Consider the following 54,834-nt stretch of genomic DNA (forward strand, 5'->3'; position numbering starts at 1 on the left):
ATGGCGCAATCATTGCCCACTGCTGGTCATCAAGCCAGAATTCTCCTGCCATGGTCCAAAACTCCCGCTGCAGAAGCGAGTGAATCACGGAGTGCCAGTATGATCAAGAGTCTGATTGGGTTTTGGCCCTAGAGCATGTCTCCCGAAAGTGGGAACCGCCTCCGCGGGGAAATCAGTTCACTGGACTGATTTCTGATCCCCACTATGACGGGATAAAGACATACGTAAAAACAAATGGATAGAGCGGTTCCAATGTTCCGCTTTAACCGGAACGGCTCTGGAGCGCTCTCACTGTTTGTTTTGACGCGCATCTCATCCGGAAACCGTTTCACACTTTTGGGGATGCGCTCTAAAAGCGCGCCAAATTTCTCATTCTTTGTAACAAGCAGGTGAAGGCCGCTTTGTGCGGCCTGCGTGGTCTTGTCGTCAGTCTGTCCCGTTGATAGGTTCCAAGCCTGTTTATTTACAAGCCAGTTTGTTTATCTGAGTGGGCAGGGTATGGGTCGCATTTTTCTTGCTTTAGCGTTTGTTTTCTTCGCATTCGCCGCTCAGGCGGATGAAACACAGCCGATGCGGCTGCCGGTCGACAAGGAACCGCTGACATTCGTCACCGCCAATGGCAACAAGGTAAATTTTGCGCTGGAAGTGGCTGAAAGCGACGATGCGCGTGTGCGCGGACTGATGTGGCGCACGGATTTTCCCAAAGATCGGGCGATGATCTTCGTGTTCGGAGAGATGCGCCGCGTCATGATGTGGATGCAGAATACACCGTCGCCTCTTGATATGGTTTTCCTTGATGACAAGGGACGCGTATCGGCCATTCACGAAAATGCGGTGCCATTCTCCGAAAATATTATTTCATCTGAGGTTCCGGCAGCGTATGTCGTGGAACTTCTGGCCGGTACGGTGAAACGAACCGGCATAAAGCTCGGTGACAAGGCTATCCATCGCGTGATCTGCGGTGCGTGCAAGCCTTGATATCGAGACAAGACAATCAAGAGGAATAATCAGGTGAGTGCCCTCGATATCGAATATTTCGAACATGATGGCTTGCGTCTGGCGTACCGTCAGGACGGAGAAGGCGATCCGATCCTGCTCATTCACGGCTTTGCGTCTTCAAGTATCGTCAACTGGGTTTCGCCCGGATGGTTCCGCACGCTGACCGAAGCCGGATATCGCGTCATCGCCATCGATAATCGCGGTCACGGGCTTTCTGCAAAGCCCCATGACGCGGACGAATATACGCCGACCAAAATGGCGGCGGACGCGGCAGCACTTCTTGATCATCTCGGGATCGAGCAAGCGCATGTCATGGGCTATTCCATGGGCGCGCGCATTACCGCATTTCTGGCGATTGAACACGCCGAGCGCGTTCATAGCGCTGTTTTTGGCGGTCTTGGCATCGGCATGGTGACGGGCGCTGGCGACTGGGAGCCTATTGGCGAGGCGCTGCTTGCAGAAGATCCGACCACGATCAACCATCCGCGTGGGCAGATGTTTCGGAAATTTGCCGACCAGACGAAGAGTGACCGTATCGCCCTTGCCGCCTGCGTGATTACCTCCAAGGAGTTGGTTCCCGCTGCCGCGATTGCACGCATCATGCAACCCGTTCTCGTGGCCGTCGGCACAACCGATGATATTGCAGGCAGCGCGCAGGAACTGGCCGATCTTCTGCCAAATGGACAGGCCGTCGATATTCCGGACCGCGACCATATGCTGGCCGTTGGTGACAAAGTCTACAAGCAGGCGGTGTTGCAGTTTTTGAAAGAAAATCCGCTCTGACGGGAATTTGATCTTGGACAAAGAGCGCGCCGACGGGGCGCGTCAAATTCGGCTGTGTCAAGGCAAACCATTTTAAGTTATGCTGCGCGCCGAACTCGTATTGCGGCGTGGGGACTGAGCGAAAGTTCGGCTGTCGTCTCCTCCTCGCGCGGTGCAAAACTGGAGTATGCATATGTCCGTTCGCACATCAGCGAAAGCGACCCCCGGTCTGGGTCAGGTCGATCCTATCTGGCATTCCATCCGTGCCGAAGCGGAGGAAGCCGCCAAGAACGATCCCGTATTGGGTACGTTCCTTTATGCCACGATCCTCAACCAGCCGAGCCTGGAAGATGCGGTCATGCATCGTATCGCCGAACGTCTTGGCCATGCCGATCTGAGCGCCGATATTCTGCGCCAGACCTTCGACGCGATGCTGGATGCCAATCCTGAGTGGTCGCAGATTGTGCGCGTCGATATTCAGGCGGTTTATGATCGTGATCCAGCCTATAGCCGCTTCATGGACCCTATCCTTTATCTGAAAGGTTTCCATGCGATCCAGACCCATCGTCTGGCGCATTGGCTTTACCATGAAGGCCGCAAGGATTTTGCCTATTATCTGCAGAGCCGTTCGTCATCGATTTTCCAGACCGATATTCATCCGGCCGCACGGCTTGGCAGCGGTCTGTTCCTCGATCATGCGACCGGACTTGTGGTCGGCGAAACGGCCTTGATCGAAGACAATGTTTCGATTCTTCACGGTGTCACACTCGGCGGCACGGGCAAATCGAGCGGCGACCGCCATCCGAAAATCCGTCACGGCGTGCTGATCGGTGCTGGCGCGAAAATTCTTGGCAATATCGAAGTCGGTCATTGCTCGAAAATTGCTGCTGGCTCAGTGGTTCTGAAGCCTGTCCCGAACAATGTCACGGTAGCCGGTGTGCCGGCCCGGATCATGGGCGATACGGGTTGCGCCGAGCCTTCCCGAGTCATGGACCAGATGCTGGGCGAGGGGATTTAGGCGATACATCGTATTGTTGCAGGCTGAACGGGCCGCTTGCTGGTTTTTTCCAGTATGCGGCCTATATTCTGTCAAAAGAAGCTATTAGCTGCCGACAACCCTTGAGCACGGCTTTGCCGGGGGTTTACATAGGAAATGGCCGGATGCAATAAACCGGCTCAATTCAATATCAGGAGAAGCCGGTTGAAACCCGAAGAACTCAAAAAACTGGACGCCTATTTCAAACGGACCTTCAACAATCCCGGCCTGCAGGTGAAAGCGCGTCCTCGCAAGAATGACTCCGCCGAGCTTTACCTCAACGACGAATTCCTCGGCCTGGTCTATAAGGACGAGGATGAAGGCGAACTCTCCTACAATTTCTCGATGGCCATTCTCGACGTTGATCTTTGATAGGTCGCGGTAATCGCGTCGTGTGCGACGCTGATGCCGGGCAGGAATGCCCTCTGACGCCCTTTCCGATGGAGAGGGCGTTTTGTTATCCTGACACGACTATCCCTGAGTCCTGGATATCTCCATGAAATTCGGTTTTTCATTAGCCATGCTCCTGATGGCCCTGTCTTTAGCTGCGCGCGCAGAAGTTCTGGGAACTATCGAAACCGAACAGGACGATGGTTCGCGCTCGGTGATTGAGATACTTGATGAACCGCAAAGCATTGGGAAATGTGACGGCGCTTATGCTGCCGCAGCCTATGTCATGGACCGTGATTTTTCTCTTCTTGCAGGAAACGGATGCTGGAAGCTTCTCGGATCGGCAGAAATATTAAAGCTGGAAATCGTGCTGGCTGCCACGGAGGAACATCTTTTGAGTGGAGTTCCGCTTGGCAAGATCAAGTTCGCTGAAGACGGTCGCTCCAAGTTTCAGCATCTGGTTGGGCAATAAAGCGCGTCGCGCTTTATCAAACTTGAAAGGCACGCTTTAAGCTTTTGTTTTCAAGCATGTTGCCCAAAACCGGTTCCCACTTTTGGGCAACATGCTTAGAATCAGTCGATCTGTTTCGTATCGTTTCCCAGAAGATGTGCGTTCGCAAAATCAATAATTGCGCTGTCCAGTGACTTCCATTCGGCCAGCATGGAGCGAGGGAAGCGATAGAGTATCTGCAGGTCGCGCCCGAACTGGACATCGCGCTCGCATGAATTGAAGCTTTCCGCAGCACTATCCGCAAGGCATCGCGCAACGAATTCCGGCTTGCCGCTGCTCGGATCTGACAGGGCGAGTTCCTCGCCCTTGTAACCGCTGTTTTCGAGAAAGCGGTGCACTGTCAGGTTTCCGGGCACTGCTTCTCCGTTCGGGTCAATCAGTTCGGCATAGATCGGCAGATAACGCCCGCTCATATCGCGCGACATGGTTCGCTGCTCGATGGACATGAAAATGAGATGCCGTTTTGGAGTGAGGAGGTTGAAGATGGCGCGGTCGCGTTCCGTGTAGCCGGTAAGGCCCGGCCAGCGGGCATAAAGATCGAGACGCCCGGTCACACCATCTCGTCGCTGGTTTGAAAAGCGGATCATATTGGCTGGAATCGACAGGACGTTGTTGCCAATGATGATTTCATAAGCGTGCGTGCTGTCGGAGTGTCCGCCTCGCGCAATCAGCGGACCAAGCAGACGTCCGCCAACATTCACGGCAACCGAAAGCAGAATCAGGACGATAACCGCCAACAGCAGCCAGCCGAAGAGGCGACTTCCCATTTTCGAGGCGGTGTAATCTGGTGCTGTTTCCATCTGGGTTTCATGGCGATGATATTGCAAAAGAATATCGGTCTTTTATGGTTAACAGAGCGTGAAGTCGTGCTTGTATGACGGCTTGAAACGGCTTAGCGATTCAATATCGAGTTTGCTGATGGAGGAAGAACATGCCGATCTATGCATATAACGGGCACAAGCCGCTATTCGCGGACCGCAGCAGCAACTGGATCGCACCCGATGCGACCCTGATCGGCAAGATCGTTGTCGGCGAGAATGCCGGTTTCTGGTTCGGTGCTGTTTTGCGCGGCGATAATGAGCCGATCACCATTGGGGACGACACCAATGTTCAGGAACACACCATCATGCATACGGATATCGGCTTTCCGCTGACAGTCGGTGCAGGCTGCACCATCGGGCATCGGGCCATTCTTCATGGTTGCACCGTCGGTGACAACACATTGATCGGCATGGGCGCCATCGTTCTCAACGGCGCGAAGATCGGAAAGAATTGTCTGATCGGGGCAGGGGCGCTTGTAACCGAGGGCAAGGAAATACCGGACAATTCGCTGGTGGTCGGCTCTCCTGCGCGAATTCTCCGGGAACTGGACGATGCTGCGGTCGAAAAACTCAGACTTTCCGCAGAACATTACGTCGAGAAGGCCCGGTCTTTCATGCGCGGGCTGGAGCCGGCCTGAAAAGAAAAAGGACGGGGCCAGAGGGAGACTGACGGCCCGTCCTTGTTCGTTTTATCGTCTGATCAGTTCTTGATGCTGCCGACCAGGAGTTCGCGGTCACTCTTGATCGAAACCCAGCTTCCGGTGTTCGTGGTCGACTGGCGCTTCAGATAGCTATAGTCGGTCTTGTTCCAGGCGAGGACGCGGGTATCGAGATTGTCGAGGATGAAGTCGCCGCGGTCGGTGCGAACGGTCAGAACCGCATGGCCTTCACCGTTTGGCTGGCGAACCACTGTGAAAAGCAGCGTATTTGCCGGGATGCCGAGCGCCATCAGTTCGCGACGCTTCAAAAGCATGTAGTCGTCGCAGTCACCCACTGTTGTCGGGTATTCCCAATATTCCTCGCGGCCCCAGGCTTCCATATCGGTCATCGGCGCGATCTTGTCGTTGACGCTCGCATTCACCGTAATGATCTGTTTCCAGATTTCCGGTGTCAGCTTCAGCATATTGCTGTTGCGGCTGGTGATGTTGCATTCGGACTTGTAGCGCTCGCAGAATTCGTAATGGCCAATGGGCTGCGAAGTGCGTTCTCCGGTCGTCATCCACGGTGAATTGGAGGCGGGGCTTGCTGCCTCTGCCAGTCCGATTCCGAGCAGCATCAGGATGGCTGCGATGATGGTTTGTTTTGTCATTCTTTTGTCTCCCTGTTGGAGACCAAGATGACTTAGACAATTTGAAGGCACGCAAATTTGCGCGCGAAAATGCGAGTCAAATTCGATTAAAACTGCAAATAACGCTGAAACTTTTTGTCAACGAACAGACAAATTCAGGGCAAATCGGGCCGTTTTTGCGGCTTTTTCGTGATTGCGGGCATTTCGCGGTTTGCCATTCCGTAACCTTGACGCGCATTCATCTTTTGGGCGGATGCTTTCAACCGAAAAGATTGTCCAGTGTTGTGCTGGTCTGGATGGTAGCGAATTCGATTGCGAAGCCGCCCTGGAAATGACGGACGACGGTTCCCCGGATCGGTCCTAGCATGACGCCGCTCTTGATCGCGGGCTTGAACTCGCTTTCGATGGCAGCACCGGAAAGCGAAAGGTCGGCAATGCGGCACAGTCTTTGTGCGCCGTCGGTAAATGTAATGTTGTGCTGGGCCTTGCGCGGCACGACGCGTTCGTGACGGCGATCTTCGGGCAAGGAAAGTTCGTGCTTGTTGGCAAGCCAGGTCAACTGTGCGGAAAGCTTGTCTTTCTTCTGTTCGGAGGTCGACAGGAGAATGTGGAAGCCTTCGGATGTAATCTCGTTGGCAATTCCTTCGATCCGTCCCACATGGTCGATATAGGCGATGATGCGTTCGCCGTTGCGCGGCGTTGCAATGCCGCTCATGAGTGCAGTTCCAGGCGACATGCGCTTGATGATACAAGGAAATTCGCTGCGATTTTCCAGCATGTAGCGACCGTTGAGATCGACATTCACGGCGTTGAAATTTTCCTGCCGCACGTTGCTCGCAGAAGATGCCGCAGCAAATCTGTTCATCAAAGCCGATCCATCTCGAATTTTGGCACTCTCACTACCTGTCACAATACAGTAGCCGTCGATAAAGAGAAATCGCGATTTCACCCCTGCGTCAGGCTTTGCCGCCCTTGATAATGCGCAATTTCGGAACGGCATGTGGCTGCGTCGGGCGAACATTCGTCCACTCTCGCCCTCCTCGGGGCGCATTTACTGTGATGGCAGCCGATTTTCGAACGTCATTTGCCAGAATCAGATCGGGAGCCACCGGTTCGATAGAATTCAGATGGCCGAGGACGATTGGATCGGCTCCGACCCATGTGACGGAATCAAGCACAGCTATGCTGCCGAGAAGGCTGATCTGCCCATTCGACGCTTCCAGCGGGGCGAGAAACATTTCCAGACCGAGGCTTCGTCCGGACATGCTGATTCCCACATGCGAAACGAGGGCAGGGACTTCGAGGCTACTCACATTTTCCGTCAGTTCGCCAAGGGCTGCCCGGTCCCGCTCGGACCAGAGCGAGAGAAACCGTGTGTTTTTCAGTTCCCGACCGAAAAGGGTGCAGATGCGTGTTCCCGCCAGACGAAACGACAGGTCGCCGTCCTTTTCAGCCTCAAGGAAGAAGAGGTCGGACAGGTGGCGCCCGAGCTTGCGCGGCTCGATCTGTTCGCGCATTGGCGCACGAAAGAAACCGTTTTCCGTGCGGGCCAAGCGCTGCCATTCGCTGAAAATCGCGATCGTACTGCGGTGTTTCATCATGCGCCGTTGATTTGTCCGTTGCACGCGGAGGCTGCCTCCGCTGTTGAACGCATTAAAATAGTATTAACGACGAGGATGCCAGTTTAACCCTTTCTTCATCCACCGGGCTCGTCTGTTAAGGTTAATAATAAGTAATGGTTGCATGGCACTGAAAGACGCGCTTTGATAAGGCTTCAGACGAAGCCTTTGACTTGGTTGGCGTTTTTCTGAGCTCCAGATTTAATTTCGCGAAAGATTTCTGTTCGCGTCAAGGCCGGCCGGGAACCTCCGTCGGCCTTTATTTTTAACAAATTCTGCCCTATCAACATGCATCGACCAGACGCAAAAGGCTCCTTCGGTCCGATTGCGGTGCTTCGCATAAAATAGAAAGCAGCAGTTCATGAGCGTACCCCAGCCGGAAATGAACGGCAGTAACCGCCGGTCGGGCGGTAGTGAGCCGATATTCAATATTCCGGGCGTTGTTCTCGCTCTGATCGGCCTGTGCGCTGCAGTCTATATTTATCAGAACTACCTCATCAGCGAGCAGCAGAACTATGAGTTCATGCTGAACTTCGCGCTCATCCCGGCACGTTTCTCACTGGCGGATGGTTTTACCGATCCCGCAGCACTTTTCACGCTCATCAGCTATTCCTTCATGCATGGCGGCTTTGCCCATATTGCCGTCAACATGATCTGGCTCGCAGCTTTCGGTTCCCCGCTCGCGGGCCGTATCGGTACGGGGCGAATGATCGTTTTCTGGATATTCACCTCGGTGATTGCCGGGTTGACCCATTATGCGATCTATCCGGACAGCGTTTCGCCACTAGTGGGGGCATCGGGTGCGATTTCGGGAATGATGGGTGCAGCGGCGCGTTATGGCTTCCGCCGCATCGGCCATGGACGCAGATCGGAATTCGCTGGCCCTGTTCTTCCGGTTGGACTGACCCTGACGCTGAAGCCTGTCCTGACTTTTGTGGGTGTCTGGTTCCTGATCAACATCATTACCGGCCTTTATTCGACTGGCGAGGCGGACCTTTCCAGCATTGCCTGGGAAGCGCATATAGGCGGCTTCATTGCCGGGTTCTTCGGTATTTCACTGCTGGACCGCCCACGCAGCTATGATGCCGTGCTGAGGCGATAAGTTCTGCACTCTTTTGGCTTTGACAAAGCCTTCTCCCCATTTGATGCCACTTGCTAATCTGACGTTCGAAGCGCACCATCATGGAACGTGGTGGGAGGAGCTGCGTTCTGCTTCATATGGCGTTTGAACGCCGGAAGCAGCGAGTGCTAAATCTTGGAGGGACTTTGGCATGACCGTAAGATCGATTCTCGAAACAAAGGGCAGGGATGTGCTGGTTATCGCACCTGCCGATACGCTATCCCACGCCGTCGCCATGTTGAACAAACACAAGATCGGCGCGCTGGTGGTGTGCGACGAGGCCGGTCGAATCAAGGGTATCCTGTCTGAACGCGATGTTGTGCGCGCCGTTGCGGCACAAGAAACCAAGGCCATGAGCATGCCGGTGGCCGAAGTCATGACGGCAAAAGTGCAGGTCTGCCGCGAACATCATACGATCAATCAGGTGATGGAGATCATGACGCGAAGCCGATTCCGCCATATGCCGGTGGAAGAAGGTGGCAAGCTCGTGGGAATCATTTCAATCGGTGACGTCGTGAAGCGGCGCATCGAAGACGTCGAGCGCGAGGCGGAAGATATCCGCACCTATATCGCTACCGCCTGAGAGCCTGTTCCAAAAGTCGCCCTGTGTGGCTGCAAATGGTAATTTATCTGCGTTCCGGTGCTCGCGCCGTTTTTGGATTCAGGCTTCGAAACGATTTTTCCATTCTCCCGGATGGGAAGCCAACCGGGAGAGGTTTTTTGCAGTCGAATCAACGTGCGCGGAGATATCGCTCGGCAGCGTAAAGCGAGATTGCAGCCGCATTCGATACGTTGAGCGACTTGATTTCGCCCGGCATGTCGAGGCGGGCAAGCGCGGTGACTGTTTCGCGCGTCTTTTGACGCAGGCCTTTGCCCTCCGCACCAAGTACGAGAGCGATTCGTCCGCCGGACAAGGTGGCTTCCATTTCCAGCGGCCCTTCCGAATCAAGACCGATGGTCTGGAACCCGAGGCTGTGCAGCTCTTCAATCGCTTCGGCCAGATTGCGCACTTCAATATGCGAGATCATTTCGAGGGCACCGGAGGCGGCTTTCGCCAGAACGCCGGTTTCCTGCGGGCTGTGACGGCTTGTCGTAATCAGCGCGCCAGCCCCGAAGGCTACGGCTGAACGCATGATGGCGCCGACATTGTGCGGATCGGTCACCTGATCGAGGACGAGAAGCAGCGGGCTGTCCTTCAGTTCGGACAGTTTACGCGCGCGCAGCGGCTCGGCTTCGATCATGACGCCCTGATGGACGGCTTCGGAACCGGTTTCCTTGTCGATGTCGCGCGGATCGACGATTTCGACGGGGAAGGGGAGAGATTCGGCCTCTCCGATCTCGAGCCGGGCGAATCCGTTTCGCGTCGCGCGCATGCGCAATATTTTGCGTTCCGGGTTTTCCACGGCTGCGCGGACCGTATGCAGGCCATAAAGCCGGACGGTTCCCTCGGTCACGGCGCTTGCTGAAATGGAAGGACGCTGCGGTTTGCGCGGTGATTTGCCTTCGGTCACGGCCTTCTGGTCGCGATGCTGGCGGCGCAGGCGCGCATAATGAGAATCTTTTGGTGTGCGGGGCGAGTTTTGATCGGTCATGGCGTGCTTATAACTCTTTAGGTGAGCGGAAGATAGCGACTTCACCTGTGATTGCTATCAGGCTGTTCTGATTGCCAAATAATCTCTGATGGCTGGAAAATCCTGAGAAATGCGGGCGTTTGAGCCTATGAAACGGGAGCGTGGAAGAGGAACTTTCCACGACGTTGTGGACGGACATGCATTCTTTTCGCTTTTACCCTGTTGACAGGGGATAAGCTTATCGTCATAAGGCCCCTCGCGGATCGACGGCTGGCCCAACAGTCAGCCAGAAGCCCCGCGGAAATGCCTAGTCGCTCGACTCTGCTGATAGTGATATCTGGAGGGATGCCCGAGTGGTTAAAGGGGACGGACTGTAAATCCGTTGGCTATGCCTACGTTGGTTCAAATCCAACTCCCTCCACCACTGTCGGATCAGAGTTAAGAGTGCGCGGGTATAGCTCAATGGTAGAGCAGCAGCCTTCCAAGCTGAATACGCGGGTTCGATTCCCGCTACCCGCTCCAAGTTTTTCAGAGCGGTTTGGCGTGTAAGGAATCATCGACGGGCGGTTCGCCGTTCCGTTTTGGCATAAATGCTGGCCCGGAAGCCAAAAGGCTTTTGTGCTGGCGCTTGAGCGGTTCTAGAACAAAGAGAACAACGGCGATGGCAAAGAGCAAATTCGAACGTACGAAGCCCCACGTTAATATCGGCACGATTGGTCACGTTGACCATGGCAAGACGTCTCTGACGGCTGCGATCACGAAATACTTCGGTGACTTCAAGGCCTATGACCAGATCGACGCAGCGCCTGAAGAAAAGGCGCGCGGTATCACGATTTCGACGTCGCACGTCGAGTACGAAACCGCAAACCGGCACTATGCACACGTCGACTGCCCTGGTCACGCCGACTATGTGAAGAACATGATCACCGGTGCTGCGCAGATGGACGGCGCGATCCTGGTTGTTTCGGCTGCTGACGGCCCGATGCCGCAGACCCGTGAGCACATCCTGCTCGCCCGTCAGGTTGGCGTTCCGGCAATCGTTGTGTTCCTGAACAAGTGCGACCAGGTTGACGATGCAGAACTGCTCGAACTGGTTGAACTGGAAGTGCGCGAACTTCTGTCGAAGTACGACTTCCCGGGCGATGAAACCCCGATCGTCAAGGGCTCGGCTCTTGCTGCTCTGGAAGATTCGTCGAAGGAACTGGGCGAAGACGCTGTTCGCGCTCTGATGGCCGCTGTTGACGACTACATTCCGACCCCGGAACGTCCGATCGACCAGCCGTTCCTGATGCCGATCGAAGACGTTTTCTCGATCTCGGGCCGTGGTACGGTTGTGACGGGTCGCGTTGAGCGCGGTATCGTCAAGGTTGGTGAAGAAGTTGAAATCGTCGGCATCAAGGCGACGACGAAGACGACGGTTACCGGCGTTGAAATGTTCCGCAAGCTGCTCGACCAGGGCCAGGCTGGCGACAATATCGGCGCTCTGATCCGCGGCGTTGGCCGTGAAGACGTTGAACGCGGCCAGGTTCTCTGCAAGCCGGGTTCTGTGAAGCCGCACACCAAGTTCAAGGCAGAAGCTTACATTCTGACCAAGGACGAAGGTGGCCGTCATACGCCGTTCTTCACGAACTACCGTCCGCAGTTCTACTTCCGCACGACGGACGTGACCGGTGTTGTCACGCTGCCGGAAGGCACGGAAATGGTTATGCCTGGCGACAACGTTGCTATGGACGTCACCCTGATCGTGCCGATCGCAATGGAAGAGAAGCTCCGCTTCGCTATCCGTGAAGGCGGCCGCACCGTCGGTGCAGGCATCGTCTCCTCGATCATCGAGTAATCAATTTGACTGGCGGTTACGCCGCCAGTCTGGCATTCTGCCGATCAGGCATTGCAATGCCGCATAGGGGTATAGCTCAGTTGGTAGAGCGACGGTCTCCAAAACCGTAGGTCGCGGGTTCGAACCCTGCTGCCCCTGCCATTTCATAACGGGTGCTCATGGCTTGACTATGGGCGCCCGTTTTCTATATTGTAAGTTAGGCGGTAATCTATGCCGCCTTACCTTTTCGATGGTGGCGCAGGCTTCGGCAGGGCGACGCCGTTGAAAACGATAATTCCCTGCAGGATTTGTTGGCCGGGCAGGGGAGGATTGCCGCCGCACGATTGGATGGTGCGCCGAGTGATATTCGCAAGGATCGGATTTCCGATAAGCCTGTATGGTATTCTTTTAACCTTTGGGCTTGTTTTTTCCGGGAATCGATTCTATGTAGCGTCAACAGACACGCGGCGCGTGGGGCTGAATTTTCAGCTTTGCGTGCCGTATACGCGTGACTTCAGGCTTCTGATTCGTTTCGGCGGGGCAGGGTTTGAGGGGAGCGCCGGATCAATGACAGAGCGGCAGATGGCATCCAAGACGAATCCGATCACCTTTTTTCAGCAGGTCCGCGCCGAAACGGCGAAGGTAACCTGGCCTACACGGCGTGAAACGGTCATCTCCACCATTATGGTGGTGATCATGGCGTTTCTGGCTGCCGTGTTCTTTTTTCTTGCCGACCAGCTTATGGCCTATGGCGTAGAATTTATTCTCGGCCTTGGTCGATAAGTTAGGATTGGGGAGTTTTTAGATGACGGCGCGCTGGTACATCGTTCACGCCTATTCCAATTTCGAAAAGAAGGTCGCCGAGGATATTGAAGCCAAGGCGAAGCAGAAGGGTCTGTCCGAGCTGATCGAGCAGATCGTTGTGCCGACCGAGAAGATCGTTGAAGTGCGCCGCGGCCGCAAGGTTGACGCAGAGCGCAAGTTCTTCCCGGGTTACGTGCTGGTTCGTGCAACCCTCACGGATGCCGTCTTCTCGCTTATCAAGAATACCCCGAAAGTCACTGGTTTCCTTGGTGATTCCAAGCCTGTTCCTGTTTCCCAGAAGGAAGTCGACCAGATTCTGAACCAGGTTCAGGATGGCGTCGAGCGTCCAAAGACTTCGGTATCCTTCGAGATTGGCGAAAACGTCCGCGTTTCCGATGGTCCGTTCGCTTCGTTCAACGGTATCGTTCAGGAAGTCGACGAAGAGCGCGCGCGTCTCAAGGTTGAGGTTTCCATCTTCGGGCGCGCAACGCCTGTGGATCTGGAATACGGTCAGGTCGACAAGCTCTGATCGTTTTGCCCGAAAGGGCATTCATCCCGACCGAATTTCGGGTGGGGTGAAGTGGTGGAAGGGAAGGCGGCTTAGCCGGTCGTCGATCTCCGAACCACCGAACTGCCCGCCAGTCGAACTGGCGTCAGTCGAGAGCCGGATTATCCGGCATTAATCGAGAAAGCCGGATTATCCGGCAAGTTATAAAGGCAGAAAGCAATGGCTAAGAAAATTGCAGGCCAGCTTAAGCTCCAGGTAGCGGCAGGTGCGGCCAATCCGTCGCCCCCGATCGGTCCGGCCCTGGGTCAGCGCGGCATCAACATCATGGAATTCTGCAAGGCGTTTAACGCTGCCTCGCAGGAAATGGAAAAGGGTTCGCCGATTCCAGTCGTGATCACCTATTACCAGGACAAGTCTTTCACTTTTGTGATGAAGACGCCTCCGGTAACCTACTTCCTCAAGAAGGCTGCTAACCTCAAGTCCGGTTCGAAGACCCCGGGCAAGGCGAGCGCCGGCACGATCTCCCGCGACAAGGTTCGCACGATCGCTGAAGCGAAGATGAAGGATCTGAACGCCGCTGATATTGAAGCAGCGATGCGCATGATCGAAGGTTCTGCCCGTTCGATGGGCCTGGAAGTGGTGGGCTGAGACGATGGCGAAGATTTCCAAGCGCATTAACAAGATCCGTGAAGGCGTCGATCGCAACAAGCTGTACGATCTGTCGGCTGCTATCGGCCTCGTCAAGGAACGTGCTGTCGCCAAGTTCGATGAAACCATCGAAATCGCGATGAATCTCGGCGTTGATCCGCGCCACGCTGACCAGATGGTTCGCGGCGTTGTCAACCTGCCGAACGGCACGGGCCGTACGGTTCGCGTTGCTGTTTTCGCTCGCGGCGACAAGGCTGAAGAAGCCAAGAAGGCTGGCGCCGACATCGTCGGTGCGGAAGAACTGTTCGAAATCGTCAATGGCGGCAAGATCGAATTCGATCGCTGCATTGCTACCCCGGACATGATGCCGCTCGTCGGTCGTCTCGGTAAGGTTCTCGGCCCGCGTGGCATGATGCCGAACCCGAAGGTTGGCACCGTCACCACCGACGTTGCAGCTGCTGTTGCTGCTTCCAAGGGCGGCGCAGTCGAGTTCCGCGTCGAGAAGGCTGGTATCATCCATGCCGGTATCGGCAAGGTTTCCTTCGACAATGCCAAGCTCGAAGAAAACATCAAGGCTTTCGCTGACGCCGTCATCAAGGCAAAGCCGTCGGCTGCCAAGGGTGAATACGTCAAGCGCGTATCGCTTTCCTCGACCATGGGCGTTGGCGTCAAGGTCGACCCGGCAACCGTCAAGGTCGTCGCCTAAGTTTTCAGGGCTCCGGTTCGCCGGAGCCCAAGCCTTTCCGAGAGGGGAGGCGTGGCTGCCAGCCGGTCCTGCAATGCGGGGCGAATGGCAAGAATTCCGGATCGCAAGATCCGGATAGCCGGACGAAAGTCCGGTTATCCTGTCCGAGATTGCAGGCGGATCATCATCTTCGGGTGGTAATCCTTAAACATATGGCCTGCATGAGACGTGGAATAACCCTGTTTCGCGTGAATACGCATGCAAGGTTTGAACCGTAGTTGCCTTTGAGTGATGCCTGGCTTCCAGGATAGCTGAAGGGGACAGGATCCTCGAACGTCGGGCTGACTGTGAAGTTCGTCCGGCAAAGGCAACCCGGCAGGGCCATGTGGTCCTGCCTACTGGAGAGAGACAGTGGATAGAGCGGAAAAACGCGAATTTGTCTCGTGGCTGAACGGCGCTTTTAAAGAGTCCGGTTCGGTCGTCGTGGCCCACTATACCGGTCTCACCGTTGCGCAGATGAGCGATCTTCGCTCGAAGATGCGCGATGCAGGTGGGTCCGTTAAAGTCGCGAAAAACCGCCTTGCCAAGATCGCTCTTCAGGGCACGGAATCGGAAGGCATTTCTGATCTGTTTACAGGTCAGACGGTTGTTGCTTACGCAAACGACCCGATTGCTGCTCCGAAAGTAGCCGTCGAATTCGCCAAGGCTAACGACAAGCTCGTTATCCTCGGTGGTGCAATGGGTGCAACGACGCTTAACGCCGATGGCGTCAAGTCGCTTGCTTCGCTCCCATCGCTCGACGAACTGCGCGCAAAGCTGGTTGGAATGATCCAGACCCCGGCTCAGCGTCTCGCAGTACTTACCAGCGCACCGGCGGGCCAGATCGCTCGCGTTATTGGCGCGCACGCCCGGAAGAACGAGGCGGCGTAAGGCCGTTTTTCGCTGTCAATTGTTCAAACCTTGAAACTAAGGAAATACCAAAATGGCTGATCTCGCAAAGATCGTTGACGACCTGTCGGCACTGACCGTTCTCGAAGCTGCAGAGCTTTCGAAGCTTCTCGAAGAGAAGTGGGGCGTTTCGGCTGCTGCTCCTGTTGCAGTTGCTGCTGCTGGTGGCGCTGCTCCTGCTGCTGCTGCTGAAGAAAAGACCGAATTCGACGTCGTTCTCGTTGACGGCGGCGCTAACAAGATCAACGTGATCAAGGAAGTGCGCGCAATCACCGGTCTCGGCCTCAAGGAAGCCAAGGACCTCGTCGAAGGCGCTCCTAAGGCTGTCAAGGAAGCCGCTTCTAAGGACGAAGCTGAGAAGATCAAGGCACAGCTCGAAGCTGCTGGCGCCAAGGTCGAACTCAAGTAAGTTCGGACTATTCTGGCGGATGGTTTTCCATCCGCCAGTTCCCGCCGGACTTTCCTGGTGGGTCGGATAACTGGAACCCTTTTCCTGAGTGCCGGAACGGCTTTCAGGAAACGGGTTTTAGCCCGTTAAGAGCGCCGCGTGTCGGTAACGATGCGGAAGGCAGCTCTGGAAAGTTTGCACATGATCCTTTTCGATCCATCCGATCTGAAGGGGCCGATCTGAAGGACCATGTGCTCGAAGGACCGCCGAAGGGCGGCGCATGATAAAGGCCGCAAGGCGTGAGCAAGCCGCAAGGCTATAGAACGAGGAGCGACGATGGCTCAGACCCATTCATTCAATGGTCGCAAGCGCGTACGCAAATTTTTCGGCAAGATCCCAGAGGTCGCCGAGATGCCGAACCTTATCGAGGTTCAGAAGGCATCTTACGACCAGTTCCTTATGGTTGAAGAACCATCCGGTGGGCGTTCTGACGAGGGTTTGCAGGCGGTTTTCAAGTCTGTTTTCCCAATTCAGGATTTCTCCGGCGCTTCAATGCTCGAATTCGTTCGCTACGAATTCGACGCACCAAAATTCGACGTTGACGAATGCCGTCAGCGCGATCTGACGTATTCGGCGCCACTCAAGGTGACGCTGCGTCTTATCGTGTTCGATATTGACGAAGATACCGGCGCGAAGTCGATCAAGGACATCAAGGAACAGGATGTCTACATGGGCGATATGCCGCTCATGACCGACAACGGCACCTTCATCGTCAATGGCACCGAGCGCGTAATCGTTTCGCAGATGCACCGTTCGCCGGGCGTCTTCTTCGACCACGACAAGGGCAAGACCCATTCCTCGGGCAAGCTCCTGTTCGCAGCTCGCGTCATCCCTTATCGCGGTTCATGGCTCGATATCGAATTCGATTCCAAGGACATCGTCTACGCACGTATCGATCGTCGCCGCAAGCTGCCAGCAACGACGCTGCTGATGGCGCTCGGGATGGACGGCGAAGAAATTCTCTCGACGTTCTACAAGACTGTCACCTATTCGCGTGATGGCGACAACTGGCGCATTCCGTATTCGGCAGACCGCTTCAAGGGCATGAAGATCATCTCCGATCTCATCGATGCGGACACTGGCGAAGTCGTTCTTGAAGCTGGCAAGAAGCTGACCGCCCGTTCGGCCAAGCAGCTTGCTGAAAAGGGCCTCAAGGCCATCAAGGCGACGGAAGACGATCTGTTCGGCTCATATCTTGCGGAAGATGTCGTCAATTACGCAACCGGCGAGATCTATCTCGAAGCCGGTGACGAAATCGACGAGAAGGTCCTCAAGACCCTGATCGACACCGGCGAGACGGAAATCAACGTCCTCGACATCGATCATATCAACATCGGCGGCTACATCCGTAACACGCTGGCTGTCGACAAGAACGAAAGCCGTCAGGAAGCGCTGTTCGACATCTATCGCGTCATGCGTCCGGGCGAACCGCCTACGATGGATTCCGCCGAAGCGATGTTCAACTCGCTGTTCTTCGACGCCGAGCGCTACGACCTTTCGGCCGTTGGTCGCGTCAAGATGAACATGCGTCTGGATCTCGACGCGGAAGACACCGTGCGCGTTCTGCGCAAGGAAGACATCCTGGCCGTGGTCAAGATGCTGGTGGAACTGCGCGACGGTCGCGGCGAAATCGACGACATCGACAATCTCGGCAACCGCCGTGTGCGTTCGGTCGGCGAACTGATGGAAAATCAGTATCGCGTCGGTCTGCTTCGTATGGAGCGTGCGATCAAGGAACGTATGTCCTCGATCGAAATCGACACGGTCATGCCGCAGGATCTGATCAACGCGAAGCCGGCTGCTGCAGCCGTGCGCGAGTTCTTCGGTTCCTCGCAGCTGTCGCAGTTCATGGATCAGACCAACCCGCTTTCGGAAATCACCCACAAGCGCCGTCTCTCGGCTCTTGGACCGGGCGGTTTGACCCGCGAGCGCGCTGGCTTCGAAGTCCGCGACGTGCATCCGACCCACTATGGCCGTATCTGCCCGATTGAAACGCCGGAAGGCCCGAATATCGGTCTGATCAACTCGCTTGCAACTTTTGCCCGCGTCAACAAGTACGGCTTCATCGAAAGCCCGTATCGTAAGGTGATCGACGGCAAGGTAACGAACGACGTTGTCTATCTGTCGGCCATGGAAGAAGCCAAGCACTCTGTTGCGCAGGCTAACGTCGAGCTTGACGAGCGGGGCGGTTTCGTTGACGAATTCGTCATCTGCCGTCATGCAGGCGAAGTGATGATGGCTCCGCGTGAAAATGTGGATCTGATGGACGTGTCGCCGAAGCAGCTCGTTTCGGTTGCTGCGGCTCTCATCCCGTTCCTGGAAAACGACGACGCCAACCGCGCTCTCATGGGCTCGAACATGCAGCGTCAGGCTGTGCCGCTCGTTCGCGCTGAAGCGCCGTTCGTCGGTACGGGTATGGAAGCGGTCGTTGCACGTGACTCCGGTGCTGCAATTGCAGCGCGCCGTGGCGGTGTGGTCGATCAGGTTGACGCAACGCGTATCGTTATCCGTGCGACCGAAGATCTCGATCCGTCCAAGTCGGGCGTCGATATCTATCGCCTGATGAAGTTCCAGCGTTCGAACCAGAACACCTGCATCAATCAGCGTCCGCTTGTGCGCGTTGGCGATCCCATCCAGAAGGGTGACATCATCGCTGACGGTCCGTCGACGGATCTGGGCGATCTGGCTCTTGGCCGCAACGTGCTCGTCGCGTTCATGCCGTGGAACGGTTACAACTACGAAGATTCGATCCTTCTTTCCGAGAAGATCGTTTCGGACGACGTGTTCACTTCGATCCACATCGAAGAATTCGAAGTTGCTGCCCGCGACACCAAGCTTGGACCTGAGGAAATCACCCGCGACATTCCGAACGTTTCGGAAGAAGCGCTGAAGAACCTCGACGAAGCCGGTATCGTGTACATCGGTGCTGAAGTGCATCCTGGCGACATTCTTGTCGGCAAGATCACGCCGAAGGGCGAAAGCCCGATGACGCCGGAAGAAAAGCTTCTGCGCGCCATCTTCGGTGAAAAGGCATCGGACGTCCGTGACACCTCCATGCGTATGCCGCCCGGAACCTACGGTACCATTGTTGAAGTTCGCGTTTTCAACCGCCACGGCGTTGAAAAGGACGAACGCGCCATGGCTATCGAGCGCGAGGAAATTGAGCGTCTCGCCAAGGACCGTGACGACGAACAGGCTATCCTGGATCGCAACGTCTATGGCCGTCTTGCCGACATGATCGATGGCAAGGTTGCTGCAGCGGGTCCGAAGGGCTTCAAGAAGGGCTCGACGATCACCCGTGAGCTGATGACCGAATATCCGCGGTCGCAGTGGTGGCAGTTTGCTGTCGACGACGAGAAGCTCCAGGGCGAGCTCGAAGCGCTTCGCAGCCAGTACGACGACTCCAAGAAGCTGCTCGAAGCACGCTTCATGGACAAGGTCGAAAAGGTACAGCGCGGCGACGAGATGCCTCCAGGCGTCATGAAGATGGTCAAGGTCTTTGTCGCTGTGAAGCGCAAGATCCAGCCAGGCGACAAGATGGCTGGCCGTCACGGCAACAAGGGTGTGGTTTCCCGCATTCTGCCAGTCGAGGACATGCCGTTCCTCGAAGACGGTACGCATGCCGACATCGTGTTGAACCCGCTTGGCGTTCCGAGCCGTATGAATGTGGGCCAGATTCTGGAAACCCACCTCGGCTGGGCATGCGCTGGCATGGGCAAGAAGATCGGTGAGCTCATCGACGTTTACCGCAAGACGGCCAATATTGAGCCGCTGCGCGAAACGCTGGAGCACATCTATCCGGACAACGACCGCAATGAACCGGTCCGGTCTTATGACGACGATTCCGTCCTCATGCTGGCCAACCAGGTGAAGCGCGGCGTGTCGATCGCAACGCCGGTCTTCGACGGTGCGGTGGAAGCCGACATCAACGCGATGCTGACGGATGCGGGTCTTGCAACGTCTGGTCAGTCGACGCTTTACGATGGCCGTACGGGTGAGCCGTTCGACCGTCAGGTGACCATGGGCTACATCTATATGTTGAAGCTCCACCACCTGGTCGACGACAAGATCCACGCTCGTTCGATCGGACCTTACTCGCTCGTTACGCAGCAGCCTCTGGGCGGCAAGGCCCAGTTCGGTGGCCAGCGCTTCGGCGAAATGGAGGTCTGGGCTCTGGAAGCATACGGTGCGGCTTACACGCTGCAGGAAATGCTTACCGTCAAGTCGGACGACGTTGCAGGCCGTACCAAGGTCTACGAAGCGATCGTACGCGGCGACGACACGTTCGAAGCAGGCATTCCGGAGAGCTTCAACGTTCTCGTCAAGGAAATGCGTTCGCTCGGCCTCAATGTCGAGCTGGACGATACGCGTGACGAACAGCAGCAGGCCCTGCCTGACGCAGCGGAATAAAGCTCAAGGGCGCGCCACGGTATTGCCGCGGCGCGCCTGTATAATCGTTTCCAGAATATGCGGGACACGGTCCTGCGCCGGAGACGAAACTACGGCAAGCCAGTTCATAACTGCGTAGTACCGCGATTTCTTTTCAGGATGGCAAGGATTTTCAGCTTGTCATCGACGACACAGGGCGACGGATCGCCCTCAAGGAGAACGGCATGAACCAAGAGGTCATGAATCTTTTCAATCCTCAGGCTCCGGCACAGACGTTCGATTCCATCAGAATCTCGATTGCCAGCCCTGAGAAGATTCTGTCCTGGTCATACGGCGAGATCAAGAAGCCGGAGACGATCAACTACCGCACGTTCAAGCCTGAACGCGATGGTCTCTTCTGCGCGCGCATCTTTGGCCCGATCAAGGACTATGAATGCTTGTGCGGCAAGTACAAGCGTATGAAGTACAAGGGCATCATCTGCGAAAAGTGCGGCGTGGAAGTCACGCTCTCGCGCGTTCGTCGCGAGCGCATGGGCCACATCGAACTCGCAGCTCCGGTTGCCCACATCTGGTTCCTGAAGTCGCTGCCGAGCCGTATCGGCACGCTCCTGGACATGACGCTCAAGGATATCGAGCGCGTCCTGTACTTCGAGAACTACATTGTTACCGAGCCGGGCCTGACCTCGCTGAAGGAGCATCAGCTTCTTTCGGAAGAGGAATATATGATCGCCGTCGACGAGTTCGGCGAAGATCAGTTCACAGCTCTTATTGGTGCCGAAGCTATCTACGAGCTTCTGGCTTCGATGGAACTCGAAAAGATTGCCGCCGATCTGCGCGTTGATCTGGCCGAGACCACCTCGGACCTGAAGCAGAAGAAGCTGATGAAGCGTCTGAAGATCGTCGAAAACTTCCTGGAGTCGGGAAACCGCCCGGAATGGATGATCATGAAGATCGTTCCGGTCATTCCGCCGGATCTGCGTCCGCTCGTGCCGCTGGACGGCGGTCGTTTCGCGACGTCGGATCTGAACGATCTGTACCGCCGCGTCATCAACCGTAACAACCGTCTGAAGCGCCTGATCGAACTGCGCGCGCCTGGCATCATCATCCGTAACGAAAAGCGCATGCTGCAGGAAGCTGTTGACGCGCTGTTCGACAACGGCCGTCGTGGCCGCGTCATCACCGGCGCCAACAAGCGTCCGCTGAAATCGCTGTCCGACATGCTCAAGGGTAAGCAGGGCCGCTTCCGTCAGAACCTGCTCGGCAAGCGCGTCGACTATTCCGGTCGTTCGGTCATCGTGACCGGTCCGGAACTCAAGCTGCACCAGTGCGGCCTGCCGAAGAAGATGGCGCTCGAACTGTTCAAGCCTTTCATCTACGCACGTCTTGACGCCAAGGGTTACTCCTCGACCGTCAAGCAGGCGAAGAAGCTGGTTGAAAAGGAACGTCCGGAAGTCTGGGATATCCTTGACGAAGTGATCCGTGAGCATCCGGTTCTTCTGAACCGCGCGCCTACGCTGCACCGTCTTGGCATCCAGGCCTTCGAACCCACTCTGATTGAAGGCAAGGCAATCCAGCTTCATCCGCTCGTTTGTACGGCATTCAACGCCGACTTCGACGGTGACCAGATGGCTGTTCACGTTCCGCTGTCGCTTGAAGCCCAGCTTGAAGCACGCGTGCTGATGATGTCGACCAACAACATCCTGCACCCGGCCAACGGCGCACCGATCATCGTTCCTTCGCAGGACATGGTTCTCGGCCTCTATTATCTGTCCATCGTGGCAGACAAGGAGCCGGGCGAGGGCATGATGTTCGCCGATATGGGCGAGCTGCAGCACGCGCTTGAGAACAAGGTCGTCACGCTGCACACCAAGATCAAGGGCCGTTTCAAGACGGTCGATGCCGAAGGCAAGCCTGTGTCGAAAATCTACGACACGACGCCTGGCCGCATGATTACCGGTGAGCTGCTGCCGAAGAACGTCAATGTGCCGTTCGACATCTGCAATCAGGAGATGACCAAGAAGAACATCTCCAAGATGATCGACCACGTCTACCGCCATTGCGGTCAGAAAGAGACGGTTATCTTCTGCGATCGCATCATGCAGCTCGGCTTCGCGCATGCCTGCCGTGCAGGCATCTCCTTCGGCAAGGATGACATGGTCATTCCGGACACGAAGGCGAAGATCGTTGCCGACACCGAAGCGCTTACGACCGAATACGAACAGCAGTACAATGACGGCCTGATCACTCAGGGCGAAAAGTACAACAAGGTCGTCGACGCCTGGGGCAAGGCTACCGACAAGATCACCGAAGAGATGATGGCGCGCCTGAAGGCCGTCGAATTCGATCCGGTGACCGGTCGCCAGAAGCAGATGAACTCGGTCTACATGATGTCGCATTCGGGTGCCCGTGGTTCGGTCAACCAGATGCGTCAGCTTGGCGGCATGCGCGGCCTCATGGCCAAGCCGTCGGGCGAAATCATCGAAACCCCGATCATCTCGAACTTCAAGGAAGGCCTGACCGTTAACGAGTACTTCAACTCGACCCACGGTGCCCGTAAGGGTCTGGCAGATACCGCCTTGAAGACGGCCAACTCGGGCTACCTGACCCGTCGTCTCGTTGACGTTGCACAGGATGCGATCATTTCGGAAGTCGATTGCGGCGCCGAAATCGGTCTCACCATGCAGCCGATCGTCGACGCCGGCCAGATCGTGGCTTCGATCGGCCAGCGCGTTCTGGGCCGTACGGCTCTCGATCCGATCCTGCATCCGACCACCGGCGAAGTCATCGTCGAGGCTGGCCGCATGATCGAGGAAAAGGACGTCGAGATCATCGAGAAGGCTGCTATCCAGTCGATCCGCATCCGCTCGGCCCTGACCTGCGAAACCCGCAACGGCGTTTGCGCCAAGTGCTATGGTCGCGACCTTGCACGCGGTACTCCGGTCAACCAGGGCGAAGCTGTCGGCGTTATCGCTGCTCAGTCGATCGGCGAGCCGGGCACTCAGCTCACCATGCGTACCTTCCACCTTGGCGGTACTGCACAGGTTGTTGACAGCTCGTATCTCGAAGCTTCGTATGAAGGCACTGTCAAGCTGCGCAACCGCAATGTGGTTCGCAACTCCGATGGCAACCTCGTGGTGATGGGCCGTAACATGGCTGTCCTGATCCTCGACGCTACGGGCAAGGAACGTGCGGTCCATCGCGTGACCTACGGTTCGCGTCTGTTCGTGGACGAGGGCGATGCGGTCAAGCGCGGCCAGCGTATTGCCGAGTGGGATCCGTACACCCGTCCGATCATGACCGAAGTTGAAGGCTACGTTGAGTTCGAAGATCTCGTCGATGGTCTCTCGGTTTCGGAATCGGCCGACGAGTCGACCGGTATCACCAAGCGCGTCGTTATCGACTGGCGTTCGACCCCTCGCGGTTCGGATCTCAAGCCTGCCATGGTCATCAAGGACAAGGCTGGCAAGATTCTGAAGCTGTCGAAGGGTGGCGATGCCCGCTTCATGCTCTCCGTGGAATCGATCCTTTCGGTCGAGCCGGGCGCGCATGTTAAGGCTGGTGACGTTATCGCCCGTCTGCCGATGGAAAGCGCCAAGACCAAGGACATCACCGGTGGTCTGCCGCGCGTGGCCGAACTGTTCGAAGCACGTCGTCCGAAGGACCATGCCGTCATCGCCGAGATCGATGGTACCGTTCGTTTCGGTCGCGACTACAAGAACAAGCGTCGCATCATCATCGAGCCGAACGACGACACGATCGAGCCGGTCGAGTACCTCATTCCGAAGGGCAAGCCGTTCCATCTTCAGGACGGTGACGTCATCGAAAAGGGTGAGTACATCCTCGACGGCAACCCGGCACCGCATGACATTCTGGCGATCAAGGGCGTCGAAGCTCTGGCTTCGTACCTCGTGAATGAAATCCAGGAAGTCTATCGTTTGCAGGGCGTTTTGATCAACGACAAGCACATCGAAGTGATTGTCCGTCAGATGCTGCAGAAGGTGGAAATCACAGAATCCGGCGATACCGGCTACATTCCGGGCGACCACGTCGACCGCATCGAGCTGGAAGAGATCAACGAGCGCCTTATCGAAGAAGGCAAGAAGCCGGGCTCCGGCAATCCTGTCCTGCTCGGTATCACCAAGGCTTCGCTGCAGACGCCTTCGTTCATCTCGGCTGCGTCGTTCCAGGAAACGACCCGTGTGCTTACCGAAGCTGCGGTTGCCGGCAAGATGGACACGCTGCAGGGTCTCAAGGAAAACGTCATCGTCGGTCGTCTCATTCCGGCCGGTACTGGCGGCATGACCAACCAGATTCGTCGCATCGCAACCGCACGCGACGAGCTGATCATCGACGAGCGCCGCAAGTCTTCGGGTTCTACCGAAGCCAATGCGATGCTGGTCGACATGACCAACAGTGCTGCCGAGTAAGATCGACAGATACGAAACTGAAAAAGGCCGCCTTTCGAGGCGGCCTTTTTGTTTTCAAAGCGGTCATTGCAAAGGTGCAAAGCGACCTTGCGCCGTAAAAAAATGCCGGTCGGAACCGGCATTTTTCTGATGCTTATTCTTCTTCTTCGTCGTCGCCGTCGAATTCGATCAGCGCGACTTCGCCGGTGAGCGCGGTGGCCCAGGCGCTCTTGTGCGGTTCTTCTTCCGGCTCTTCGGTCAGTGTGCCCATCTCGAGAAGCTCGGCTTCATGATAGCCTTCTTCAGCAAGAATGCTGAGGACCGTCTGGACCAGATCTTCATTCTCGTCCGATTTGAGAAGCAGGTGCACTTCAACCGGAGATTCTTCGCCTTCGTTCCAGACGTCAGCGATGACGAGATGAACGATCGGCGAATCGTCGCCGGCTGCTGGGGATGTGGAAGACATTGAGAAACCCTTAATATTCTGTTGCGTTTCGACTCAGATGTGCTTCAATAGCCTGACCTGAGTGGCTGCGCCATGCTTGCATAGGAAAATGACGGTTTTGATCGCGAAATATTAGCGAATAGACGTCAAATGCGGCGCAACAACCTGTCCGGACGAAGCCAAAACGCCGGTTTAGGGTCTTCCATTGAAGAAACTTGATCCGCTGCCCTTGACGAAACGTCGCTAAAGACGTATCAGCAGCCCATCTGAGCCGATGTGAGACAAGCTTTTTCGGGGCGACGCGCCCTGAAGTTCATCTCAAACAGGGTTCGTTTTACGATCGAAATGCAACTTGCCGTTCGCATGAAGCGTCAGCTTCCTCTGCTTTTGTTCGGGGTGGTCACCGGTTGTCGTGACTTGTCCCGAATTTGTGCATCAGCATGGCGGTGAAACGGCCCGTATGGGCGTGGATACGAGATTTTTTATAGAGGAAGGTTGTATGCCAACCGTAAACCAGCTTATCCGCAAGCCGCGCACTGCGCCGGTAAAGCGCAATAAGGTTCCTGCACTGCAGGCAAACCCTCAGAAGCGCGGCGTTTGCACCCGCGTTTATACGACGACCCCGAAGAAGCCGAACTCGGCTCTCCGTAAGGTTGCCAAGGTTCGTCTGACGAACGGCTTCGAAGTCATCGGTTATATCCCTGGTGAAGGGCATAACCTGCAGGAGCACTCCGTCGTCATGATCCGCGGCGGTCGTGTAAAGGACTTGCCGGGTGTGCGTTACCACATCATCCGTGGCGTTCTCGATACCCAGGGTGTCAAGAACCGCAAGCAGCGCCGTTCGAAGTACGGTGCAAAGCGTCCGAAGTAAGATTTTCCGGGGATACCGGCTGCCGTAAGGTGAGCTGAGCCCGATGTAATTGAAAGAAAAGACGAAATGTCCAGACGCCATAAGGCTGAGAAGCGTGAGATCAATCCGGATCCAAAGTTCGGCGATCTCGTTATCACGAAGTTCATGAATGCAGTCATGCTTCATGGCAAGAAGTCGGTTGCTGAAAGCATCGTTTACGGTGCGCTCGATTCAATCGAAGCCAAGGCAAAGTCCGAGCCGGTCGCGCTGTTCCATCAGGCGCTCGACAACGTAGCTCCGCACATCGAAGTCCGTTCGCGCCGCGTTGGTGGTGCAACCTATCAGGTTCCGGTTGATGTGCGTCCAGAACGCCGCCAGGCACTTGCCATCCGTTGGCTCATCAATGCTGCTCGTGGCCGTAACGAGACGACGATGATTGATCGTCTTTCCGGTGAGCTGCTTGACGCTGCTAACAACCGTGGTTCTGCTGTGAAGAAGCGTGAAGACACGCACCGCATGGCTGAAGCCAACCGCGCCTTCTCGCATTACCGCTGGTAATCGTCGAAACCTATTCAAAGAGCGACTATCATGGCCCGCGAATACAAAATCGAAGACTACCGCAATTTCGGTATCATGGCTCACATCGACGCCGGCAAGACGACGATGACCGAGCGCATTCTGTTCTATACCGGTAAGAACCATAAGATCGGCGAAACCCACGATGGTGCGTCGACCATGGACTGGATGGAGCAGGAGCAGGAACGCGGTATCACCATCACGTCCGCTGCCACGACCACGTTCTGGCAGGGTCAGGATGGCAAGAAGCGCCGCTTCAACATCATCGACACGCCGGGCCACGTCGACTTCACGATTGAAGTTGAACGTTCGCTCCGCGTTCTCGACGGCGCAATTGCACTGCTCGACGCCAACGCTGGCGTTGAGCCACAGACCGAAACCGTGTGGCGTCAGGCTGAAAAGTACCACGTCCCGCGTATGGTCTTCGTCAACAAGATGGACAAGATCGGTGCCGATTTCTACCGTTGCGTAGAAATGGTCGGTTCGCGTCTTGGCGCCGTAGCACTTCCGGTTCAGCTGCCGATCGGCGCTGAAAACGAGTTCGAAGGCGTCATCGACCTGATCGAAATGAAGGCTCTGACCTGGGATGGCACGATCGGCGCATCTGCGACCGTTGGTGAAGTTCCTGAGCACCTCAAGGATCAGGCTGAAGAGTACCGCGAAAAGCTCATTGAGCTGGCCGTGGAAATCGACGAAGCTGCCATGGAAGCTTACCTTGAAGGTACCATGCCTACGAATGCAGAGCTGCGTGCTTTGATCCGTAAGGGTACCATCGACGTCAAGTTCCATCCGGTTCTTTGCGGTACTGCGTTCAAGAACCGTGGCATTCAGCCGCTTCTCGACGCTGTTGTGGAATTCCTTCCGGCTCCGACCGATGTTCCTGCGATCAAGGGCATCGACGTCAAGACGGAAACCGAAACCACCCGTGAATCTTCGGATGAAGCGCCGCTCTCGATGCTTGCATTCAAGATCATGAACGATCCGTTCGTTGGTTCGCTGACCTTCGCTCGTATTTACTCGGGTAAGCTGACCAAGGGCATTTCGCTCGAAAACACTGTTAAGGGCAAGCGTGAGCGTATCGGCCGTATGCTGCAGATGCACTCCAACAGCCGTGAAGACATCGAAGAAGCTTTTGCAGGCGACATCGTTGCTCTGGCTGGCCTCAAGGAAACCACCACTGGCGATACGCTCTGCGATCCGCTGAAGCCGGTTATCCTTGAACGCATGGAATTCCCGGATCCGGTTATCGAGATCGCGATCGAGCCGAAGACCAAGGCCGACCAGGAAAAGATGGGCATCGCGCTCAATCGTCTGGCTGCCGAAGATCCTTCCTTCCGCGTTAAGTCGGACGAAGAATCCGGTCAGACCATCATCGCCGGCATGGGCGAACTTCACCTCGACATTCTCGTCGATCGCATGAAGCGCGAATTCAAGGTTGAAGCCAACGTCGGTGCGCCGCAGGTTGCTTACCGTGAATCGATCACCCGTCAGGCTGAAATCGATTACACCCACAAGAAGCAGTCGGGTGGTTCGGGTCAGTTCGCTCGCGTGAAGATCATCTTCGAACCGCATGATGGCGACGATTTCATCTTCGAATCGAAGATCGTCGGCGGCTCGGTTCCGAAGGAATACATTCCGGGTGTTCAGAAGGGTATCGAAAGCGTCATGGGTGCAGGCCCGCTGGCTGGCTTCCCGATGCTCGGCGTGAAGGCCACCCTGATCGACGGCGCATACCATGACGTTGATTCGTCTGTTCTCGCCTTCGAAATCGCGTCCCGTGCAGCGTTCCGTGAAGGTGCGCAGAAGGCTGGCGCACAGCTCCTCGAGCCGATCATGAAGGTCGAGGTTGTTACGCCGGAAGATTACGTTGGTGACGTTATCGGCGATCTGAACTCGCGTCGCGGTCAGATTTCCGGCACCGAAGCCCGCGGCATCGCCACGGTCGTCAATGCAAACGTTCCGCTCGCCAACATGTTTGGCTACGTGAACAGCCTGCGTTCGATGTCCCAGGGCCGTGCACAGTACACGATGCAGTTCGACCATTATGAGCCGGTTCCGACGGCGGTCGCACAGGAAATCCAGAAGAAGTTTGCGTGACCTAAGGGTCACGCTCCCAATTAAAAGAATGCCTGAGCAGGCTAAATTTACGGAGAGCTCAAATGGCAAAGAGTAAGTTTGAACGTACGAAGCCCCACGTTAATATCGGCACGATTGGTCACGTTGACCATGGCAAGACGTCTCTGACGGCTGCGATCACGAAATACTTCGGTGACTTCAAGGCCTATGACCAGATCGACGCAGCGCCTGAAGAAAAGGCGCGCGGTATCACGATTTCGACGTCGCACGTCGAGTACGAAACCGCAAACCGGCACTATGCACACGTCGACTGCCCTGGTCACGCCGACTATGTGAAGAACATGATCACCGGTGCTGCGCAGATGGACGGCGCGATCCTGGTTGTTTCGGCTGCTGACGGCCCGATGCCGCAGACCCGTGAGCACATCCTGCTCGCCCGTCAGGTTGGCGTTCCGGCAATCGTTGTGTTCCTGAACAAGTGCGACCAGGTTGACGACGCAGAACTGCTCGAACTGGTTGAACTGGAAGTGCGCGAACTTCTGTCGAAGTACGACTTCCCGGGCGATGAAACCCCGATCGTCAAGGGCTCGGCTCTTGCTGCTCTGGAAGATTCGTCGAAGGAACTGGGCGAAGACGCTGTTCGCGCTCTGATGGCCGCTGTTGACGACTACATTCCGACCCCGGAACGTCCGATTGACCAGCCGTTCCTGATGCCGATCGAAGACGTTTTCTCGATCTCGGGCCGTGGTACGGTTGTGACGGGTCGCGTTGAGCGCGGTATCGTCAAGGTTGGTGAAGAAGTTGAAATCGTCGGCATCAAGGCGACGACGAAGACGACGGTTACCGGCGTTGAAATGTTCCGCAAGCTGCTCGACCAGGGCCAGGCTGGCGACAATATCGGCGCTCTGATCCGCGGCGTTGGCCGTGAAGACGTTGAACGCGGCCAGGTTCTCTGCAAGCCGGGTTCTGTGAAGCCGCACACCAAGTTCAAGGCAGAAGCTTACATTCTGACCAAGGACGAAGGTGGCCGTCATACGCCGTTCTTCACGAACTACCGTCCGCAGTTCTACTTCCGCACGACGGACGTGACCGGTGTTGTCACGCTGCCGGAAGGTACGGAAATGGTTATGCCTGGCGACAACGTTGCTATGGACGTCACCCTGATCGTGCCGATCGCAATGGAAGAGAAGCTCCGCTTCGCTATCCGTGAAGGCGGCCGCACCGTCGGTGCAGGCATCGTCTCCTCGATCATCGAGTAATGAAGGTTTGTGCAGGAACGCTCGCTTTGGAGCGAGCGTTCCCGCGTAACAAGGAACAGATGAAATGAACGGTCAAAACATCCGCATTCGCCTTAAGGCGTTTGATCATCGGATCCTTGACGCTTCGACGCGGGAAATCGTGTCGACTGCCAAGCGTACCGGTGCAAATGTGCGCGGACCGATCCCGCTTCCAACGCGGATCGAAAAGTTCACAGTTAACCGGTCGCCGCACATCGACAAGAAGAGCCGCGAGCAGTTCGAGATGCGCACGCACAAGCGTCTTCTCGATATCGTTGACCCGACCCCGCAGACGGTGGACGCGCTGATGAAGCTCGATCTTTCCGCCGGTGTCGATGTCGAGATCAAGCTTTAATCGGCTTGAGGACGGAAGGAACGAACCCGATGCGTTCAGGTGTTATTGCACAGAAGCTGGGCATGACCCGCGTCTATAACGACGCCGGCGAGCATGTGCCGGTGACGGTTCTCCGCATGGAGAATTGCCACGTGGTAGCTCAGCGTACAGTTGAAAAGAACGGTTACACGGCTGTTCAGCTTGGCGTTGGACTTGCCAAGGTAAAGAACACGTCCAAGGCTATGCGCGGTCATTTCGCGAAGGCCGAGGTCGAGCCGAAGGCGAAGGTCGCGGAATTCCGCGTTTCGCCGGACAACCTCCTCGAAGTCGGCGCTGAAATCACCGCCGAACACTTCGTCGCCGGCCAGAAGGTCGATGTGACGGGTACTTCGATTGGTAAGGGCTTTGCTGGTGTTATGAAGCGTCATAACTTCGCCGGTCATCGCGCTTCCCATGGTAACTCCATTACCCACCGCGCTCACGGCTCGACCGGTCAGCGTCAGGACCCGGGTAAGGTGTTCAAGGGCAAGAAGATGGCTGGTCACATGGGCCAGACCCGCGTAACCACGCAGAATATTGAAGTTGTCTCGACGGACAGCGATCGCGGCCTCATTCTGGTTCGCGGTGCGGTTCCGGGCTCCAAGGGCGCCTGGATCATCGTGCGCGACGCGGTAAAGGTCTCGCTGCCTGAGAACGCGCCGAAGCCGGCCGCTCTGCGTGCAGGTGCCGCGAAGGCTGAAGCAGTCGCGACTGAGGGAGCCGAATAATGGATCTCACGATTACCACTCTTGAAGGCAAGGATGCCGGCAAGGTCAAGCTGAACGAAGAAATCTTCGGCCTCGACCCGCGTGACGACATTCTTCAGCGCGTTGTGCGCTGGCAGCTGGCTCGCCGCCAGCAGGGCTCCCATAAGGCTCAGGGCCGTGGCGACGTAAGCCGCACCGGCGCCAAGATGTACAAGCAGAAGGGTACGGGCCGCGCTCGTCACCATTCCGCTCGCGCTCCACAGTTCCGCGGCGGTGGTCAGGCTCACGGACCGGTTGTCCGTTCGCACGATCACGATCTGCCGAAGAAGGTTCGCGCTCTTGGCCTGCGTCATGCCCTGTCTGCAAAGGCAAAGGCATCTGACCTGATCATCATCGATGATCTGGCTGCAACGGAAGCCAAGACGAAGCAGCTTGTTTCGCAGTTCGCCAAGCTCGGTCTTGAAAATGCACTCGTCATCGGCGGTGCAGAGATCGACGTGAACTTCCAGCGCGCGGCTTCGAACATCCCGAACATCGACGTTCTGCCGGTGCAGGGGATCAATGTTTACGACATTCTTCGCCGCGGCAAGCTCGTTCTTTCCAAGGCGGCTGTCGAAGCCCTTGAGGAGCGTTTCAAATGACTGATCTTCGCCATTACGACGTGATCGTCAGCCCGGTTATCACCGAGAAGTCCACCATGGTTTCCGAACACAACCAGGTTGTCTTCAACGTAGCCCGCAAGGCAACGAAGCCGGAAATCAAGGCTGCAGTCGAAGCGCTGTTCGGCGTCAAGGTTACCGCAGTCAACACTGCAGTGCGCAAGGGTAAGGTCAAGCGGTTCCGCGGCCTTATCGGGCGCCAGAGCGACGTCAAGAAAGCGATCGTTACTTTGGCCGAAGGCCAGAGCATCGACGTTTCGACCGGTCTCTGAGAGGCCATGGAGTAAGAGACAATGGCACTCAAGCATTTTAATCCGATCACGCCAGGCCAGCGTCAGCTGGTCATCGTGGACCGTTCGGAACTCTACAAGGGCAAGCCGGTCAAGTCCCTGACCGAAGGTCTGTCCAAGAAGGGTGGCCGCAACAACACCGGTCGTATCACTGTTCGCTTTCAGGGCGGCGGTCACAAGCGTTCGTACCGTTTCATCGACTTCAAGCGTCGCAAGCTTGACGTCGTCGGCACCGTCGAGCGTCTGGAATACGATCCGAACCGCACCGCGTTCATCGCGCTGATCCGTTACGAAGACGGCGAACTGGCATATATCCTGGCACCGCAGCGTCTTGCTGTTGGCGACAAGGTTGTCGCGGGCAATGCCGTCGATGTGAAGCCGGGCAACGCAATGCCGCTCGCTTCCATGCCGGTTGGCACGATCATTCACAACGTCGAGCTGAAGCCGGGTAAGGGCGGTCAGATCGCTCGTTCGGCTGGCACCTACGCTCAGCTCGTCGGTCGCGATCAGGGCATGGCCATTCTGCGCCTCAACTCTGGTGAACAGCGTCTGGTTCCAGGTGCCTGCTTCGCTTCGGTCGGTGCAGTATCCAACCCGGACCACGGCAATATCAACGACGGCAAGGCTGGTCGTTCGGTATGGCGTGGCAAGCGCCCGCACGTTCGCGGCGTTGCAATGAACCCGGTCGATCACCCGCATGGTGGTGGTGAAGGTCGTACTTCGGGTGGTCGTCACCCTGTTACTCCGTGGGGCAAGCCTACGAAGGGCAAGAAGACGCGCTCGAACAAGTCGACCGACAAGTTCATCATGCGTTCGCGCCATCAGCGCAAGAAGTAAGAGAGGTAGTCTAAAGTGGCTCGTTCAGTTTGGAAAGGTCCGTTTGTCGACGGCTATCTTCTCAAGAAGGCTGAGAAGGTACGCGAAGGCGGTCGTAATGAAGTTATCAAGATGTGGAGCCGCCGCTCCACCATCCTGCCGCAGTTTGTCGGTCTGACTTTCGGCGTCTACAACGGCAACAAGCATGTGCCGGTGTCGGTTTCGGAAGAAATGGTCGGACACAAGTTCGGTGAATTCGCGCCTACGCGTACCTATTACGGTCACGGCGCGGACAAGAAGTCGAAGAGGAAGTAACGATGGGCAAGGCTAAAGCTCCCCGTCAGCTCAAGGACAACGAAGCGCAAGCTGTTGCCCGTACGCTGCGCGTCAGCCCGCAGAAGCTGAACCTTGTTGCGAGCATGATTCGCGGCAAGAAGGTGAATGCGGCACTTGCCGATCTGACGTTCTCGCGCAAGCGGATCGCCGATACGGTTAAGAAGACGCTCCAGTCCGCAATTGCGAACGCAGAAAACAACCATGACCTCGACGTCGATTCTCTGATCGTCGCCGAAGCCTATGTTGGCAAGTCGATCGTCATGAAGCGCTTCCACGTCCGTGGTCGTGGCCGCGCAAGCCGCATCGAGAAGCCGTTTTCGCATCTCACCATTGTTGTCCGCGAAGTCGCGGAAAAAGGGGAGGCCGCATAATGGGTCAGAAGATTAATCCGATCGGTCTTCGTCTCGGCATCAACCGCACCTGGGATTCGCGTTGGTACGCGAATACCGGTGAGTACGGCAAACTGCTGCATGAAGATGTCAAGATCCGCGAATTCCTCACCGAGGAACTGAAGCAGGCTGCGATCTCCAAGATCGTGATCGAGCGTCCGCACAAGAAGTGCCGTGTGACGATCCATTCGGCTCGTCCGGGCATCATCATCGGCAAGAAGGGTGCAGACATCGAAAAGCTCCGCAAGAAGCTTTCCGAGATGACCAATGCCGATACGTCGCTCAACATCGTTGAAGTTCGCAAGCCGGAAATCGACGCTACGCTGATCGCTCAGTCGATCGCTCAGCAGCTCGAACGCCGTGTGGCATTCCGTCGCGCCATGAAGCGTGCTGTTCAGTCGGCAATGCGTCTTGGAGCCGAAGGTATCCGTATCAACTGCTCGGGTCGTCTGGGTGGCGCGGAAATCGCTCGCATGGAATGGTACCGTGAAGGTCGCGTTCCGCTTCATACGCTTCGCGCCGATATCGACTACGGCACGGCAGAAGCGAAGACCGCTTATGGTATCTGCGGCGTGAAGGTTTGGGTCTTCAAGGGCGAGATCCTTGAACACGATCCGATGGCTTCCGAGCGTCGTGCGGTCGAGGGTGACAATCAGGGTTCCTCGTCGAACCGCCGCCGCGAAAACGCTTAAAAAGCGGGCCGCGGGCGAGAAATTTGGAGTAGAGAACAATGATGCAGCCTAAGCGCACCAAGTTCCGCAAGCAGTTCAAGGGCCGTATTCACGGCAACTCGAAAGGCGGCACGGATCTGAATTTCGGTGCATTCGGTTTGAAGGCCGTTGAGCCGGAACGCGTCACTGCACGTCAGATCGAAGCGGCCCGCCGCGCGATCACCCGTCACATGAAGCGTGCCGGTCGCGTGTGGATCCGCATCTTCCCTGACCTGCCAGTTACGTCGAAGCCTACCGAAGTCCGTATGGGTAAAGGTAAGGGTTCGGTTGACTACTGGGCATGCCGTGTGGCACCAGGTCGCGTGATGTTTGAGCTTGACGGCGTACCCGAAGATGTGGCACGCGAAGCCCTCAGACTCGGCGCAGCAAAGTTGCCGATCAAGACGCGCTTTATCCAGCGCATTGCTGAATAAGAGAGAGGCAACTATGAAAGCCGCAGACGTTCGGGCGAAGAGCCTCGATCAACTGAATGACGAGCTGGGCACCCTGAAGAAAGAGCAGTTCAACCTGCGCTTTCAGAAGGCCACCGGCCAGCTCGAAAAAACCGCGCGCGTGAAGCAGGTTCGCCGCGACATCGCGCGTATTAAGACTATTGCCCGCCAGAAGGCGGCCGCAAGCAAGGCATAAGGAAAAATATAATGCCTAAACGCGTTCTGCAGGGCGTTGTCGTCAGCGACAAGAATGACAAGACTGTTGTGGTCAAGGTTGAGCGCCGCTATTCGCATCCGCTCCTCCAGAAGACCGTGCGTCAGTCTAAGAAGTACAAGGCGCATGACGAAAACAACCAGTTCAAGGTTGGTGATCTCGTTTCCATTCAGGAATCGGCTCCAATCTCGAAGGACAAACGCTGGGTCGTTCTGACGAACGAAGCAGCAGGCTAAATTATAAACACGCAGCTTAGGTAGGGCAGGAGCCCTTAACCAGCTGAGAGGAAAGAAGGCGGCCAGTCATGATTCAGATGCAAACAAACCTCGACGTGGCGGATAACTCCGGCGCACGTCGTGTCATGTGCATCAAGGTGCTGGGCGGCTCGAAGCGGCGTTACGCTTCCGTTGGCGATATCATTGTGGTGTCGATCAAGGAAGCTATTCCGCGCGGCCGCGTCAAAAAGGGTGACGTGATGAAGGCGGTTGTTGTACGCACCGCCAAGGACATCCGTCGTCCGGACGGCAGCGTTATTCGTTTCGATAACAATGCAGCCGTTCTCATCGATAACAAGAAAGAGCCGATCGGCACGCGTATCTTCGGACCGGTTCCGCGCGAACTTCGCGCAAAGAACCACATGAAGATCATCTCGCTGGCCCCGGAAGTTCTGTAAGGAAGCAAGACGATGCAGAAGATTCGCAAAGGCGACAGCGTTGTCGTGCTGTCCGGTAAGGACAAGGGCCGTAAAGGCGAAGTTCTCAAGGTTATGCCAAAGGACGAGCAGGCGCTTGTTCGCGGTATCAACATTGTGAAGCGTCATCAGCGCCAGACCCAGACCCAGGAAGCCGGCATTATCTCCAAGGAAGCGCCGATCCACCTGTCCAACCTGGCAATTGCTGACCCCAAGGACGGCAAGCCGACCCGCGTCGGTTTCCGCGTCGAGGACGGCAAGAAGGTTCGTGTCGCAAAACGTTCTGGAGCGCTGATCGATGGCTGAAGCTAAGGCACTTCCCCGCTTCAAGAAGCTTTACAATGAGAACATTCGTAAGGCTCTGCTTGAAGAATTCAAATACGACAACGAGATGCAGATTCCGCGCATCACGAAGGTTGTCCTCAACATGGGCGTTGGCGAAGCCACTGGCGACTCCAAGAAGCCGGCTGTAGCTGCTGAAGACCTTGGCTTGATTGCCGGTCAAAAGGCTGTTATCACCCGCGCCCGTAACTCGATCGCAACGTTCAAGTTGCGTGAAGGCATGCCGATCGGCACGAAGGTTACCCTTCGCCAGGATCGCATGTACGAATTCCTTGATCGTTTTATCACGATCGCTCTTCCTCGCGTTCGCGACTTCCGCGGCCTGAACCCGAAGAGCTTTGACGGACGTGGCAACTATGCCATGGGCATCAAGGAGCACATCGTGTTTCCGGAAATCAACTACGATAAGGTTGATCAGATCTGGGGCATGGACATCATCGTTTGCACGACCGCCAAGACGGATGATGAAGCGCGCGCTCTTCTGCGTGCATTCAACTTCCCCTTCCGGCAGTAACGGCAAGCGTAGCGAGGTATATTAATATGGCCAAGACTAGCGCAGTCGAAAAAAACAAGCGCCGCGAAAAGTTGGTTAAGCGTCATGCTGATAAGCGTGCACGTCTGAAGGCGATCGTAATGGATCAGGGCCTTCCGCTGGAGGAGCGCTTCCGCGCCACTATCCGGCTTGCCGAACTGCCGCGCAATTCATCGAAGGTTCGTATTCGCAATCGTTGCGAAGTTTCGGGCCGTCCGCGTGGTTATTACCGTAAACTGAAGATGTCGCGTATTGCGCTCCGTCAGTTGGGTTCGCTCGGTCAGATTCCGGGCATCGTCAAGTCGAGCTGGTAAGGAGTAGCATATGTCTGTGTCAGATCCTATCGGCGACATGCTGACCCGTATTCGTAACGCAGTAGGCCGCAAGAAGACGAAGGTTACGACCCCGGCTTCCAAGCTGCGCGCTCGCGTTCTTGATGTCCTTCAGTCCGAAGGCTACATCCGCGGATACACGCAGAGTGAATTCGTGAACGGCAAGGCCGAGATCGAAATCGAACTGAAGTACTACGAAGGTGTTCCGGTTATCCGTGAGATCAGCCGCGTATCGAAGCCTGGCCGTCGCGTTTACGTATCGGTCAAGTCGATCCCGCAGGTCGCGAACGGCCTCGGCATCTCGATCCTCTCCACGCCGAAGGGCGTGATGGCGGATCATGAAGCCCGTGAACAAAACGTTGGTGGTGAGCTGCTCTGCCGCATCTTCTGATGCGGTTGACAGCGAACAGATAAAAGACAGGTATTAAAATGTCTCGTATCGGTAAAAAACCCGTGCCGGTCCCGGCAGGCGTGACCGCCAGTGTTGATGGGCAGATCGTCAAGGCCAAGGGCGCGAAGGGTGAACTCTCCTTCGTCGTGCACGATGAAGTTCTGGTCAAGATGGAAGACGGCGCTGTCAGCGTCGATCCGCGCGACCAGTCGAAGGAAGCTCGTTCGAAGTGGGGCATGTCCCGCACAATGATCTCCAACATTTTTGTTGGCGTGAAGGACGGCTTCGAAAAGAAGCTCGAAATCAGCGGCGTCGGTTACCGCGCTGCCATGCAGGGCAAGAACCTGCAGCTTTCGCTCGGCTTCAGCCACGAAGTGGTCTACGACGTGCCTGCCGGCATTACTGTTGCCGTTCCGAAGCCGACGGAAATCGTCGTCACCGGTATCGACAAGCAGCAGGTCGGTCAGGTCGCGGCTGAGATCCGCGAATATCGCGGCCCCGAGCCTTACAAGGGCAAGGGCGTCAAGTATGCTGGCGAGAAGATCGTCCGCAAAGAAGGCAAGAAGAAGTAAGGGAAGCGCGTCATGGCATCGCCAAAAGAAACTTTGCAGCGTCGCGCTGCTCGTGTACGCCGTCAGGTCAAGGCTGTTGCAAACGGCCGTCCGCGTCTCAGCGTGCACCGCTCTTCCAAGAACATCTACGTTCAGGTTATCGACGACGTTCGCGGTGTTACCATCGCAGCTGCTTCGACCCTGGATGGCGACCTGAAGGGCAAGCTCAAGACCGGCGCCGACTCCGCAGCAGCAGCTGCAGTTGGCAAGCTGGTTGCCGAGCGTGCCGTTAAAGCAGGCGTCAGCGAAGTAGTGTTCGACCGTGGTGCATTCATTTACCACGGCCGCGTGAAGGCTCTCGCCGAAGCTGCCCGCGAAGGCGGACTGAGCTTCTAATAGCATTTTGTGCTTCCGGAAAAGAAAAAGGAAATCAGGATATGGCACAGAGAGAACGTAACCGCGAAGATCGCGGCCGTGAGGAGCGCGACAGCGAATTCGTCGATAAGCTCGTTCACATCAACCGTGTTGCCAAGGTCGTCAAGGGCGGCCGTCGCTTCGGTTTTGCTGCGCTCGTCGTTGTTGGCGACCAGAAGGGCCGCGTAGGCTTCGGTCATGGCAAGGCTCGTGAAGTGCCGGAAGCTATCCGTAAGGCTACGGAAGCTGCCAAGCGCGACATGATCTTCGTACCGCTGCGTTCGGGCCGTACGCTGCATCACGATGTTGAAGGCCGTCACGGCGCTGGCAAGGTTCTGCTTCGTGCAGCCCCTGCTGGTAAGGGTATCATTGCCGGTGGTCCGATGCGTGCAGTGTTCGAAACGCTCGGCGTTCAGGACGTTGTCGCCAAGTCGCTCGGTTCGTCGAACCCTTACAACATGGTTCGTGCGACGTTCGATGCTCTGAAGCATCAGATGCATCCGAAGGACATCGCTGCACAGCGCGGCATCAAGTACTCGACCCTTCAGGCTCGCCGCCATGATGTGGTCGGTTCGGAAGAATAGCCGATAGTTTGTGTTCGTCCGGGGCCGCTCAGGCCACCGGATACGCCATAGACAAGGGATTTGAGTGATGGCTGAGAAGAAGGGCAAGACGGTTACGGTCGAGCAGATCGGAAGCCCAATCCGTCGTCCAGCCGAGCAGCGCGCAACGCTGATCGGTCTGGGTCTTAATAAAATGCACCGCCGCAGCACGCTGGAAGATACTCCGGCAGTTCGTGGCATGATCGCCAAGCTTCCACACCTCGTTCGAGTTGTGGACGAGGCGTGATAGCGCAGGGAGATAGAGATATGAAACTCAACGATCTGCGTGACAAGCCAGGTTCTGTCAAGGCGCGCAAGCGCGTTGGCCGTGGTATCGGTTCGGGCACCGGCAAGACCGGTGGTCGTGGTGTCAAGGGTCAGAAGTCCCGTTCGGGGGTCGCGATCAATGGCTTTGAAGGCGGCCAGATGCCAATCTACCGCCGTCTGCCGAAGCGCGGCTTCACCAACATCTTCGCAAAGAGCTTCAACGTTGTATCGCTTGGCCGTATTCAGGCCGCTATCGATGCAGGCAAGCTCGACGCCAAGGCTGTTGTGAACCTCGATTCGCTGAAGGCTGCTGGCGTGATTCGTCGTGCCAAGGACGGCGTTCGCATCCTTTCGGACGGCGAACTGAAGGCAAAGGTTGCTTTCGAGGTAGCCGGTGCTTCCAAGGCTGCGGTCGAAAAGATCGAAAAGGCTGGCGGTAGCATCAAGCTTCCTGAAGCCGCTGCCGAATAAGGCTTCGATACAAAAATAAAAAGCGGCGGCCTTAGTGCCGCCGCTTGCACATTTATGCCAATGCGCATATCTGGGTAGGGTCTTTTTAGTCTCGAGGCGCGACCGCTATAGATTGCGCTGACGGGGGCGGAGGACCGGAGACTTTTCACCGGAGAAATTTAATGGCATCGGCTGCTGAACAGCTAGTTTCCAATCTCAATTTTTCGGCTTTCTCGAAGGCAGAAGAACTCAAGAAGCGCATCTGGTTCACGCTGGGTGCTTTGCTCGTATACCGGTTCGGCACCTATATTCCGCTTCCCGGCATCAATCCTGACGCGCTTGCGCAGGCTTTCCAGCAGCATAGCCAGGGTGTGCTCGGACTTTTCAACATGTTCGCTGGCGGCGCTGTTGGTCGTATGGCCATTTTCGCGCTCGGCATCATGCCTTATATCTCTGCCTCCATTATCGTGCAGCTCATGACGTCCGTTGTGCCGTCGCTTGAAGCGCTGAAGAAGGAAGGCGAGGCGGGTCGCAAGATCATCAATCAGTACACGCGTTACGGCACGGTGCTCCTGGCGCTTGTGCAGGCCTACGCGATTTCGGTCGGTTTGCAGTCCGGTAACGGAATTGTCACCAATCCGGGACCGTTCTTCATCGTTTCGTCGGTGATCACCCTTGTCGGTGGCACGATGTTCCTGATGTGGCTCGGCGAGCAGATCACAGCGCGCGGTATCGGCAACGGTATCTCGCTGATCATCTTCTCCGGTATCGTGGCTAACCTTCCGCACGCTATTTCCGGTACGCTGGAACTTGGTCGTACCGGCGCGCTGTCGACAGGCCTTATTCTGGGCGTTATCATTCTTGCCGTCGTGCTGATTGCGGTCATCGTTTTCGTTGAACGTGCACAGCGTCGCCTTCTGATCCAGTATCCGAAGCGTCAGGTCGGCAACCGCATGTTCCAGGGCGATACGTCACATCTGCCACTGAAGCTTAATACCGCAGGCGTCATTCCTCCGATTTTTGCCTCGTCGCTGCTGCTTTTGCCTGCGACTGTCGCAGGCTTCGCCAACACGACGGAAATGCCTGCCTGGGCAACCACCATTCTCAATGCACTTGGTCATGGTCAGCCGCTTTACATGCTGTTCTATGCTGCATTGATGGCATTCTTCTGCTTCTTCTACACGGCCATTGTGTTCAATCCCAAGGACACCGCTGACCAGCTCAAGAAGCATTCCGGCTTTATTCCGGGCATTCGTCCGGGTGAGCGTACCGCCGAATACATAGACTATGTGCTGACACGCATCACTGTTGTCGGCGCCATCTATATCGTGCTTGTCTGTCTCCTGCCGGAATTCCTGATTTCCGCAACCGGTGTGCCGTTCTATCTTGGTGGCACTTCGTTGCTGATCGTTGTGAGCGTGACGCTCGATACGGTTGCGCAAATTCAGGGGCATCTGATCGCTCATCAGTATGAAGGGCTGATCAAGAAGTCCAAACTCAGAGGTGGGAAACGCAATAAATGAGACTGATACTTCTTGGGCCGCCCGGAGCAGGTAAGGGGACGCAGGCTGGACTTCTTACCAAGAAGCATGGAATTCCTCAGCTTTCGACCGGCGACATGCTGCGTGCAGCAGTCGCCCAGCAGAGCGAGATCGGGAAGCGCGCCAAGGCCGTGATGGATGCCGGGCAACTGGTTTCCGACGAGATCGTGAACCAGATCGTATCGGAGCGCATTGATGCTCCTGATTGCGCGAACGGTTTCATCCTCGACGGTTATCCGCGCACGGTTCCTCAGGCTCAGGCTCTGGGAGCCATGCTGGCGGGGAAGGGCCTCAAGCTTGATGCAGTCATTGAGCTGAAGGTTGACGAGAATGCTCTGGTCAAGCGGATGGAGAGCCGCGTAGCTGAAACGATTGCCAAGGGTGGTCAGGTCCGTTCGGACGACAATCCAGAAGCTTTCCGCAAGCGTCTCGTCGAATACCGCGAAAAGACTTCGCCGCTTTCGAGCTATTATGCCGGGACAGGTGAGCTGCGCGTCATCAACGGTATGGCGCCGGTTGAAGAGGTTACTGCCGAAATCGAGAGGATTCTGGTTCCGGCATGAAAATAGAAGAGGCTTGCAGAAGCCTCATTCCATTACGGGCAGGGAAAGCGTGAAGCGTTTTCTGCCCGTTTATTGCTTCCAGAAGTCAGCTTAGTTGTCTGTCAGGCCGGTTTGATGGCTTTACGGACAGTTAATAGTTGACTTTTTCGGGCGATTCCGTCAAAGACTGCGCCACTTCAACTGGTTTTGAATGGCGGGTATCGGCGGAAATCGAAAGAGACCGGTACCGGTCGTTTAATGCTGTCTGGTTGATCGCATCTGCCAGATGGAAATTTTTATAACTCAAGGAGAACAGACGTGGCACGTATCGCTGGCGTCAACATCCCGACGAACAAGCGCGTTGTTATTGCGCTTCAGTACATCCACGGGATCGGACCGAAATTTGCTCGGGAAATCGTAACGAAGGTCGGCATTGCTGACGATCGTCGCGTTAACCAGCTGTCGGATGCTGAAGTCCTTCAGATCCGCGAAGCAATCGATGCTGACTACCAGGTTGAAGGTGACCTGCGTCGTGAAGTTTCGATGAACATCAAGCGCCTGATGGACCTGGGCTGCTACCGCGGTCTGCGTCATCGTCGTTCGCTGCCGGTTCGCGGCCAGCGCACGCACACCAACGCACGCACCCGTAAGGGTCCGGCGAAGGCAATCGCAGGCAAGAAGAAGTAATTTCGACGGGACATATGTTCCGTCGGACCTTTCCGGTGCGCCGGTTGGGTTTGATGCTGGTCCTTTCTTGAGGACCGGTGTAGCCGCTGGAATTACGGCGGTGTAGAGATCGATTGAAAGGACTGTCATGGCCAAGGAAGCCACGCGCGTTCGCCGTCGCGAGCGTAAAAACATCTCGTCGGGCGTTGCCCACGTAAATTCGACGTTCAACAACACCATGATCACCATCACGGATGCTCAGGGCAATGCGATTGCCTGGTCGTCTGCCGGTGCTCAGGGTTTCAAGGGTTCGCGTAAGTCGACCCCGTTCGCCGCTCAGATCGCTGCTGAAGATTGCGCCAAGAAGGCACAGGAACACGGCATGCGCTCCCTCGAAGTCGAGGTTTGCGGACCGGGCTCTGGCCGTGAATCTGCGCTGCGCGCCCTTCAGGCTGCCGGCTTTGTGATCACGTCGATCCGCGATGTTACGCCGATCCCGCACAACGGTTGCCGTCCGCGCAAGAAGCGCCGGGTCTAATCCTCGCTCACATGCCGTACGAGCCTCGGGCTTTTCAAGTTCGGGGCTCCTCTGCGGTTTCTACACTTGATCGCTACGATAGGATGGTAGCGACGATTGATAGAGGGATACTTACATGATCCAGAAGAACTGGCAGGAACTCATCAAGCCGAACAAGGTGGAATTCATCACCAACGGCTCCCGCACGCATGCAACCGTCGTTGCTGAACCGCTGGAACGCGGCTTTGGTCTGACGCTCGGCAATGCTTTGCGTCGCGTACTTCTGTCGTCGCTTCGCGGCGCTGCCGTGACCGCCATTCAGATTGATGGCGTTCTGCATGAATTCTCTTCGATCCCGGGCGTCCGCGAAGACGTTACGGATATCGTTCTGAACGTCAAGGAAATCGCCATCCGTATGGAAGGCGAGGGCCCGAAGCGCATGGTCGTCCGCAAGGAAGGCCCAGGCGTTGTTACGGCTGGCGACATTCAGACTGTCGGCGATGTCGAGATCCTCAACCCGGATCACGTCATCTGCACGCTGGATGAAGGCGCTGAAATCCGCATGGAATTCACCGTCAACACCGGCAAGGGCTATGTGCCTGCCGACCGCAACCGCGCAGAAGATGCTCCGATCGGGCTTATCCCGGTTGACAGCCTCTACTCTCCGGTTCGCAAGGTGTCGTACAAGATCGAGAACACCCGTGAAGGTCAGGTTCTCGATTATGACAAGCTGACGCTGAACATCGAGACAAACGGCTCGGTCAGCGGTGAAGACGCAGTGGCATATGCTGCTCGTATTCTCCAGGACCAGCTGGCGATCTTCGTCAACTTCGAAGAGCCTCAGAAGGAAGCTCCGCAGGAACAGGTTGCGGAACTGGCTTTCAACCCGGCTCTGCTCAAGAAGGTGGACGAACTCGAACTGTCCGTCCGTTCGGCAAACTGCCTGAAGAACGACAACATCGTCTACATCGGCGATCTGATCCAGAAGACGGAAGCCGAGATGCTGCGGACTCCGAATTTCGGCCGCAAGTCGCTCAACGAGATCAAGGAAGTTCTGGCATCGATGGGTCTCCATCTCGGTATGGAAATCCCGTCCTGGCCGCCGGAAAATATCGAAGATCTCGCAAAGCGCTACGAAGACCAATATTAAGACCGGCAATCCGGCTAGAACTAATTAAGGAGAAGGCTCATGCGTCACGGTAACGGATACCGTAAGCTGAACCGCACTGCCTCGCACCGCAAGGCGATGTTCGCCAACATGGCTGCTTCGCTTATCGAACACGAGCAGATTGTGACGACGCTTCCTAAGGCTAAGGAAATTCGCCCGATCGTTGAAAAGCTTGTCACGCTTGGCAAGCGCGGCGATCTGCATGCTCGCCGTCAGGCTATCTCGGCTATTCGCGATGTCAAGCTCGTCGCAAAGCTGTTCGATACGCTGGCTGCTCGCTATGCAACCCGCAACGGCGGCTATATCCGCATCATGAAGGCTGGCTTCCGCGCTGGCGACAACGCGCCGCTGGCAGTTGTTGAATTCGTGGAACGCGATGTCGATGCAAAGGGCAAGGCTGACCGCGCCCGCGTCGAAGCCGAACAGGCTGCGGAAGCAGACGCAGCATAATCTGCACTGTTTCTGACTATTGAAAAGGGCCGCCTTGTGCGGCCCTTTTTCTTTACGCAGGCCGTGTTTCCGGTCGTTCGGGCGCAGGCGTTTCACGAAAAATTGCCGGTTTGCTGTCCAAGGTCACAATGTGGCCCTTTATCCTTGCCCTCAGTTGACTACATTCAAGACCGAGTCTTGCATGCTTTCCCGAAAGCGGCAGTAAGCTTGATAAGCGCGGAGTATGTGCATGAATTGGCGACGTTTAGGTATATTGGGTCTTGTAGTGGCGTCAGTCGGACTGGTAGTGCCGTCCGCTATGGCGCAGGATGCGCCCGCAACGCCCCCCAAGGAAGTGCCGCTCAGCCGCGGTGATATGCAACTTTCCTTCGCTCCTCTTGTGAAAGAGACGACGCCGGCCGTTGTCAATGTCTATGCGGCGCGGCAGGTGCAGGCCCGGGCACAGTCGCCATTTGCGGGCGATCCGTTCTTCGAGCAGTTTTTTGGGCGGCAGTTCGGGGAAAGCAAGCCGCGCATACAGCAATCGCTCGGTTCCGGCGTGATCGTCGATAGTTCTGGTATTGTCGTGACGAACAATCACGTCATCAAGGACGCTGACGAAATCAAGGTCGCCTTGTCAGACGGGCGGGAGTTTGAAAGCAAGCTGCTTCTGCGAGATGAAACCACGGACCTCGCTGTGCTGAAAATCGAAGCCAAGGACAAGTTTCCGGTGTTGGGTCTGGGTAACTCCGACGAAGTCGAAGTCGGTGATCTGGTGCTGGCGATCGGCAATCCGTTCGGCGTCGGGCAGACTGTGACGAGCGGTATCGTATCGGCGCAATCCCGAACACAGGTTGGCATTTCCGATTTCGATTTCTTCATCCAGACAGATGCTGCCATCAATCCGGGTAATTCGGGTGGCGCATTGATCGATATGCGCGGACGCCTGATTGGTATCAATACTGCAATCTATTCGCGCTCTGGCGGCTCGGTGGGTATTGGCTTTGCTATTCCGTCCAATATGGTTCGCGCCGTTATAGAAGCTGCGCAGAATGGCAGCAAAAGTTTCGAACGCCCCTATATCGGTGCGACGTTCCAGGGCGTGACCTCCGATCTTGCCGAAGGGCTTGGAATGGAAAAGCCTTATGGGGCTTTGATTACAGCAGTTGCAAAAGGTGGCCCTGCGGAATCGGCGGGACTGAAGATCGGCGATGTGGTCCTGTCCATTCAGGGCGTTCGCGTCGATAATCAGGATGTGCTTGGTTATCGCCTTTCGACTGCTGGCATCGGAAACACTGTGTCGGTCGAAATCATGAGGGATGGAAAGAACCAGACCATCCCGGTGAAGCTCTCTAAAGCGCCTGAAGTCAAGGAAACTGCACCACAGGTAATTAAGGGTGATAATCCCTTCGCCGGTGCGGCCGTCCTTGTGCTGACGCCGTCCACGGCTACAAAACTGCGTCTCAAGAGTGATAGCCACGGCGTGGTCGTCGTGGACGTCTATTCCGGTTCGCCGGCGGCACGGCTCGGATTGCGCCCCGGCGACATTGTTCGCAGCATCAACGGGAATCCCATACGCTCCGTGGAGGATATGACCGCGGTTCTGGGTGGGGGACGTGGTCTCGGCTGGCGGCTTGAGGTGGAACGCAACGGAACGCTGTTGCGTCAGTTTGTGCGTTAAAACTATTGGTCAGTATATCGCCAAAAGTTGCATGCCGCTTCGGGTCGCATTATGCCTGAGGCGGCATTAGTCTTTTGATAGAGCGAATGAAATGAGCGACCTTTTCTCAGCAGCGGCAGACCCGAACGCGGACCGCAACCGGCCGCTTGCTGATCGCCTGCGTCCGAAGCATCTGTCGGAAGTAACCGGTCAGGAACATCTGACCGGGCCCGAAGGTGTGCTGACACGCATGATTGCGTCCGGTTCGCTCGGCTCCATGATCTTCTGGGGGCCTCCCGGTACCGGCAAGACGACCGTTGCGCGCCTGCTTGCCGGGGAGACCGATCTGGCGTTTGAGCAGATTTCGGCGATTTTCTCCGGCGTTGCCGATCTCAAGAAGGTCTTTGAAACGGCCCGCGCGCGACGCATGTCGGGACGCCAGACACTGCTTTTCGTAGACGAAATTCATCGCTTCAATCGTGCACAGCAGGATTCGTTTCTCCCGGTCATGGAAGATGGCACCGTTATCCTGATCGGCGCCACGACGGAAAACCCGTCTTTCGAGCTCAATGCCGCTCTTTTGTCCCGGGCGAGAGTGCTGACTTTCCATCCTCATGACGGCGAGAGCATTGCAACGCTTCTGACCCGTGCCGAAGAGCAGGAAGAACGTCCCCTGCCACTGGACGAGGAAGCACGGGCAAGCCTTGTTCGCATGGCAGATGGCGATGGACGCGCGGCGCTGACGCTTGCCGAGGAAGTATGGCGCGCGGCGCGTCCCGATGAAGTGTTTACCGCTGAAAAGCTGCAGGATGTCGTGCAACGCCGCGCCCCGGTTTATGACAAGGGGCAGGATGGACATTATAATCTGATCTCGGCGCTGCATAAGTCGGTGCGGGGATCGGACCCCGACGCGGCGCTTTATTATCTTTCCCGTATGTTTGATGCAGGTGAAGACCCGTTATATCTCGGGCGGCGGCTTGTGCGCATGGCCGTTGAAGATATCGGCTTAGCTGACCCGCAGGCACTGGTCATCTGCAACGCTGCCAAGGATGCCTACGACTATCTCGGTTCTCCGGAAGGTGAGCTGGCGCTGGCGCAAGCCTGTGTCTATCTTGCGACGGCTCCGAAATCGAACGCTGTCTATGTAGCTTATAAAGCGTCGATGCGCGCGGCCAAGGAAAACGGTTCCCTGCTGCCGCCGAAGCATATTCTCAACGCGCCGACCAAACTCATGAAGAATGAGGGGTATGGGGATGGCTATGCCTATGACCATGATCAGCCAGACGCGTTTTCAGGACAGGATTATTTTCCGGAAAGCATGGGCAGGCAGAAGTTCTACGATCCGCCGGAGCGGGGTTTTGAACGGGATATCCGCAAGCGCCTCGAATACTGGGCGCGTTTGCGACAGGAACGACAGGGACGCCGTTGAAGTTTGAAGCGGTTCTGTTTCAGCGGAAACGCTCCAAGCATGGGTTCTCAGAAAATTTCGACCTTTGAAAACCCACTATCCCCATAGTTATCCACATTCATCCACAGTTTAGGCACAGTTTAGGCACAGTTCGGGCCGCTGTCATATTGGCAGCGGCTTTTGCTTTGCTGCTTCACGCGGGTTTGAAGGCATCGGGAACACGTGACCCATTGTTGGAAAGGTCTTCTTAATCTTTACATTTTATCAATCTTTGCAAAGAGACGAGGTTTTCCATGATGCGCGTTTTGTTTCTCGTCGCGCTCGTGATCCTAGGAGGCTGCGCGACCGCCCCACGGCAGGTCAACAATGTGTGTGCGGTCTTCGATCAACGCGACGGTTGGTTCAATAACTGGCAGACGGCTGCCACGCGGGTTTCGCGCGAGTTTGGTGTGCCGGTTCCGGTTCTGATGGCCACAATCTATACCGAATCCGGCTTCCAGCCCTATGCACGCCCGCCACGTACCAAGATTCTCTGGATTATCCCGTGGAAGCGGGCCTCCAGCGCCTATGGTTATTCGCAGGCGCTGAATGGCACCTGGGATCGTTACAAGCGGGAAACGGGTCGGTGGACGGCATCGCGCACCAATTTTGCGGACGCTATCCATTTCATTGGCTGGTATCACTATCAAAGCTATCTGAAGAACGGCATCAATCGCGCCGATGCCTACAGTCTTTATCTCGCTTACTATTCGGGCCATGGCGGTTATGCACGTGGTGCCTGGCGCGGGAATGCTACGGCGCTCAACGGCGCAAAACGGGCCCAATCCATGGCCAATCGTTACGCCACGCAGTTGCGCAGTTGCGGAGGCATCGGCTAAAAAGCAACAGACCGGATTCAGTCTCGCATTTGAGACACCATCCGGCCTTAATCGCTACTATCATGCGAGCGGATTCGCTAATTGAGGATGACCATTTCATGCTGAAGAAGATCGGTATTGCCCTTTTCGCCGCCACATTTCTGGCAGGCTGCACCACCGACCCCTATACCGGGGAACAGAAGATGTCGAACACTGCGGGCGGTGCTGCGATTGGCGCGGCTGTGGGCGCCCTCGGTGGCCTGATGGTCGGCGGTTCCAGCCGCGCGCAGCGCAATGCCGTTCTGATCGGTGCCGGTATCGGTGCACTCGGCGGTGGTGCAATTGGCAATTACATGGATCGTCAGGAAAATGAGCTCCGCGCACAGTTGCAGGGCACCGGTGTTTCCGTGACCCGTAACGGCGACCAGATCATCCTGAATATGCCGTCCAGCATCACTTTCGATACCGATCAGGATCAGGTGAAGAGCCAGTTCTATCCGACGCTTAATTCGGTCGCGATTGTGCTGCGCAAGTTCAACCAGACGCTTGTGGACGTTTATGGCCATACCGATTCGACCGGCAGCGTCAGCCACAATCAGGCTCTTTCGCAGCGCCGTGCCGCTTCAGTCGCAAGCTATCTGGGTTCGCAAGGTATTGATCCGCGTCGCTTCGCCGTTATCGGCTATGGTGCGAGCCAGCCAGTTGCCACTAACGCAACACCGGAAGGCCGTGCACAGAACCGTCGCGTGGAAATCCAGATCTCGCCGCTTCGCGCCGCAAGCTGATTCCCTTTCCGGGTTAATAGGCTTCAAAAAACGCAGTTCTTCGAAAGAAGGGCTGCGTTTTTCTTTGTCTTTCCGAATCGGCACGAGGGCAGTTTGGTTTGAAATAAGTTAATTCGTGGATAGTTCGATTATTTTCGTATTCGCTGATGTTAGAGAACGATTATAGAACAAAAATACGGAATCGTTTATATTCAATAGGTTAACATCATTGCCAAATGAGAACAAAACAGATACAAATAGATAGTGGCAACGAGCCTGCCGGGCTTCTAGCGAGACAAGAGGATGGTGTAAGATGTCTCAGAATTCATTGCGACTTGTTGAGGAAAATTCAGTGGACAAGACTAAGGCTCTCGATGCGGCGCTGTCGCAAATCGAAAGGGCGTTCGGTAAGGGCTCGATCATGCGCCTGGGGAAAAATGCCCCGGTTATCGAGATCGAAACCGTTCCGACCGGCTCGCTTTCTCTGGACATCGCGCTGGGTGTCGGCGGCTTGCCCAAAGGACGTATTGTTGAGATTTATGGACCGGAAAGTTCCGGTAAGACGACACTCGCGCTGCATACAATCGCGGAAGCACAGAAGAAGGGTGGTATCTGTGCGTTCGTCGATGCGGAACATGCGCTTGATCCTGTCTATGCACGTAAGCTGGGTGTAGATCTGGAAAATCTGCTGATTTCGCAGCCGGATACGGGCGAACAGGCACTTGAAATCACTGACACGCTTGTGCGTTCGGGCGCTATCGACGTTCTCGTCGTTGACTCCGTCGCCGCCTTGACACCGCGTGCAGAAATCGAAGGCGAAATGGGGGACTCCTTGCCGGGCCTTCAGGCTCGTCTCATGAGCCAGGCGCTGCGCAAGCTGACCGCATCGATCTCGCGTTCGAATTGCATGGTGATCTTCATCAACCAGATTCGTATGAAGATCGGCGTGATGTTCGGTTCGCCGGAAACAACGACCGGCGGTAACGCCCTTAAGTTCTATGCTTCGGTTCGTCTCGATATTCGCCGTATCGGTTCGATCAAGGAACGTGACGAAGTTGTTGGCAACCAGACCCGCGTGAAGGTCGTCAAGAACAAGCTTGCGCCTCCGTTCAAGCAGGTCGAATTCGACATCATGTATGGCGCTGGCGTTTCCAAGACCGGTGAGTTGGTTGACCTTGGCGTGAAAGCCGGTGTCGTCGAGAAGTCCGGTGCATGGTTCTCGTATAATTCCCAGCGACTGGGGCAGGGCCGTGAAAATGCCAAGCAATATCTCAAGGACAACCCTGAAGTAGCCCGCGAGATCGAGACCACGCTTCGTCAGAATGCTGGTCTGATTGCCGAACAGTTCCTCGAAGATGGCGGACCGGAAGACGACGCAGGCGACGCTGCTGAAATGTAAGATAGATAGCATCGAATGAATTAGCGAAGCCCTGTGCAATTGCACGGGGCTTTTGTTTTTGCGACGAGATGTTTTTGCAGGGCGGGCAGGGCTGATTTTCCGCCCGCATTTATCGTCATTCGGCAGAAATTGCTTTTATGGCGCAGCGTACTTATCTGGACAGAAAAGCAAGGCACCGTTAAAAGCGGTCAACCGAAAACTCCACTTCACGTCCTAGCAGTGCGGGAGAGCCTCGGGCTTTCGACGACGGTTGGCGGCTGTGGGAGTTTGAACAGGATAATTGATGCAGCTTTCTGCAAAGCTGTATCCGTGCAGGGCAAAAAAGCCCAAGGGTGACTTATGGCTGGCGTCAACGAGATTAGGTCCACATTCCTCGATTATTTCCGCAAAAACGGGCATGAGGTCGTTTCATCGAGCCCGCTCGTTCCGCGTAACGATCCGACGCTGATGTTCACCAATGCGGGCATGGTGCAGTTCAAGAATGTTTTTACAGGTCTTGAGCATCGTTCCTATAATCGTGCGACGACCTCACAGAAATGCGTTCGCGCCGGTGGCAAGCACAACGATCTGGACAATGTCGGCTATACCGCCCGTCACCACACTTTCTTTGAAATGCTCGGCAATTTCTCGTTTGGCGACTATTTCAAGGAAGATGCCATCAGCTTCGCCTGGAACCTGATCACGAAGGAATTCGGTCTTCCGAAGGACAAGCTGCTCGTCACAGTTTACCATACGGACGATGATGCCGCGAATTACTGGAAGAAGATCGCCGGTCTTTCCGATGACCGCATTATCCGCATTGCTACCAGCGATAATTTCTGGGCAATGGGCGATACCGGCCCCTGCGGTCCGTGCTCTGAAATCTTCTTTGATCACGGCGATCATATCTGGGGTGGACCTCCCGGATCGGCTGACGAAGATGGTGACCGTTTTATCGAAATCTGGAACCTCGTTTTTATGCAGTTCGAGCAGATCACGCCCGAACAGCGCATTGACCTGCCGCGTCCATCCATCGACACGGGCATGGGGCTGGAGCGCGTGGCCGCGGTCCTGCAGGGCGTGCATGACAATTACGATATCGATCTCTTCAAGGCACTGATCCGCGCTTCCGAAGAAGCAACCGGCGTGAAGGCTGAAGGTGAGTTCCGCGCCAGCCACCGCGTCATTGCTGACCATCTGCGCGCATCGAGCTTCCTGATCGCCGACGGTGTCCTGCCGTCCAACGAAGGCCGCGGCTATGTGCTGCGTCGCATCATGCGCCGCGCAATGCGTCATGCCCAGCTTTTGGGTGCGAAAGAGCCATTGATGTGGCGTCTGTTGCCAGCTCTGATCCGCGAAATGGGACAGGCTTATCCGGAACTGATCCGCGCTGATGCGCTGATCTCCGAAACGCTCAAGCTCGAGGAAACCCGTTTCCGCAAGACGCTGGATCGCGGTCTTGGTCTTCTGTCGGATGCGACGGAAAACCTTGTTGAAGGTGATCGTCTCGACGGCGAAACCGCTTTCAAGCTTTACGACACCTATGGCTTCCCGCTCGATCTGACGCAGGATGCTCTTCGTCAGCGCGGCATTGCCGTCGATACGGATGGCTTCAGTGCCGCCATGGAGCGCCAGAAGGCCGAGGCCCGTGCCAATTGGGCCGGTTCCGGCGAAGCTGCAACCGAAACGATCTGGTTCGGTATCAAGGATAAGGTCGGAGCGACTGAATTCCTTGGATACGAGACCGAGACTGCCGAAGGCGTTATCACTGCTTTGGTGCGCGACGGTGCGGAAGTACAGTCGGCTTCCGAAGGCGAGACCGTAGCGGTCGTCGTCAACCAGACCCCGTTCTACGGAGAATCCGGTGGCCAGCAGGGCGACACCGGCACGATCTCTGGTGAAGGTTTTGCTATTGCAATAAAGGATACGCAGAAGAAAGGCGAAGGCGTCTTCGTTCACATCGGCGAAGTCACCAAGGGGACGGCGAAGACCGGCGATGCTGTCGAACTGAAAGTGGATTCGGTGCGCCGCACGCGCATCCGCTCCAACCATTCGGCGACACACCTTCTGCATGAGGCACTGCGTGAAACGCTTGGTAGCCATGTCGCACAGAAGGGCTCGCTCGTTGCACCGGATCGTCTGCGTTTCGATTTTTCGCATCCGAAGCCGATTTCGGCTGAAGAGCTGACGCAGGTGGAAAGTCTCGCCAATGAAATCATTCTGCAGAATGCTCCCGTCAGCACCCGTCTGATGGCTGTTGACGATGCGATTGCCGAGGGTGCCATGGCGCTGTTCGGTGAGAAATATGGAGATGAAGTGCGCGTCGTTTCCATGGGCACCGCCAAGCATGGTTCGAAGGAAGGCAAGGCCTATTCAGTCGAGCTTTGCGGCGGCACGCATGTGCGCCAGACCGGAGACATCGGCCTCGTCCGCATCGTTTCGGAAGGCGCGGTTGCCGCTGGCGTTCGGCGTATGGAAGCGCTGACGGGGGAGGCGGCACGTCTTTACCTCGAAGAGCAGGACGAACGCGTAAAGGCCATCGCCGGTGCCCTGAAGACGACACCGTCCGAAGCGCTGGAACGTGTCAACGCACTGCTTGATGAACGCAAGAAGCTGGAACGTGAACTTGCCGATGCCCGCAAGAAGCTTGCGCTTGGCGGCGGTTCGGTAGACGGCGGCAGCGCCGTTGAAGCCGTGAATGGCGTCAACTTCCTCGGCAAGATCGTGACTGGCGTTTCTCCACGTGATCTCAAGCCGCTTGCCGACGAAGGCAAGAAGCAGGTCGGTTCCGGTGTGGTGCTGTTCATTGGTGTCGGCGAAGATAGCAAGGCCAGCGCGGTGGCTGCGGTGACAGAAGATCTGGTTGGCCGCTTCAGCGCGGTCGATCTGGTTCGTGCTGCTTCTGCGGCCCTCGGTGGTGCGGGCGGCGGCGGCCGCCCGGACATGGCGCAGGCTGGCGGGCCGGATGGCGATAAGGCTGATGCTGCGATTGCAGCGGTCAAGGCACTCATTATCTAATGCAATAAAAGGCCGGGTTATCCCGGCCTTTTTTGTTGACGGAATTAGGCCGCATGAACCGTGCGGCTATCGTCTGGCGCCTCGCTTCGCTCATCCAGGCCGTAGTCGCGCATGACGCTTGCTACACGTAAACGGTAGTTTTCAAAAACGCCATTGCGTCCCTGGCCCTGCGCTACCCGATGAGACGGCAGGTTGCGCCATTCGCGTACAGCATCTTCGTCGCGCCAAAACGAGAGCGAAAGCAATTTGTCGGGATCGGTCAGGCTCTGAAAACGTTCGATCGACAGGAAACCGTCAATCCTGGAAAGATCTTCGCGCAGGCCTGCGGCAATATCGAGATACTGTTCGCGTCTGTCGCCATCGGCAGGCCAGACTTCGAATATGACGGCAATCATGGCTTGATGAACTCCCCATGCGGTGCGGATTGGAGTTTAAGGAAGATGCGGTCCTCGGATCGGATGAATTGTTCGCGGCGTGCAAATTCATAATTCTCGCGTCCCAGCGGATCTGCGGCGAGCCGTGCGCGATATGCTTCATACGCGGCAAGACTTTCGATTGAATAGACGCCGTAGGCCGTGGTTGAAGAACCTTCATGCGGCCCGAAATAGCCGATGAGATCAGCGCCGCAGCGCGGGATGGCCTTTCCCCAATTGCGCGCATATTCTGCAAAGGCATCCGCTTTGAACGGGTCGATCTGATAGCGGATGAAACAGGTAATCATGCGTGTCTCCTTGAAATGCATGTCTTCGATGCTGACAATGTAACAATTGAAATGCCTTCATAGTTCGGTTAGCATCGAAGTATGAAAGATGGTCCGATCATAGCTTCCGTTGCAGCACTCCTCGGTGATCCGGCTCGTGCAAACATGCTCACGGCACTGATGGATGGACGCGCGCTGACTGTCAGTGAACTTGCATCAGCCGCAGGTGTGACGCTGCAAACCGCCAGCGGACATCTTGCAAAGCTCGATGCGGCCAATTTGCTGGTTGCGGAGAAGCAGGGGCGGCACCGCTATTTCCGGCTTTCTGGAACAGATGTGGCGCAGGTCCTCGAGGGGCTTATGGGCCTCGCGCAACGCACTGGCGCTGTGCGGGTGCGGACCGGCCCGAAAGATCAGGCGCTGCGCAAGGCACGCATCTGCTATGACCATCTGGCCGGTGAGCGCGGCGTGGAAATGCTCGATGCCTCGCATCGGCTTGGGCTGATTGTTGATGACAATGAGCCGGTGCTGACAGAAAAGGGCAAGTCGTTTTTCAGTTGCCTTGGCGTTGATGTGACCACTCTGGAGCAGGGCAAGCGCCCGGTCTGTCGTCACTGCCTCGACTGGAGTGAACGTCGCAACCATCTGGGCGGAGCGCTCGGTGCAGCGCTGTTG

At 56.3% G+C, this 54,834-nt stretch carries 63 protein-coding genes and 3 tRNA genes (1 of these 66 only partly in view); 58 read left to right on the top strand and 8 right to left on the bottom strand.

Translation table 11 applies throughout. The features are described from left to right. Positions 1-498 precede the first annotated feature (498 nt). From F9K91_RS17510 to F9K91_RS17530, 5 genes are all read left to right on the top strand, one after another. On the top strand, positions 499-978 hold the full coding sequence (locus F9K91_RS17510; RefSeq protein ID WP_061346140.1) for a DUF192 domain-containing protein: 480 nt from the start codon (positions 499-501) through the stop codon (positions 976-978). A gap of 33 nt (positions 979-1,011) precedes the next feature. Next, positions 1,012-1,782, top strand: a complete 771-nt coding sequence (locus tag F9K91_RS17515) for an alpha/beta fold hydrolase (protein WP_151678343.1) — start codon at positions 1,012-1,014, stop codon at positions 1,780-1,782. Between the two features lie 172 nt (positions 1,783-1,954). Continuing rightward, positions 1,955-2,779 (top strand): serine O-acetyltransferase, encoded by an 825-nt coding sequence (cysE, locus tag F9K91_RS17520; protein WP_010659889.1) that lies wholly within the window; start codon positions 1,955-1,957, stop codon positions 2,777-2,779. 183 nt (positions 2,780-2,962) lie between these two features. Then, positions 2,963-3,169 (top strand): DUF3126 family protein, encoded by a 207-nt coding sequence (locus tag F9K91_RS17525; RefSeq protein WP_010659890.1) that lies wholly within the window; start codon positions 2,963-2,965, stop codon positions 3,167-3,169. Positions 3,170-3,293: 124 nt separating this feature from the next. Beyond that, the gene (locus F9K91_RS17530; RefSeq protein WP_151678344.1) at positions 3,294-3,659 is read left to right on the top strand and encodes a hypothetical protein; all 366 of its coding nucleotides are present in this window, start codon (positions 3,294-3,296) and stop codon (positions 3,657-3,659) included. Between the two features lie 101 nt (positions 3,660-3,760). Here F9K91_RS17530 and F9K91_RS17535 read toward each other — a convergent pair whose 3' ends face one another. Then, complete coding sequence (locus F9K91_RS17535) at positions 3,761-4,498, bottom strand: hypothetical protein (RefSeq protein ID WP_151678345.1); 738 nt, start codon at positions 4,496-4,498, stop codon at positions 3,761-3,763. Between the two features lie 131 nt (positions 4,499-4,629). On the opposite strand from F9K91_RS17535, the gene F9K91_RS17540 reads away from it, so the two are divergent. Continuing rightward, positions 4,630-5,157 (top strand): gamma carbonic anhydrase family protein, encoded by a 528-nt coding sequence (locus F9K91_RS17540; RefSeq protein WP_029928855.1) that lies wholly within the window; start codon positions 4,630-4,632, stop codon positions 5,155-5,157. Between the two features lie 62 nt (positions 5,158-5,219). Here the strand turns inward: F9K91_RS17540 and F9K91_RS17545 are convergent, their stop codons facing one another. The 3 genes from F9K91_RS17545 to F9K91_RS17555 form a co-directional block, all read right to left on the bottom strand. After that, complete coding sequence (locus F9K91_RS17545; protein ID WP_151653601.1) at positions 5,220-5,828, bottom strand: transglutaminase-like cysteine peptidase; 609 nt, start codon at positions 5,826-5,828, stop codon at positions 5,220-5,222. Positions 5,829-6,066: 238 nt separating this feature from the next. Continuing rightward, the gene (locus F9K91_RS17550) at positions 6,067-6,672 is read right to left on the bottom strand and encodes a PilZ domain-containing protein (protein ID WP_151557709.1); all 606 of its coding nucleotides are present in this window, start codon (positions 6,670-6,672) and stop codon (positions 6,067-6,069) included. 91 nt (positions 6,673-6,763) lie between these two features. After that, positions 6,764-7,405, bottom strand: a complete 642-nt coding sequence (locus F9K91_RS17555; RefSeq protein ID WP_235913219.1) for a PAS domain-containing protein — start codon at positions 7,403-7,405, stop codon at positions 6,764-6,766. A 382-nt stretch (positions 7,406-7,787) separates the two neighbouring features. Here F9K91_RS17555 and F9K91_RS17560 point away from each other — a divergent pair, with 382 nt between their 5' ends. Together F9K91_RS17560 and F9K91_RS17565 are read left to right on the top strand one after the other, a co-directional pair. Beyond that, positions 7,788-8,528, top strand: a complete 741-nt coding sequence (locus F9K91_RS17560; RefSeq protein ID WP_151678346.1) for a rhomboid family intramembrane serine protease — start codon at positions 7,788-7,790, stop codon at positions 8,526-8,528. 169 nt (positions 8,529-8,697) lie between these two features. Beyond that, positions 8,698-9,129: a CBS domain-containing protein gene (locus F9K91_RS17565; protein ID WP_061346147.1), complete on the top strand. Its 432-nt coding sequence runs from the start codon at positions 8,698-8,700 to the stop codon at positions 9,127-9,129. A 148-nt stretch (positions 9,130-9,277) separates the two neighbouring features. Here F9K91_RS17565 and rlmB read toward each other — a convergent pair whose 3' ends face one another. After that, entirely contained in the window at positions 9,278-10,138 is an 861-nt protein-coding gene (rlmB, locus tag F9K91_RS17570) for a 23S rRNA (guanosine(2251)-2'-O)-methyltransferase RlmB (protein WP_061346148.1), read from the bottom strand. A 318-nt stretch (positions 10,139-10,456) separates the two neighbouring features. On the opposite strand from rlmB, the gene F9K91_RS17580 reads away from it, so the two are divergent. The 12 genes from F9K91_RS17580 to rpoC all read left to right on the top strand — a co-directional run bounded on the left by F9K91_RS17580 (position 10,457) and on the right by rpoC (position 24,790). Further along, positions 10,457-10,541, top strand: a tRNA-Tyr gene (locus tag F9K91_RS17580). Between the two features lie 24 nt (positions 10,542-10,565). Further along, positions 10,566-10,639, top strand: a tRNA-Gly gene (locus tag F9K91_RS17585). Between the two features lie 139 nt (positions 10,640-10,778). After that, on the top strand, positions 10,779-11,954 hold the full coding sequence (gene tuf, locus F9K91_RS17595; RefSeq protein ID WP_151557717.1) for an elongation factor Tu: 1,176 nt from the start codon (positions 10,779-10,781) through the stop codon (positions 11,952-11,954). 65 nt (positions 11,955-12,019) lie between these two features. After that, a tRNA-Trp gene (locus F9K91_RS17600) sits at positions 12,020-12,095 on the top strand. Between the two features lie 420 nt (positions 12,096-12,515). Beyond that, the gene (secE, locus tag F9K91_RS17605) at positions 12,516-12,716 is read left to right on the top strand and encodes a preprotein translocase subunit SecE (protein ID WP_061346481.1); all 201 of its coding nucleotides are present in this window, start codon (positions 12,516-12,518) and stop codon (positions 12,714-12,716) included. A 22-nt stretch (positions 12,717-12,738) separates the two neighbouring features. After that, entirely contained in the window at positions 12,739-13,266 is a 528-nt protein-coding gene (nusG, locus tag F9K91_RS17610; RefSeq protein ID WP_006467043.1) for a transcription termination/antitermination protein NusG, read from the top strand. Positions 13,267-13,464: 198 nt separating this feature from the next. Then, a complete protein-coding gene (gene rplK, locus F9K91_RS17615; RefSeq protein WP_010659903.1) occupies positions 13,465-13,893 on the top strand; it encodes a 50S ribosomal protein L11 in 429 nt (142 codons plus the stop codon). A gap of 4 nt (positions 13,894-13,897) precedes the next feature. Beyond that, complete coding sequence (rplA, locus tag F9K91_RS17620; protein ID WP_061346150.1) at positions 13,898-14,599, top strand: 50S ribosomal protein L1; 702 nt, start codon at positions 13,898-13,900, stop codon at positions 14,597-14,599. A gap of 390 nt (positions 14,600-14,989) precedes the next feature. Further along, positions 14,990-15,508: a 50S ribosomal protein L10 gene (gene rplJ, locus F9K91_RS17625; RefSeq protein WP_010659905.1), complete on the top strand. Its 519-nt coding sequence runs from the start codon at positions 14,990-14,992 to the stop codon at positions 15,506-15,508. Positions 15,509-15,560: 52 nt separating this feature from the next. Continuing rightward, positions 15,561-15,935, top strand: a complete 375-nt coding sequence (rplL, locus tag F9K91_RS17630) for a 50S ribosomal protein L7/L12 (protein ID WP_061346151.1) — start codon at positions 15,561-15,563, stop codon at positions 15,933-15,935. Positions 15,936-16,250: 315 nt separating this feature from the next. Beyond that, positions 16,251-20,384 (top strand): DNA-directed RNA polymerase subunit beta, encoded by a 4,134-nt coding sequence (gene rpoB / locus F9K91_RS17640; protein WP_061346152.1) that lies wholly within the window; start codon positions 16,251-16,253, stop codon positions 20,382-20,384. 203 nt (positions 20,385-20,587) lie between these two features. Continuing rightward, positions 20,588-24,790 (top strand): DNA-directed RNA polymerase subunit beta', encoded by a 4,203-nt coding sequence (gene rpoC, locus F9K91_RS17645; protein ID WP_151557719.1) that lies wholly within the window; start codon positions 20,588-20,590, stop codon positions 24,788-24,790. A 133-nt stretch (positions 24,791-24,923) separates the two neighbouring features. Here rpoC and F9K91_RS17650 read toward each other — a convergent pair whose 3' ends face one another. Next, a complete protein-coding gene (locus tag F9K91_RS17650; protein WP_061346154.1) occupies positions 24,924-25,235 on the bottom strand; it encodes a hypothetical protein in 312 nt (103 codons plus the stop codon). Between the two features lie 478 nt (positions 25,236-25,713). Between F9K91_RS17650 and rpsL the strand changes: the two genes are divergently transcribed. From rpsL to alaS, 37 genes are all read left to right on the top strand, one after another. After that, the gene (rpsL, locus tag F9K91_RS17655) at positions 25,714-26,085 is read left to right on the top strand and encodes a 30S ribosomal protein S12 (protein WP_002964366.1); all 372 of its coding nucleotides are present in this window, start codon (positions 25,714-25,716) and stop codon (positions 26,083-26,085) included. 66 nt (positions 26,086-26,151) lie between these two features. Then, complete coding sequence (gene rpsG / locus F9K91_RS17660) at positions 26,152-26,622, top strand: 30S ribosomal protein S7 (protein WP_109369231.1); 471 nt, start codon at positions 26,152-26,154, stop codon at positions 26,620-26,622. A 30-nt stretch (positions 26,623-26,652) separates the two neighbouring features. Further along, the gene (gene fusA / locus F9K91_RS17665; RefSeq protein WP_151653590.1) at positions 26,653-28,737 is read left to right on the top strand and encodes an elongation factor G; all 2,085 of its coding nucleotides are present in this window, start codon (positions 26,653-26,655) and stop codon (positions 28,735-28,737) included. 62 nt (positions 28,738-28,799) lie between these two features. Then, complete coding sequence (gene tuf, locus F9K91_RS17670; RefSeq protein WP_151557717.1) at positions 28,800-29,975, top strand: elongation factor Tu; 1,176 nt, start codon at positions 28,800-28,802, stop codon at positions 29,973-29,975. Positions 29,976-30,039: 64 nt separating this feature from the next. Beyond that, the gene (gene rpsJ, locus F9K91_RS17675; RefSeq protein ID WP_002964363.1) at positions 30,040-30,348 is read left to right on the top strand and encodes a 30S ribosomal protein S10; all 309 of its coding nucleotides are present in this window, start codon (positions 30,040-30,042) and stop codon (positions 30,346-30,348) included. Between the two features lie 29 nt (positions 30,349-30,377). Next, positions 30,378-31,094: a 50S ribosomal protein L3 gene (gene rplC / locus F9K91_RS17680; protein ID WP_012091910.1), complete on the top strand. Its 717-nt coding sequence runs from the start codon at positions 30,378-30,380 to the stop codon at positions 31,092-31,094. After that, positions 31,094-31,714, top strand: a complete 621-nt coding sequence (rplD, locus tag F9K91_RS17685) for a 50S ribosomal protein L4 (protein ID WP_010659915.1) — start codon at positions 31,094-31,096, stop codon at positions 31,712-31,714. The genes rplC and rplD overlap by 1 nt, the downstream gene beginning before the upstream one ends. After that, positions 31,711-32,004, top strand: coding sequence for a 50S ribosomal protein L23 (locus tag F9K91_RS17690; protein WP_006467028.1), 294 nt, complete (start codon positions 31,711-31,713; stop codon positions 32,002-32,004). Before rplD ends, F9K91_RS17690 begins: the two co-directional genes overlap by 4 nt. A 21-nt stretch (positions 32,005-32,025) precedes the next feature. Continuing rightward, a complete protein-coding gene (gene rplB / locus F9K91_RS17695) occupies positions 32,026-32,859 on the top strand; it encodes a 50S ribosomal protein L2 (protein WP_061346155.1) in 834 nt (277 codons plus the stop codon). 15 nt (positions 32,860-32,874) lie between these two features. After that, positions 32,875-33,153 (top strand): 30S ribosomal protein S19, encoded by a 279-nt coding sequence (gene rpsS / locus F9K91_RS17700; protein WP_006467026.1) that lies wholly within the window; start codon positions 32,875-32,877, stop codon positions 33,151-33,153. Positions 33,154-33,155: 2 nt separating this feature from the next. Continuing rightward, complete coding sequence (gene rplV / locus F9K91_RS17705) at positions 33,156-33,545, top strand: 50S ribosomal protein L22 (RefSeq protein WP_010659918.1); 390 nt, start codon at positions 33,156-33,158, stop codon at positions 33,543-33,545. Continuing rightward, positions 33,545-34,255 (top strand): 30S ribosomal protein S3, encoded by a 711-nt coding sequence (rpsC, locus tag F9K91_RS17710; protein WP_006467024.1) that lies wholly within the window; start codon positions 33,545-33,547, stop codon positions 34,253-34,255. The genes rplV and rpsC overlap by 1 nt, the downstream gene beginning before the upstream one ends. Positions 34,256-34,293: 38 nt before the next feature. After that, positions 34,294-34,707 carry a 50S ribosomal protein L16 gene (gene rplP, locus F9K91_RS17715; RefSeq protein WP_006467023.1) on the top strand — a complete coding sequence of 138 codons (414 nt, stop codon included), beginning with the start codon at positions 34,294-34,296 and terminating at the stop codon, positions 34,705-34,707. Positions 34,708-34,720: 13 nt separating this feature from the next. Further along, entirely contained in the window at positions 34,721-34,921 is a 201-nt protein-coding gene (gene rpmC / locus F9K91_RS17720; RefSeq protein WP_006467022.1) for a 50S ribosomal protein L29, read from the top strand. Between the two features lie 11 nt (positions 34,922-34,932). Then, a complete protein-coding gene (rpsQ, locus tag F9K91_RS17725) occupies positions 34,933-35,175 on the top strand; it encodes a 30S ribosomal protein S17 (RefSeq protein WP_010659919.1) in 243 nt (80 codons plus the stop codon). Between the two features lie 68 nt (positions 35,176-35,243). Next, entirely contained in the window at positions 35,244-35,612 is a 369-nt protein-coding gene (rplN, locus tag F9K91_RS17730; protein ID WP_004683923.1) for a 50S ribosomal protein L14, read from the top strand. Between the two features lie 12 nt (positions 35,613-35,624). Continuing rightward, complete coding sequence (gene rplX / locus F9K91_RS17735; protein WP_006467020.1) at positions 35,625-35,936, top strand: 50S ribosomal protein L24; 312 nt, start codon at positions 35,625-35,627, stop codon at positions 35,934-35,936. After that, a complete protein-coding gene (rplE, locus tag F9K91_RS17740) occupies positions 35,929-36,486 on the top strand; it encodes a 50S ribosomal protein L5 (protein ID WP_010659921.1) in 558 nt (185 codons plus the stop codon). Before rplX ends, rplE begins: the two co-directional genes overlap by 8 nt. A 26-nt stretch (positions 36,487-36,512) precedes the next feature. Then, positions 36,513-36,818 carry a 30S ribosomal protein S14 gene (gene rpsN, locus F9K91_RS17745; RefSeq protein WP_010659922.1) on the top strand — a complete coding sequence of 102 codons (306 nt, stop codon included), beginning with the start codon at positions 36,513-36,515 and terminating at the stop codon, positions 36,816-36,818. Positions 36,819-36,828: 10 nt separating this feature from the next. Then, positions 36,829-37,227 carry a 30S ribosomal protein S8 gene (gene rpsH / locus F9K91_RS17750; protein ID WP_006467014.1) on the top strand — a complete coding sequence of 133 codons (399 nt, stop codon included), beginning with the start codon at positions 36,829-36,831 and terminating at the stop codon, positions 37,225-37,227. A 38-nt stretch (positions 37,228-37,265) separates the two neighbouring features. Next, complete coding sequence (rplF, locus tag F9K91_RS17755) at positions 37,266-37,799, top strand: 50S ribosomal protein L6 (RefSeq protein WP_010659923.1); 534 nt, start codon at positions 37,266-37,268, stop codon at positions 37,797-37,799. Positions 37,800-37,811: 12 nt separating this feature from the next. Further along, positions 37,812-38,174 carry a 50S ribosomal protein L18 gene (gene rplR / locus F9K91_RS17760; RefSeq protein WP_010659924.1) on the top strand — a complete coding sequence of 121 codons (363 nt, stop codon included), beginning with the start codon at positions 37,812-37,814 and terminating at the stop codon, positions 38,172-38,174. Positions 38,175-38,215: 41 nt separating this feature from the next. Beyond that, complete coding sequence (gene rpsE / locus F9K91_RS17765; RefSeq protein WP_006467009.1) at positions 38,216-38,776, top strand: 30S ribosomal protein S5; 561 nt, start codon at positions 38,216-38,218, stop codon at positions 38,774-38,776. Positions 38,777-38,843: 67 nt separating this feature from the next. After that, complete coding sequence (gene rpmD / locus F9K91_RS17770; protein ID WP_002967737.1) at positions 38,844-39,041, top strand: 50S ribosomal protein L30; 198 nt, start codon at positions 38,844-38,846, stop codon at positions 39,039-39,041. A 20-nt stretch (positions 39,042-39,061) separates the two neighbouring features. Further along, complete coding sequence (rplO, locus tag F9K91_RS17775; RefSeq protein ID WP_061346156.1) at positions 39,062-39,532, top strand: 50S ribosomal protein L15; 471 nt, start codon at positions 39,062-39,064, stop codon at positions 39,530-39,532. A gap of 161 nt (positions 39,533-39,693) precedes the next feature. Beyond that, entirely contained in the window at positions 39,694-41,034 is a 1,341-nt protein-coding gene (gene secY / locus F9K91_RS17780) for a preprotein translocase subunit SecY (protein WP_061346157.1), read from the top strand. Then, positions 41,031-41,615: an adenylate kinase gene (locus F9K91_RS17785; RefSeq protein ID WP_151653588.1), complete on the top strand. Its 585-nt coding sequence runs from the start codon at positions 41,031-41,033 to the stop codon at positions 41,613-41,615. Before secY ends, F9K91_RS17785 begins: the two co-directional genes overlap by 4 nt. A 297-nt stretch (positions 41,616-41,912) precedes the next feature. Further along, complete coding sequence (gene rpsM / locus F9K91_RS17790) at positions 41,913-42,281, top strand: 30S ribosomal protein S13 (RefSeq protein ID WP_006467002.1); 369 nt, start codon at positions 41,913-41,915, stop codon at positions 42,279-42,281. Positions 42,282-42,408: 127 nt separating this feature from the next. Next, complete coding sequence (gene rpsK / locus F9K91_RS17795; RefSeq protein ID WP_002964339.1) at positions 42,409-42,798, top strand: 30S ribosomal protein S11; 390 nt, start codon at positions 42,409-42,411, stop codon at positions 42,796-42,798. Between the two features lie 115 nt (positions 42,799-42,913). After that, positions 42,914-43,927, top strand: a complete 1,014-nt coding sequence (locus F9K91_RS17800; RefSeq protein WP_061346158.1) for a DNA-directed RNA polymerase subunit alpha — start codon at positions 42,914-42,916, stop codon at positions 43,925-43,927. Positions 43,928-43,966: 39 nt separating this feature from the next. Then, positions 43,967-44,395, top strand: a complete 429-nt coding sequence (gene rplQ, locus F9K91_RS17805) for a 50S ribosomal protein L17 (protein WP_006467000.1) — start codon at positions 43,967-43,969, stop codon at positions 44,393-44,395. A gap of 229 nt (positions 44,396-44,624) precedes the next feature. Then, positions 44,625-46,055: a DegQ family serine endoprotease gene (locus F9K91_RS17810; protein WP_151653586.1), complete on the top strand. Its 1,431-nt coding sequence runs from the start codon at positions 44,625-44,627 to the stop codon at positions 46,053-46,055. A gap of 91 nt (positions 46,056-46,146) precedes the next feature. Beyond that, positions 46,147-47,463: a replication-associated recombination protein A gene (locus F9K91_RS17815; RefSeq protein ID WP_151678347.1), complete on the top strand. Its 1,317-nt coding sequence runs from the start codon at positions 46,147-46,149 to the stop codon at positions 47,461-47,463. A 272-nt stretch (positions 47,464-47,735) separates the two neighbouring features. Further along, the gene (locus tag F9K91_RS17820) at positions 47,736-48,320 is read left to right on the top strand and encodes a transglycosylase SLT domain-containing protein (protein ID WP_061346161.1); all 585 of its coding nucleotides are present in this window, start codon (positions 47,736-47,738) and stop codon (positions 48,318-48,320) included. 98 nt (positions 48,321-48,418) lie between these two features. Further along, positions 48,419-49,084, top strand: coding sequence for an OmpA family protein (locus F9K91_RS17825; RefSeq protein ID WP_010659932.1), 666 nt, complete (start codon positions 48,419-48,421; stop codon positions 49,082-49,084). A 292-nt stretch (positions 49,085-49,376) separates the two neighbouring features. Further along, a complete protein-coding gene (recA, locus tag F9K91_RS17830; protein ID WP_012091915.1) occupies positions 49,377-50,462 on the top strand; it encodes a recombinase RecA in 1,086 nt (361 codons plus the stop codon). 339 nt (positions 50,463-50,801) lie between these two features. Further along, a complete protein-coding gene (gene alaS, locus F9K91_RS17835; protein WP_151678348.1) occupies positions 50,802-53,459 on the top strand; it encodes an alanine--tRNA ligase in 2,658 nt (885 codons plus the stop codon). Between the two features lie 44 nt (positions 53,460-53,503). On the opposite strand, the gene F9K91_RS17840 is transcribed toward alaS, so the two are convergent. Further along, on the bottom strand, positions 53,504-53,854 hold the full coding sequence (locus F9K91_RS17840) for an antibiotic biosynthesis monooxygenase family protein (protein ID WP_151556424.1): 351 nt from the start codon (positions 53,852-53,854) through the stop codon (positions 53,504-53,506). Continuing rightward, on the bottom strand, positions 53,851-54,180 hold the full coding sequence (locus tag F9K91_RS17845) for an NIPSNAP family protein (RefSeq protein WP_151652459.1): 330 nt from the start codon (positions 54,178-54,180) through the stop codon (positions 53,851-53,853). The genes F9K91_RS17840 and F9K91_RS17845 overlap by 4 nt, the downstream gene beginning before the upstream one ends. Positions 54,181-54,261: 81 nt before the next feature. On the opposite strand from F9K91_RS17845, the gene F9K91_RS17850 reads away from it, so the two are divergent. Next, positions 54,262-54,834, top strand: partial view of an ArsR/SmtB family transcription factor gene (locus F9K91_RS17850; RefSeq protein ID WP_061346166.1) — the 5' portion only. The gene runs 117 nt beyond the window's last position; the window shows 573 of its 690 coding nt (coding positions 1-573); its start codon is at positions 54,262-54,264; the stop codon falls past the right edge of the window.

It is taken from the genome of Brucella tritici (genome assembly GCF_008932295.1).
GTDB classification, from domain to species: Bacteria; Pseudomonadota; Alphaproteobacteria; order Rhizobiales; family Rhizobiaceae; genus Brucella; species Brucella tritici.

Excerpts from the sequence above, each read along its gene's own strand:
- F9K91_RS17510 (WP_061346140.1), top strand. The coding sequence starts at position 499 with ATGGGTCGCATTTTTCTTGCTTTAGCGTTTGTTTTCTTCGCATTCGCC.
- cysE (WP_010659889.1), top strand. The coding sequence starts at position 1,955 with ATGTCCGTTCGCACATCAGCGAAAGCGACCCCCGGTCTGGGTCAGGTC.
- F9K91_RS17530 (WP_151678344.1), top strand. The coding sequence starts at position 3,294 with ATGAAATTCGGTTTTTCATTAGCCATGCTCCTGATGGCCCTGTCTTTA.
- F9K91_RS17535 (WP_151678345.1), bottom strand. The coding sequence starts at position 4,498 with ATGGAAACAGCACCAGATTACACCGCCTCGAAAATGGGAAGTCGCCTC.
- F9K91_RS17540 (WP_029928855.1), top strand. The coding sequence starts at position 4,630 with ATGCCGATCTATGCATATAACGGGCACAAGCCGCTATTCGCGGACCGC.
- F9K91_RS17545 (WP_151653601.1), bottom strand. The coding sequence starts at position 5,828 with ATGACAAAACAAACCATCATCGCAGCCATCCTGATGCTGCTCGGAATC.
- F9K91_RS17550 (WP_151557709.1), bottom strand. The coding sequence starts at position 6,672 with ATGAACAGATTTGCTGCGGCATCTTCTGCGAGCAACGTGCGGCAGGAA.
- F9K91_RS17555 (WP_235913219.1), bottom strand. The coding sequence starts at position 7,405 with ATGAAACACCGCAGTACGATCGCGATTTTCAGCGAATGGCAGCGCTTG.
- F9K91_RS17560 (WP_151678346.1), top strand. The coding sequence starts at position 7,788 with ATGAGCGTACCCCAGCCGGAAATGAACGGCAGTAACCGCCGGTCGGGC.
- F9K91_RS17565 (WP_061346147.1), top strand. The coding sequence starts at position 8,698 with ATGACCGTAAGATCGATTCTCGAAACAAAGGGCAGGGATGTGCTGGTT.
- rlmB (WP_061346148.1), bottom strand. The coding sequence starts at position 10,138 with ATGACCGATCAAAACTCGCCCCGCACACCAAAAGATTCTCATTATGCG.
- tuf (WP_151557717.1), top strand. The coding sequence starts at position 10,779 with ATGGCAAAGAGCAAATTCGAACGTACGAAGCCCCACGTTAATATCGGC.
- secE (WP_061346481.1), top strand. The coding sequence starts at position 12,516 with ATGGCATCCAAGACGAATCCGATCACCTTTTTTCAGCAGGTCCGCGCC.
- nusG (WP_006467043.1), top strand. The coding sequence starts at position 12,739 with ATGACGGCGCGCTGGTACATCGTTCACGCCTATTCCAATTTCGAAAAG.
- rplK (WP_010659903.1), top strand. The coding sequence starts at position 13,465 with ATGGCTAAGAAAATTGCAGGCCAGCTTAAGCTCCAGGTAGCGGCAGGT.
- rplA (WP_061346150.1), top strand. The coding sequence starts at position 13,898 with ATGGCGAAGATTTCCAAGCGCATTAACAAGATCCGTGAAGGCGTCGAT.
- rplL (WP_061346151.1), top strand. The coding sequence starts at position 15,561 with ATGGCTGATCTCGCAAAGATCGTTGACGACCTGTCGGCACTGACCGTT.
- rpoB (WP_061346152.1), top strand. The coding sequence starts at position 16,251 with ATGGCTCAGACCCATTCATTCAATGGTCGCAAGCGCGTACGCAAATTT.
- rpoC (WP_151557719.1), top strand. The coding sequence starts at position 20,588 with ATGAACCAAGAGGTCATGAATCTTTTCAATCCTCAGGCTCCGGCACAG.
- F9K91_RS17650 (WP_061346154.1), bottom strand. The coding sequence starts at position 25,235 with ATGTCTTCCACATCCCCAGCAGCCGGCGACGATTCGCCGATCGTTCAT.
- rpsL (WP_002964366.1), top strand. The coding sequence starts at position 25,714 with ATGCCAACCGTAAACCAGCTTATCCGCAAGCCGCGCACTGCGCCGGTA.
- rpsG (WP_109369231.1), top strand. The coding sequence starts at position 26,152 with ATGTCCAGACGCCATAAGGCTGAGAAGCGTGAGATCAATCCGGATCCA.
- fusA (WP_151653590.1), top strand. The coding sequence starts at position 26,653 with ATGGCCCGCGAATACAAAATCGAAGACTACCGCAATTTCGGTATCATG.
- tuf (WP_151557717.1), top strand. The coding sequence starts at position 28,800 with ATGGCAAAGAGTAAGTTTGAACGTACGAAGCCCCACGTTAATATCGGC.
- rpsJ (WP_002964363.1), top strand. The coding sequence starts at position 30,040 with ATGAACGGTCAAAACATCCGCATTCGCCTTAAGGCGTTTGATCATCGG.
- rplC (WP_012091910.1), top strand. The coding sequence starts at position 30,378 with ATGCGTTCAGGTGTTATTGCACAGAAGCTGGGCATGACCCGCGTCTAT.
- rplD (WP_010659915.1), top strand. The coding sequence starts at position 31,094 with ATGGATCTCACGATTACCACTCTTGAAGGCAAGGATGCCGGCAAGGTC.
- F9K91_RS17690 (WP_006467028.1), top strand. The coding sequence starts at position 31,711 with ATGACTGATCTTCGCCATTACGACGTGATCGTCAGCCCGGTTATCACC.
- rplB (WP_061346155.1), top strand. The coding sequence starts at position 32,026 with ATGGCACTCAAGCATTTTAATCCGATCACGCCAGGCCAGCGTCAGCTG.
- rplV (WP_010659918.1), top strand. The coding sequence starts at position 33,156 with ATGGGCAAGGCTAAAGCTCCCCGTCAGCTCAAGGACAACGAAGCGCAA.
- rpsC (WP_006467024.1), top strand. The coding sequence starts at position 33,545 with ATGGGTCAGAAGATTAATCCGATCGGTCTTCGTCTCGGCATCAACCGC.
- rplP (WP_006467023.1), top strand. The coding sequence starts at position 34,294 with ATGATGCAGCCTAAGCGCACCAAGTTCCGCAAGCAGTTCAAGGGCCGT.
- rpmC (WP_006467022.1), top strand. The coding sequence starts at position 34,721 with ATGAAAGCCGCAGACGTTCGGGCGAAGAGCCTCGATCAACTGAATGAC.
- rpsQ (WP_010659919.1), top strand. The coding sequence starts at position 34,933 with ATGCCTAAACGCGTTCTGCAGGGCGTTGTCGTCAGCGACAAGAATGAC.
- rplN (WP_004683923.1), top strand. The coding sequence starts at position 35,244 with ATGATTCAGATGCAAACAAACCTCGACGTGGCGGATAACTCCGGCGCA.
- rplX (WP_006467020.1), top strand. The coding sequence starts at position 35,625 with ATGCAGAAGATTCGCAAAGGCGACAGCGTTGTCGTGCTGTCCGGTAAG.
- rplE (WP_010659921.1), top strand. The coding sequence starts at position 35,929 with ATGGCTGAAGCTAAGGCACTTCCCCGCTTCAAGAAGCTTTACAATGAG.
- rpsN (WP_010659922.1), top strand. The coding sequence starts at position 36,513 with ATGGCCAAGACTAGCGCAGTCGAAAAAAACAAGCGCCGCGAAAAGTTG.
- rpsH (WP_006467014.1), top strand. The coding sequence starts at position 36,829 with ATGTCTGTGTCAGATCCTATCGGCGACATGCTGACCCGTATTCGTAAC.
- rplF (WP_010659923.1), top strand. The coding sequence starts at position 37,266 with ATGTCTCGTATCGGTAAAAAACCCGTGCCGGTCCCGGCAGGCGTGACC.
- rplR (WP_010659924.1), top strand. The coding sequence starts at position 37,812 with ATGGCATCGCCAAAAGAAACTTTGCAGCGTCGCGCTGCTCGTGTACGC.
- rpsE (WP_006467009.1), top strand. The coding sequence starts at position 38,216 with ATGGCACAGAGAGAACGTAACCGCGAAGATCGCGGCCGTGAGGAGCGC.
- rpmD (WP_002967737.1), top strand. The coding sequence starts at position 38,844 with ATGGCTGAGAAGAAGGGCAAGACGGTTACGGTCGAGCAGATCGGAAGC.
- rplO (WP_061346156.1), top strand. The coding sequence starts at position 39,062 with ATGAAACTCAACGATCTGCGTGACAAGCCAGGTTCTGTCAAGGCGCGC.
- secY (WP_061346157.1), top strand. The coding sequence starts at position 39,694 with ATGGCATCGGCTGCTGAACAGCTAGTTTCCAATCTCAATTTTTCGGCT.
- F9K91_RS17785 (WP_151653588.1), top strand. The coding sequence starts at position 41,031 with ATGAGACTGATACTTCTTGGGCCGCCCGGAGCAGGTAAGGGGACGCAG.
- rpsK (WP_002964339.1), top strand. The coding sequence starts at position 42,409 with ATGGCCAAGGAAGCCACGCGCGTTCGCCGTCGCGAGCGTAAAAACATC.
- F9K91_RS17800 (WP_061346158.1), top strand. The coding sequence starts at position 42,914 with ATGATCCAGAAGAACTGGCAGGAACTCATCAAGCCGAACAAGGTGGAA.
- rplQ (WP_006467000.1), top strand. The coding sequence starts at position 43,967 with ATGCGTCACGGTAACGGATACCGTAAGCTGAACCGCACTGCCTCGCAC.
- F9K91_RS17810 (WP_151653586.1), top strand. The coding sequence starts at position 44,625 with ATGAATTGGCGACGTTTAGGTATATTGGGTCTTGTAGTGGCGTCAGTC.
- F9K91_RS17815 (WP_151678347.1), top strand. The coding sequence starts at position 46,147 with ATGAGCGACCTTTTCTCAGCAGCGGCAGACCCGAACGCGGACCGCAAC.
- F9K91_RS17820 (WP_061346161.1), top strand. The coding sequence starts at position 47,736 with ATGATGCGCGTTTTGTTTCTCGTCGCGCTCGTGATCCTAGGAGGCTGC.
- F9K91_RS17825 (WP_010659932.1), top strand. The coding sequence starts at position 48,419 with ATGCTGAAGAAGATCGGTATTGCCCTTTTCGCCGCCACATTTCTGGCA.
- recA (WP_012091915.1), top strand. The coding sequence starts at position 49,377 with ATGTCTCAGAATTCATTGCGACTTGTTGAGGAAAATTCAGTGGACAAG.
- alaS (WP_151678348.1), top strand. The coding sequence starts at position 50,802 with ATGGCTGGCGTCAACGAGATTAGGTCCACATTCCTCGATTATTTCCGC.
- F9K91_RS17840 (WP_151556424.1), bottom strand. The coding sequence starts at position 53,854 with ATGATTGCCGTCATATTCGAAGTCTGGCCTGCCGATGGCGACAGACGC.
- F9K91_RS17845 (WP_151652459.1), bottom strand. The coding sequence starts at position 54,180 with ATGATTACCTGTTTCATCCGCTATCAGATCGACCCGTTCAAAGCGGAT.